The organism is Halolactibacillus sp. JCM 19043, from assembly GCF_001310395.1.
GTDB lineage: Bacteria > Bacillota > Bacilli > Bacillales > Amphibacillaceae > Halolactibacillus > Halolactibacillus miurensis.
Map to the genome: position 1 here is coordinate 1 of NZ_BAXD01000002.1, position 56,714 is coordinate 56,714.

Below are 56,714 nucleotides of genomic sequence, written 5' to 3' on the forward strand. Positions count from 1 at the left end.
GTGGCCTCCTATTTAGCGATGGCTTTTTTCTTAACCGGTACATTGCCATCGATTGCACGTGAGTAAGGACACACTTGATGCGCCTTTTCCATTAACTCTTCAGCTTCTGCTTGGGTAACCCCGGTCATTTCAGCGGTCAGTTTCACGCTTAATCCAAAGCCTTTTAATTTCTTCTCAATACTTACTTCTGCGGTCACTTCTGATGTGATTTGTTTCTTTGCTTGTCCTGCCACGAGCTGCAGTGCACTGTCAAAACAAGCGGCATAACCGAGGGAGAAGAGTTGTTCTGGATTCGTTGTCCCAGCTTCTTCTTTTCCACCTAAGCCTTTAGGTAATGATAACGCGAGTTCCATTTGTCCATCAGATGTTTTAACAACCCCTTTTCTGCCGCCTGAAGCGGTTGATTTTGCGGTATAAAGTGGTAGTCCCATAATGAATAACCTCCTAATTTAATTGTTTACAAATTAATTGTACACAATTAATTTAACGAAAGCAACTTGAACGCTTAAAAAATCCCGATCTCGTTTGAGATCGGGAAAGAGTGTTAAAACTATTTTTAATAAGGCGAGAGCACCTTATATTATTAAACAATCTGTTTAGCTGCTGATTCCGTGCGTTTCATATCGTCAGCAATCGTTTTGTTTTGCTTGTTTAATGTTTCAACTGTTGCGCTCATTTCTTCTAAACTTGCAGACGATTGTTCAATGATAGCAGCGAGTTCACTTGTGCGGTCGCTGACATGATTTGTGTTACCTTCAACTTTTTCTGCGATGACTTGGAAAGCACTAAATTGTTCGCGTAAGTTGGTTAAGTAGCTACCAAGCTTAGTGAAAGCTTGGTCTACATCGGTGGCTTTTTTTAAATTATCTTCACTCATTTGTAAGTTTTGGGTCATTTTTTCGAGAGTGAACTCGTGTGTGTCGTTCACTTCTTTTAAGTTTGCGGTAATATTTTCGGCCGCATGGTTACTGTTTTCAGCAAGCTTTCTAATTTCATCAGCCACAACCGCAAAGCCTTTACCCGCTTCGCCCGCTCGGGCGCCTCAATAGAGGCATTTAAAGCCAAGAGGTTCGTTTGTTCACTAATATCGATAATACTATCTGAAAAACTATTCGTTTCTTTAATTTTTATCGAGAGGAGGTTAAACGCTTCATTCATCTCTTTAAAGTAACCGAGTAATTGTTTCGTATTATTGACCAAGCTATCAAGTAATTGATTGCCTTCATTCGCTGTTTCAGTCGACGACTTCACCAGAGATTCCAACGTATCGGTTTCTGTTAACATCGCTTGTGTTTCACGCATCGTTTCTTTTTGGTAGGCATCAATATCAGAGATTTTCTCGGATTGATCGGCACTACCTTCAGCGAGTTCTTGAATCGCCATCGCCATTTCTCCTTGCGAATCAAGGTTACTATGAATATGTTCGTTCATCGTTGTTAATGCACTCACAATGGTTTCAACGTGGGATTCTAATTGTTGGTGTTGATGAACTTCAGTATTTTTTGCTTCCTCACTCTCAATGAGAATCTGTTCCAATGTTTTTTGTTGCTTATTGTTTAGAACAATAAGTAAAAACGCAACAATTCCCGCTAAAAAGTATGTAGCTATCGTAAATGTTAAGTTATCAGTCAAGATGACTAACGCATCTGGTGCAGCGATTGTATTAATATAAATACCAAGGAGTCCGAGTACACTGCCAATGATAAAAATTACTTTTCGTAAATAAAGCGTCGATAGGAACAGTAAGAAGAAAAAGATTAGCGTAATCGATAAGCTGCTACCGAATAAATAAGCACCTGTCATGGTAAATAGATAACCTGACGTGACGAGAATGTATGGGAATATCATGGGTTTCTTAAATAGGTAACGTAATAAGAAAAAACTTACCCATAAGAGAATAATCTCACTAACATAAAGCAAGCCTTTCATCATCAAACCATCTAAAAGGGCAATGACTCCGCCACTCACGAGTGAAAATGAAAAAGCTAAGATGGCCAGTAAGTTTTTCTGAGTGAGGTCTTTGTATTGTAGATCTTGAATCGTATGCATAAATATGTCCTCCTGTCTATCTACCTATTGTATTAATTAGGTAACTTAATTGTTTAATTGATACCACTAGTAGTATCGGAAAAATACAATCAATGTGAAGCGTGTTTACGTGCTATTAACAAAAAAATATAATAGTTGAAGACTTTCTATTATACAATGAATCCTGAAGTGTGTGATAAACTATTTATTGAAGAGGTGATTGATATGGCTAAAGACCAATTAAAATTAGATAATCAAATATGTTTTCCGCTTTATGCGGCGACACGTGAGATGACGAAGCGTTATCAACCGTTATTAAAAGAACTTGATGTGACATACCCTCAATACTTAGTTCTTCTTGTCTTATGGGAAGAAGGAATGATTACAGTAAAAGCATTAGGCAAACGGTTATACTTAGATTCTGGTACGCTTACACCCATGCTTAAGCGTATGGAAGAGCGCGGTATCTTAACACGTCGACGTTCAACGGAAGATGAACGAGTAGTAGAAGTTGAATTAACCGCCTTAGGAAAAGAAAAAGAACATCTAGCGGAAGAAATCCCGATGAAATTTATAGAAGGAACGAAACTATCAGAAGAAGAGTATCATCAATTGAAGGCCATTCTAGCTAAGTTGATGCAAGAAACGCAATGATCAATTGAGAAACTTATATTATTCACTTTAAAATTAGTAATAAGGATGTATCGTGGTTCTTTCTATTATTTGCTAAGATAGTTTAATGAGTGATATATAGATTAGCAGATTAAAGAGGGGTTTACATGACAGTCATCCAGAAGGTTTATGCAACATTAGTTTTTTATTGTTACTATTAGTGGGGTTAACGTTCTCTTTAATAGTGACCGAAAGTGACACAGACAAACAAGTGAAAGCAACCGAGGAAGTGACACAATCACATTATCCCGGCATCAATATTGGTACAGAAGTAATAGAAGACCCAAACTATCATATGGCGATTCACCGTCCGGTATTTGAAGATGAGCCATTAACTGAACAGATTCTGACGTATGTCAATCAAAAACAAGAGGAATTCTTAGAAGAAGTGAAACAAAACCAGCCTTACTTAGAAGAAAGACAATGGCAAGCAAACTTTTATCTTACATTCGATATATACCAAGTGAATGAAACGTTATATTCGTTTGTATTTAATGCAGAAAGTTATGTTGCTGGGGCAAATGGCCGTCAGTCTTCAAAGGTGTTTATGGTAGATTTACAGAAAAATGCCACGATCTCTGCTCAGACCCTATTTGAAGAGTCGACGGAAATGTATGACGACGTGCATCAACAGCTAAAAAAAGCTTTTGAATCGTCACCAGATTATCAAGATATGTTTTTTGAAGAAGCGTTGCTAGAGTGGAAACAAGAGACGGATTTGTCAAATCTATATGTGACAGAAGATGCGCTTATGTTCACGTTTGATAAGTACGAGGTAACTGCAGGAGCAGCGGGTTCTCCGGAGATAGCTTTACCGCTATCTGACTTTCATACTTTCTTAAAAGAGGACTGGCGCGCGCGATTAAATATTGAAATAGAAAACGACATATCAACTGGTGACACAACATCCGGTGCCCTGATGAGGAACAAACAGACATTGATGATCATGACGATGAAGAAAACTCACAAGAAACAAAAGTAGTAGCCTTGACCTTTGATGATGGGCCACATCCAGAGAATACATTAAAGGCCCTACAACTATTAGAGAAGTATGACATGACAGCCACATTTTTCATGCTAGGCAGTCGCATTGACTTCTATCCAGACCTTGTTCAAGAAGTTTTTAAGCGCGGACATGAAATAGGTAACCATACATGGAATCATAAGCAACTAACTAAGATTAGTGATGCGGCTATTCAAGAAGAAGTCAATCGCGTGGATCAAGCTTTGCTGAACATTAATGGTCAGGCGTCCACCGTCTTTAGACCCCCGTATGGGTCGACAAACACTCGTGTGGAACAATACGTCGATGTGCCAACAGTGTTATGGACGATTGACACATTGGATTGGAAAACGAAAGATCCCGATGCGATTTTGGCAGAAGTGAAAGAAAACTTAAAACCAGGAGCCATTATATTGATGCATGATATTCATGCGACAACGATTGAAGCATTGGAACTTGTGTTACCCTACCTTGAAGAACGAGGTTATACATCTGTTGAAGTCTCTAAAGTCTTAAGGATACATGATAAAAAGTCATAAAAGTATAAGAAAGGGTGAAAGATCATGGATCAACATTCAGTCGTTAGTTTATGGAATCAATTTAAAGTCAAGCACCCAATCGTAAAAGATGATTACCAAGCTTGGGCGTTCGGGTACGGAAAAGAGGTGGCAGATGAATTAAGTGACTTAGTCATAAAAGGAATCAAGACAGCGACTGCCTCAAACTTTGCCCTGTATGAAGTGGAGAATGAGCCATTACCGAAAGTCGGTGACTATAGTGTCATCTTAGATGGTGACGGAAAAGCGGTCGCAATTATTGAAACAACGCGTGTAGAGATTTGTCCATTCGATGAAGTCACTGCCGCCCATGCATTCTTAGAGGGCGAAGGAGATAGGAGTCTAGCATATTGGCGAGATGTTCATGAGACATTCTTTAAACAAGAACTTGAAGAGATCAATCAGACATTTCACGAAAAGATCCCTGTCGTATGTGAACGATTTGTCCGTGTATTCTAGTCACTATAGATGAAAAAACAACCTTTAGTGATGCGTGTATCGCTAAGGGTTGTTTAATTTATATACGTAAACTAAAGCGTGTACGTATTTCTTGATACAAGCGACTCGCCTGTTGTTGGCTAATGGCTCTCAGTTAGTTCAAATTGTTGCTGGCGATAAGACGAAGGCGTCATGCTTGTTTCGCGCTTAAATGCTTGCGTGAAAAAAGACTGCGATGAGAACCCGGTAATATGTGAAATTTCACCCACAGTCATCGTTGTTGTCGCTAATAGATGTTTTGCTTCGTTTATCCGCAAGTTATTAAGGTAAGCAATTGGTGTCATCCCAAGCTCTTCTTTGAACAAATGCACAAGGTAATACTTATTAATATTACTAATACGTGCTAAGATATCGAGCGTAATCGGATCATGAAAGTTTTGTGTCATGTAGTATTTGGCTAAGGCAATTGCATGACTAAGTTGTTTCGCTTCACTTTTTTCAATCGATAGTTTTTTAGATCGGAGTAATTTAACAATGAGAATTTCAATGATGTTTTGGCAGACGTGCTCATAGCGTACGTCTTTTTTTTTCAACTTCATAGAGCAATTTTTTTAGTTGGTACAGAATATCGTCTTGATCATCTTGATACGTAAATAACCCATAGGGGTCATTATCGGTTAAGGTAAAGGCAATGCCCTCAATGCCTAAAGCAATATATTCTAATGAGTCTTTGAAATTAGAACGTTCGGTATGTTCAACGTTAGGGTTAATCACGATCAAATCATTTTTCTGCACCGATATTTCATGTGTCGGTAAGACGAAGGATCCTTTACCGCTGACGATATAAAATAACTCAGTAAAGTGGTGGGTATGGGTTAAACTGTGCCAGTTCTTATCGTATTCTGAGTGGGTAATGTAAAGAAGTTTAAATGATAACGCTTCCTTTTTATTGTTCATTAATTGATAAAAATCATGTGCCATAGTAATCACCTCATGAAAAAATTGGTTATAACAACTATACTTTTCTATGAATACCTTAACGCTTTTTCGTTCTTTTTACAACTAAAATGCAAAAAAGCAATAATCCTAAAAAAACTAACAAGATGTTTATTGTGGAAGCGTTATCAAAAAACGTATCATAAAGATATAACATACCAAGGAGGTAGATGAAATGAAATTGAAACACATTCTTTTAGCGTTGATGTTTATGTTGCTCGTAGGTTTAGTCGCATGCGGTGACAGTAGTGAAGACACTGATACAGGTGGAGATACAACGGGGGATGATAATACAGAAGAACCGAGTGGAGATACGGAAGAACCAGCAGAACCAGAAACACTTCACGTGGCAGCGCTAGAATCTGCTTATGGCGTCGAAGTATGGGAGAATATTATCGCTGCGTATGAAGAAGCGCACGGTAATGTGACCGTTGATTTAACGATTGAACGCAATATCGAAGAAGTTATGCGACCGAATATGCAAGCAGGCGAATATCCAGATGTATTCTTACTTGCGACCGATCGTGAAGAAGGTTTAACCGAAACAATGATTAAAGAAAATGCGTTAGCGTCATTAGATGACATGTTGGCGATGAACGTCTTCGGTGAACAAGTCACAGTAGAAGACAAATTACTTGACGGTTTCACAGATACATTAGCAACGAATCCGTATGCGGATGATGAAACTTATTTAGCGCCAATGTTCTATAGTCCAACCGGTCTTTTCTATAATGCGCAACTTTTAGAAGAGTATGGCTGGGAAGCACCAACAACGTGGATGAGATGTTTGAATTAGGTGAGAAAGCGTTAGAAGAAGATATTTACCTATTCACTTACTCTGTAGCGGGTTACTTTGATACGTTACTTCGATCCATGTTGTATGCTTCAGGTGACGTCGATTTATTTAATGCGGCAATGACGTACGAAGAAGGTATTTGGGAGTCAGAAGAAGCGTCACGTGTATTAGAAACCATCGCAAAACTAGCTGATTATACACATCCTGATACAGTGGCGAATGCGAATCCGAATGATTTCGTACGAAATCAGCAACTGGTACTAGATAATGAAGCGATCTTTATGCCAAACGGTACATGGGTTGTTGGAGAAATGGCAGAAGCACCTCGCGCGGATGGCTTTGAATGGGGCATGATGCCAGTACCTGCCTTTGAAGAAGGAGATACGCGCTACGCGTTCACTTTCTTTGAACAAATTTGGGTGCCATCACAAGCTGAGAACGTCGAAGGCGGTAAAGAATTTATTAGCTTCCTTTATTCAGATCAAGCAGCTGAAATTTTCTTAGCAGCTGGTGCGGCTCAACCAATTGAAGGCATTGTGAATATGATGGATGACGAGCAAGCGTTCTTCTATAGTATCTATTCAAATGATGTACTTCCAGCGATGGGAACCTTCGCCTCAACGGAACCTGTACCGGGTGTCAATATTGGCGATGAGTTATATGTGAAAATTGACAGTGTGATGAGTGGACGTGTCACAGTCGAAGAGTGGATCAATTCACTAGAAAGTGCCAATGATAGCTTACGTCCCGCAATGAATTAACAAATCTAATCAAAAAGACTGGGCGGCCTTGTCCGCCCAATCTTTATGAATGAGGTGAATCCAATGAATAGAAACCGATCAAGAAATATCTTTATTTTTACATGTATTACCCCAGCTTTAGTGCTGTTTTCATTATTTATGGTCGTTCCAACCTTTGAGGTATTTCGGATGTCCTTATATAACTGGGGAGGATTATCCGGTAATAAAACCTTTATAGGTTTTGATAATTTTAAAGTGCTTTGGAATGATATGAATTTCATCCAATCATTTCAAAACTCCGTCTTATTAATTGTTTTAGTGGCGGTTATTACGATTGTGATTGCTGTATTTTTTGCGTCAGTACTAACAAAAGAAAAAATCTTTGCGACGAATTTCTTTAGAATTATTTTTTACATTCCAAATATTCTATCTGTCGTTATTATCGCAGGTATCTTTTCAGCGATTTATAACCCGAGAACAGGTTTACTTAATAGTGTACTTGGTCTATTCAAACTAGATCAGTGGCAACAACAGTGGTTAGGCGATCAAGACATCATCATCTATAGTTTAGTTGGCGCGCTTGTATGGCAAGCGATTGGTTACTATATGGTGATGTATATGTCAGGGATGGCCAGTATACCGGAAAGTTACTATGAAGCAGCTTCGATTGAAGGAGCGGGTAAGTTTAAACAGTTTTCTGCCATTACGCTACCACTTATTTGGAATAACTTAAGAACAACGTTAACGTTCTATATTATTAGTACGATTAACTTAAGCTTTTTACTTGTAACGGCTATGACTGGTGGTGGACCAGACGGTTCAACAGAGGTTTTCTTATCCTACATGTACTCACAAGCTTATAGTAATTCAACCTATGGCTATGGTATGGCGATTGGTGTTGTTGTCTTTACGTTCTCTTTCGTACTTGCAGCTGTCGTTAGTCGCATTACTAAACGAGAAGTACTTGAGTTTTAAGGGAGGGATCACTGATGAAACAGGAAAAACGACTAAATACAGATACGTTATATAAAATTTTTATTTATGTCGCGTTAATCACACTGGCAATCGTTATTATTATCCCGGTTGCGTGGGTGTTTATGGCATCGATAAAAGAAAATCAAGAATTCTATGGCAGTCCGTGGGCCCTACCAAACGGGTTTCATTTTGAAACTTTAGAGAAGCGTTTGTAGAAGCCGGTATGGGCGATTACTTTTTAAATTCCATTGTGGTAACAAGTTTAGCCTTGTGTTTTTACTCGTGCTCTCTTTACCAGCCGCATATGTATTATCACGCTTTAAGTTTGTCGGTAGTAAATTTATTAACGGTTTTGTGAAAGCAGGCTTATTTATTAATGTTAGTTATATCACGGTGCCGATCTTTTTAATGCTACTAGGCTGGGATCAATCACTGCGAACACTATTTGATGAGGGCTTTTTCCTTAACAACCTGGTCGTTTTAGCACTTATTTATGCGGTAACAGCGTTACCTTTTACCATCTTTTTATTATCGAGTTATTTTGAAACGTTACCTTCTGACTTTGAAGAGGCAGCGAATATTGACGGAGCCGGTTATTTTAGAACGATGTTTTCAATTATGTTACCGATGGCTAAGCCAAGTATTATCATTGTGATCCTCTTTAACTTCTTACTATTTTGGAACGAATATATTTTAGCACTTACATTAATTCCGGGAGACAAAAAAACATTACCAGTGGGGCTATTAAACTTACTTGCAGCCGACCGGGCAGCGGTTAATTACGGACCGATGTATGCCGGTATGGTCATTGTTATGTTACCAACCTTGATTTTATATATTATCGTTCAAAAGCGTCTCACGCAAGGTATGACTGTCGGTGGTGTCAAAGGATAATAGTCGCTTAAAGAAGAGGAGTGTATCACATATGGAGGAAAATAAAACAAAAATATTTCTAGCTATAAAAGCGGTTCTCTTTGTCGTTTTTATCGCTATGGTGATTATCGGACAAAGAACAATCGGACACATGTATTTACTGATGCAACTCGTCGGTTTAACAGGTCTCTTAGTTTTATTGTGGAATTACAACCGGAAATATTTATAAAAATATAGGTGGGGGGATGACAGGTGAATTATTCTATTGGTGTTGATATAGGCGGAACGAAAGTCGCTTGCGGTTTAATTAATGAAAATGGCGATGTCATTGATCAGAAAATGGCACCCAGTCAAACAGAAACAAGAGAGACAATGTTTCAATGTGTGATTGATTGTATTGAAGAACTTTTAAGTAGTAGTAGTCTACCGAAAGAACAATTGAAAGGCATTGGTGTCGGTGTTCCAGGTAAAGTCGATCGTGACAATGGCATCGCCGTGTTCCAAAATAATATCCCGTGGAAAAACTTCCCGGTAGTGGACAGGTTAAAGGAAGTCTTAGATATCGATCACATTGTGATTGATAACGATGTCTATATGGCAGCGTATGCTGAATGGAAAGATAATCAATTAATCGATGAATTGATGGTATATGTTACAGTGAGTACCGGTATTTCGAGTGCGATTATCGATGCTGGAAGTTTTATCCGTGGCGCAGGCTTTGCAGGTGAGATTGGCCTCATTCCTATTTGTACCGATCATGGCAGAGCCCCACTAGAAAAAGTCGCAGCTGGTCCTGCTTTAAGTCAAAAAGCAAAGAAAATATGTGTGGATGAATCAGCAGAAGCAAAAACGCTCTTTAAACATTACTATGAAGGACAACCAGAGGCAAAACAACTCGTGAACCAATTTATTGATCATTTGGCGCAAGGGATTTATATGATTAATAGCTACTAGACCCCCATCGCATCGTTTTTGGCGGCAGTGTGGCGATGTATAATCCCGTTATTTTAGATTTGTTAAAACAGCGTCTTCAAATAGATATGTTAGAAGAGCAAAAACATTTGTTGGATCAACTCTACGTCAGTCAACTTGGTTCAAATCAAGGCATTATCGGAGCTGGATTAATGGTATTTGATAATAGTAACGGAATCTAAAGTAGGAGAGGAAGAAGAAACATGACTAAAGGACGTGTGACCTTACCGGCACAAGAAGGTATGGATGAAGAGATTAAAAAAATTGTGAAGCGCTGGGGCGCTGATGCCGTGAGGGATTCAGATGGAACGAAGATTCCTGACGTAATAAAAAAAGAAGCAGATAAGGTTTACTCAAAATATTTCTTTACGCGAGGAGACCAAGATTTTGCGAAAGAAAATCTAGATGAACTTCAGCATATGTTCATAATGTCAGAACCCGTTACCGCAACAGAAGAAGAGATAACGATACCAATATTAGCAGGTTATTTTAAAGATCAATTAAAACCGGATACGGACAATGATCCGAAAAAGTGGTGGCAAGTCATTGATCGGACAACGGGAGAAGTCGTCTCAACCGATCAGTGGGAGTACTTAGAAGAGACAGAAGAAGTAAAAGTCACAGACGCAAAATTATGGCACCGTTATACGGTTAACGTATTGGTCTACCAAATTTGGGATCCCGTTCATATGTACAATCACATTACCAATGACTGGACAACCGAGCATCAAATGCCGTACGACCCTCGTTACCCAAAAACACGACACTATATTTTAGAGAGATTACGGACATGGTTAGATGAGCATCCTGATACAGATGTTGTGAGAATCACCACGTTCTTTTATAACTTTACTCTCGTATTTAACGATGTACGAGAAGAAAAATATGTCGATTGGTTTGGTTACGGAGCAACGGTTAGTCCTAAAGCGCTTGAAGCTTTTGAAAAAGAAAAAGGCTATAAACTAACCGCGGAAGACTTTGTTGACCAAGGTTATTATAACTCACCGTTTCGGATGCCTAAAAAAGCCTTCCTAGATTGGATTGATTTTCAGTCGAAGTTTGTTAGTGAATTAGCCAAAGAGTGTGTGGATATTATTCATAGCTATGGGAAAGAAGCGATGATGTTTTTAGGTGACCACTGGGCTGGTACAGAACCATACGGAAAGTACTTTAAGAACATCGGCTTAGATGCGGTTGTGGGTTCCGTTGGTGACGGGACGACGTTACGGATGATTGCCGATATCCCACATGTTGACTATCATGAAGGACGCTTTTTACCTTACTTCTTCCCAGATACCTTTAACGAACATAACAATCCAGTCATTGAAGCGAATCAGAACTGGCTTCAATCAAGACGTGCGATTTTGAGAAAACCGATTCAACGGATGGGTTATGGTGGTTATTTATCACTTGCTTTAGATTTCCCAGACTTTGTTGATCGCGTGGAAGAAATTACGGATGAATTTAGAGATATGCATGATCATGTGAAAGAGGCCGATCCTTATGTTGCACCGTTTAAAGTAGCGATATTAAACAGTTGGGGTGGTCAACGGAAATGGATGAGTCACCATGTACACCACGCTATTTGGTATAAACAATGTTATTCTTATTACGGCATTTTAGAAGCGCTAAGCGGCCTACCGTTTGAAGTAGAATTTATTAGCTTTGAAGATATTAAAGCAGACGGTATTTCAGATGACATTGGCGTTATCATTAATGCCGGTGAAGCGCGTACGTCTTGGGTTGGTGACGATTACTGGAAAGACCCAGAAGTTGTCGAGAAAATCCGGGCTTTCGTCCAATGTGGCGGTGGTTTTATCGGTGTGGGAGAACCGACGTCATATGAACATCAAGGCGCGTTCTTCCAGTTACCAGATGTGCTCGGTGTTCAAAAAGAAATCGGCTTTAGCTTGAGTAAAGATAAGTATAATGACCAACGAACACCTGATCACTTTATTTTACAAGATCAACACGAGGCGATTAATTACGGTGAAAGTACACGCTACGTGTATCAAACATCAAAATCAGCTACCGTACTAGATATTGAGGCAGATGATATTAAGTTAGCGACCAATACATTTGGTGACGGACGAGCGGTATATTTAGCAGGCTTACCTTATTCACCAGAAAATGCCCGGTTATTAAAACGTGCCTTATACTGGGCGGCTTCTAAAGAAGACGTCTTCCATGAGTGGCATACGACGAATATTTATACGGAATGTGCCGCTTATCCAGAATCGGGTACCTTTGTCGTTATTAATAACGCTTATGAAGAACAAGTGACGCAAGTGACGAAGCCGAATGGTATGGTTATCGATGTTACGCTCGCACCAATGGGCTATCAATGGTTTGAAATATAAGAAATAAAACAGATGCGTGTATGTCTTTTCATACACGCATCATTAGAATTTGAATGAATATAAACGTTTGAATCAAGACAGTGATGAGGAGGGGTAGTGTGAGAATCATTGATTATGTCAATGATCGTGGGAACCGTTGTAAAGAGGACCGGATTGGCTTTGGTGAAAACTATGCCTATGTGATGGACGGAGCAACAGGCCTCACAACGGGACTTATCGATCAGTATTTATCAGACACCGTCTGGTTTGTCGAACATGCCACCAAATACTTAAACGAAACATTAACACATGATGTTGCCATAGAAAGTACGCGCCTGTTTCAGAATCTTTCCAATGATCTACGCTCAAAATTACGTGCGTATATTCATAGTGAAGACTATCGCGAAGAACAATTGCCATCTGCGGCCATCATCTTATTAAGAAAAATAGGCGAGGAATTGGTCATTGAATCATTCGGTGACTGTACCGCGGTTATTGAATATAAGGATGGTCGCTATGAAGTTGTACACGACGGTCGGGCAACAGAATTAGATCGTGGTATTATTCATCAGATGCAAGTACTCGTAAGAGAAGAGGGCATCTCGATGACGGAAGCAAAGAAAGTCATCCATCCATTGTTATTAAATAACCGCCAATTAAAAAATAAACCAAATGGCTATGCAGCATGGATATAACAACAGATTATATCGATAAAGGCTTAAAACGTGTCCTTAACTATCAAGATGTTCAATCGGTCTGGTTATTTAGTGATGGGGTGGATAGCTATTATACAGATGTAAATCTCGCGACGGATGCGGTAGATATGGTTCAACAAATGAAACAAACGAGTGTGCATCAAGTCATTGATCGGTTAAGAATAAGAGAAGAAGCGGACGGAATTTGTGAGACTTATCCGCGAATGAAACCAAAAGATGATGCGTCACTCATATATTTAACGTGTGAATAACGAAAAAGAGTTTACAAATAAACAAGGTCGCGATACAATAGACTCAACTGGTTATAACCACATAATAAATAGAGATGAAAAATGGGCGCAATTTAATTGCGCTCAAAAAATATACTAACTGGTTATGACGACATAACCATAAGGAGGGCTTCCATGTTTAATCTTGCAGAGCAAGACTTAGAAAAGTTAGGAGCTGTTCACACGGCTTCTGAGATTGATCAACAACCACATGTTTGGAGAAAGATGTTAACAACGTTAGCTGAACAAAAAGACACCCACCAAAGGTTTATTCAGCAGTTAAAAGAAAAGCATGCACATGTTAGGGTCATCTTTACTGGTGCCGGAACATCTGCTTTTGCGGGTGATACGTTAACGCCTGAATTGAATCAATCAACAACTGAGAGTACCTTTACGTTTGAATCGATTGCGACAACAGATATTGTGTCAAACCCTTATGCCTATCTAAAAGCACATGTCCCAACGGTGCTCGTATCATTTGCCCGATCGGGTAACAGTCCTGAAAGTGTGGCGGCTGTTAATGTGACAGAAAGTATCATTGATGATTTTTATCAAGTCGTCATCACGTGTAACAGTGAAGGACAACTGGCGGTTAATACGAAGGGTGACGATAAAAGTTTACTCATCCTAACACCCCCCGAGGCTCATGATAAGAGTTTTGCGATGACAAGTAGTTTTACGACGATGATGGTAACGGCCTATTCATTGTTCAGTGAGACCGAGACCGAAGCGGTGATTGAACAAAGTATTAAACAAGCAGAGCAATTACTTGATGTGGTGGGTGACTATGTCGATGTCGTTTTAGAACAATCTTATGAGCGGATGGTCTTTTTAGGGTCAGGCTTATTAGGTCAACTGGCACATGAAGGGGCACTAAAAGTACTTGAACTGACCGCAGGTAAAGTAGCGGCGACGTATGAAACCTCATTAGGGTTTAGACACGGACCTAAATCGATACTAAATGACCAATCTTTAGTCGTTATGTTCATGTCGCAGGATAGTTATACAAGACAATACGATAGGGATTTATTGAATGAACTTGCCAATGACAATTCAGGTATAAAGATTGCCGTTGTTGATTATCAACACGATGACTGGGTAAGTGAGCGAGCGGATTTCGTGATCCATTTAGATGTAGAAAAAGGACCGGAAGTAAATGACTTTAGTCTTGCTTTAGTTTATATTATCTTCCCGCAAGTCTTAGCGATGAAAAATTCGTTGAAATTAAGTATTACGCCAGATAATCCGAGCCTAGTGGCCTTGTCAATCGCGTCGTTCAGGTGTTACCATTTATCCGATTAACTAATTATTAGAAATGGAGTGTGAGAACATGAGTCAAATTGTCAATACAAAACAGATGTTACTAGATGCACAAAAAGGGAAATATGCGGTACCAGCTTTTAATATTCATAACATGGAAACAGTTCAAGCTGTTATTGAAACAGCTGTTGAAATGCGTTCGCCAGTTATTCTTGCAGCAACACCAGGTACAATGGATTATGCGGGACGTGCTTATATTCAAGCGATTGTAGAAGTTGCAGCCAAGGAAAATGATATTCCAATCGCCTTACACTTAGATCATCATGAAACAGTCGATAGTATTCAAACGTCACTTGAACTCGGAACAAAATCAGTCATGATTGATGGCTCGCATCATTCATTTGAAGAAAATATTGCCCTAACAAAACAAGTAGTTGAATTAGCGCAAAAGCACGGAGCGACAGTTGAAGCAGAGCTCGGTAAACTTGTGGGCCAAGAAGATGATTTAGTCGTTACCGAACAAGAAGCGGCTTATACTGACCCAGATACGGTAGAAGAGTTTGTGGAACGTACCGGAGTGGATTCGCTTGCGGTTGCGATTGGTACGGGGCACGGTGTTTATGAAGTGGAACCACAACTTGATTTTGACCGTTTAGAAAAAATCGCCCAATTAGTCGATGTTCCGATTGTGTTACACGGCGCTTCAGGTATCTCTAAAGCAGATGTTCAAAAATGTATTGAACTTGGCTGCTGTAAAGTGAATATCTCAACGGAACTCAAGATTCCATTCTCAACAGCGTTACGTGACTTTTTAGTGGCTCACCCAGAAGCAACCGATCCACGTAAATATATGACACCAGCAAAAGAAGAAATGAAAAAAACAGTGCGTGAGAAGATTAGTATTTGTAAGAGTGATGGGAAAGCTTAAGTTTCTATAACAGCGACATTTCTCACTTAAGTAATGGAGGAGCAGACTATGCAAGCTTTATCGATTTTAATTAAGCCAGTATCCTCTAGCTGTAGCTTAGATTGTGATTATTGTTTTTACAACGATCTAGCTGATCAACGCATGACAAAAAACTACGGAAAAATGAATGAAGCGACGATGACCGTCATAATTAAAAAAGCCATGGCGGCCCATCCTCGTGTGATTTCATTTGCCTTTCAAGGCGGCGAACCAATGCTCATTGGTTTGCCGTTTTACTATACCTTTATGTCCTTGGTTAAAAAATATAATACCAACAACATTCCAGTATTTTTTTCTATTCAAACGAATGGCTATCACATAAACGATGACTGGATTGATTTCTTCAAGACGTATCGTTTCCTTGTGGGCATCTCTGTTGACGGCATAAAAGCGATACATAATCAGTTGCGCCAAACGAAAGCAGGCAAGCCGACGTTTGATGTGATTATGAAAAATATCGAAAAAGTAAAAGATGCTGAGATTCCGTTTAATATTCTTTGCGTCTTAACATCAGTAACCGCCAGATATATTGATGAAGTTGCCCGTTTTTTTGATCAACAAGGCTTTAAACATATTCAGTACATCCCATGTCTTGATCGCTTAAATCGCCCAAGAGAAGAACAAAAATTATTAATGACACAAGAACAGTATAGTAAAGTATTGTCGGTATTATTTAACCGGTACTTAACCAGTTACTTGTCAGGAAGTTACGTCAGTAATCGTTTATTTGATAATTTTGTCGGTATTCTTCTCGGCCAACAACCTGAAGATTGTAGTTTAGCGGGGCAATGCACCACCTATTTTGTGATAGAAGCAAATGGCGATGTCTTTCCGTGTGATTTTTATGTGGATGATTGTTATTTATTAGGCAGTATCTTTGAGGAAAGCTATGCGTCACTGTTTCATTCTGATACAGCAAAAGCATTTAGAAAAGAAACCGTATTAGCGGATGATTGCCTTGATTGCCCGTTTCTCACACTCTGCAAAGGTGGATGTAAGCGCTACAAAGTTGGTGGGAAATATGCCTACTGTGAAGCGTATCAAACCTTTTTTAATAAACATCTACATGCATTAGAAATACTCGCCCAAAGGGTGAAGAGTGGACAAGTAAGTGGATGAAAGGAGAGTACGTATGAAACCTAATATTGTTATGATAATGGTCGACCAAATGCGCTTTGATTGTTTAAGTATTTTAGGTCATCCTGTCATTGATACCCCGTACCTGGATGAATTAGCTAGAAATGGAACGATTTTTAAAAATGCTTATGCGGCAACACCCTCCTGTGTTCCAGCACGAGCCGCTTTATTAACCGGTATGTCACAGAAAAATACGGGACGTGTTGGCTATGAGGACAAACTTCCGTGGGATTATTCACACTTTTTACCGTCAGTCCTGAGTAGTGCGGGTTACTATACACAAGCGATTGGAAAAATGCACGTTTATCCGACGCGCAAACTTTGCGGCTTTCATCATATTGAACTGCATGATGGCTACATGCACTATAACCGGTTTAAACAAGCGACAAAGACAGGCGAATCTTTTAATGAAGTGGATGATTATTTACAGTGGCTAAAAGATAAAGCAGGGCATGATGTCGACTTAACTGATTTAGGCTTAGATTGTAATTCCTCAACGGTCACAAGACCGTGGGCGCTTGACGAATCTTTGCATCCAACGAACTGGGTCGTGACCCGTTCGATTGATTTCTTAAGACGAAGAGATCCAACTTTGCCATTCTTTTTAAAGATGTCATTTGTACGACCACATCCACCTCTTGATCCGCCACCACATTACTATGATATGTATTTAGATGAGGACTTACCCGCACCTCCAGTGGGTGAGTGGGCGGAACAATCAGATGATGAGAAATCAGGCTATAACCCGGTGACCGGTAAAGGTATTGTACCTGAAAAAAGATTTAAAAGAGCTCAAGCTGCTTATTATGGTTTGATTACCCATATCGATCATCAAATCGGACGATTTTTAATGGCGTTAGAAGAATATCAATTAAAACAGAACACGATTATTCTTTTTGTGTCTGATCATGGCGAGTTAATGGGTGACCATCATTTATATCGAAAATCTTTACCTTATGAGGGGTCTGCGAAAGTACCGTTGATTATATCTGATCCAGGAAAGTATTTAAAAGCACCGCTCATGCCTGTGTCGCAAAAGGTGACAGAACTAAGAGATGTAATGCCAACCGTGCTTGATCTATTGGATATCCCAATCCCAGCTCATGTTGATGGAAAAAGTTTATTGCCACTCACCAGGAAAGAAGACGCACCTTGGCGTGATTATCTACATGGTGAGCATGAGTTTGGTGAAAAAAGTTATCATTATATTACAACAGGGAAAGAAAAGTATATATGGTTTTCACAATCAGGCGAAGAACAATACTTTGATTTAGTGAATGATCCAGAAGAGTGTATCAATCATGTCGACACACACGCGTATCAAGACAAAGTCACTAGATTAAGACAGAAACTAATTGAAGAGTTGACACCAAGAGAAGAAGGCTATACGGATGGAGAGAAACTCATAGCTGGAAAACAAGCTACACCGAGCTTACCACATTTAAAAGCAAAAAAATAAATGGAAACACCTTCCTGTTATTAAAGACAGGAAGGTGTTTTTTAACGTTGTTTAAGCTATAACACTTGAGTAATTGTAATCTGACGATAGATGTCATCAAAGTTATCTCGATTAATTGCGCCGGTCTGTTTCTCCATCGCATTTAGTACACCTGTTGTCATCGCTGTTTGAATACAGACAGCAGGTTCTAATTGTTGATTGACACTAAACGCTAGTCCGGCCACCGTCGCATCACCTGAACCGACAGGATTGACAGCTGTCACACTTGGCAGTGTTGCCTCATAAATGGAATCTTTCCATTTCACAAGGGCGCCTTGTTTTCCTTTGGATAAGACAATGACATCAATGCCATTAAAAAGGTTATCATGAAGCGCCTGTATTTGATCATCTGTAGTAGGTAAGGATTGATGTAATAGCGCTTCAAGTTCCTCTAAGTTAGGTTTAATGATCAATGGTTTCGTGTTGCTTTCTAAGACGCGTAATAGCGCTTTATTGGACGTATCTAAGATACATTTGGCACCGCTATCGTTAATATGTCTCACGACATCAACGTAAAAGTCATCGGGTAGTCCTTTCGGTAAACTTCCAGAGACAGTCACGGTTGTGATATCTTTTGACAGTATAGCATCTAGATGAGATAAAAAGGCTTCCCCTTCTGTTTTTGTTAGAGAAGGACCTGGTTCTAGAATCTCTGTTTGATGTCCATCATCATGCATAATGGCAATACAGTTTCTCGTCGGTTTGTCTATTGTGAGAAAGGCTTCCGTGACGTCAAGTTTTTCAAGTTCAGTCTTAATGAACGTACCTAATTCCCCGCCCAAGACGCCGGTTGCAGTGACGGGTGCTTGAAGTGATGTTAATACACGTGTGACGTTTAAACCTTTTCCACCCGCTGTTTTAGACACCTCTAACACACGATTCACTTGATTGATCTGAAGGGTATCAAGTGAATACCCAATATCAACGGAAGGATTCATCGTTATAGTTAATATCATGTCGCGTCCTCTATTCTTTCGTATATTTACATTGTCCGTCAATGTAAGTCGCTTGTAAATGAAGGTTATGATCAAGCACGATAAAGTCAGCAGCAGCCCCAGATTTGATGATTCCTGTGTCGTCTAAGCCTAATGACTTGGCAGGACTCGTGCTCGCCATTTTAATTGCTTCATGAGGCGTTGCCACGCCCCAGTCAACAAGATTTTTAACCGCATCTTTTAACTCTAAAATGCTACCTGCCAAACTTCCGGATGGTATCGTTGCTTTTCCGTCTTTCACAATAACATCAAACTCACCAAGTTTATATTGGCCTTCTGGTTTTCCGCCGGCCATCATGCAGTCTGAAATCAACACGGTTTCATCAATACCCCGCGTTTTGATTAGCGTTTTAATCGCAGCTGGATGGACATGGTGACCATCGCCAATGACTTCAACAAAGGCATGCTCTGAATTAAGCGCCGCACCGACAACGCCAGGCTCCCGGTGTGGAATCCACTCATGCCGTTAAATGTGTGAGTAAAGATAGAGGCGCCTGAGTTAATAGCGTCCATCGCTATGGAATAATCAGCATCGGTATGAGCAAGTGCGACTTTAATATGGTGTTTCTTAGCATATGAAATAAAGGCATGTGATCCAGTTCGTTCAGGTGCAATGGCAATTTTTTTGATCTGATGATGAGATAGTTGTATCCACCGGTCCAAAATATCAGTGGAAGGATCCATAAAGTAATTGGGATTTTGCGCCCCTTTATGTTTTTCGGTAAAGAATGGTCCTTCGATGAAAAATCCTCTTGCTTTTGCTCCTGTTACTTCTTTCATATGTGGCCCAATTGTTTGAATAACGGCATCTAATTGGTCAATCGGTGCTGTTAACGTAGTAGGTAAAAATGACGTAACACCGCACGAAAGAAGGTCTTCAGACATTTTTTTAAACCCAGCTAGATCATTATCCATAACGTCATAACCGTTATAGCCATGAATATGAGTATCAAATAAACCAGGTGCGATAGCGTAATCGCTGTAATCGATGACGTTATAGTGTGCATCTGGTTTGTCTTTAGTAAATGACACGAATTTGCCGTTATCTATTAATAGATACCCGTCGTGAACGATTTGATTATGTAAGTAAACGGTGCCTGCTTTTATTGCGATAGACATAATATTCTCCCCTTATTGTTAATAAAGAAAGGCATATATATGCCCTTTCTGTCTCTTTACATTATACCTAATAAACTACCAGCTAAGCCAACCACGATGGTCATACCAATCAGTGCTAGAGGTGATTTTCCTTTCTTTAATAACCAGTAGCAAAAGACAGTATAAAGAAGTGGTAACAATCCTGGCATGATCGCATCAATGACTTCGCCTTGAATGTCAACCGGGATCTCACCAGCTTGGATGGTCCAATCAAGTCTTAAATTGATGTAAGAAGCAACAAGGGCACCAACAACAGTAAGGCCAACAATTGAAGCCGCACGGGACACTTTCTTTGTCCCTTCTTTTAGCATGGATATAGCCTTTGTTCCCATACCATAACCATAATGCATTAAGAAGAATCTTAAGCCAAAGTGCACAATGTTAAAGGCAATTAAGAATAAAAGTGGTCCAGCCACATTCCCCTCGGAGGAGAGCGAGGCGGCTATACCGCCGGTAATAGGTAGTAAAGTGAGCCAGAATAAGGCGTCACCTATCCCGCCAAGTGGCCCCATAAGAGCTACTTTGATACCGCGAATAGTTTCACGTTTTTCTTTATTTTCCTCCATCGCAAGGATAACCCCTTGAATAAAGGTAATAAGGAAAGGGTGGGTATTAAAGAACTGCATGTGATCTTGAAGGGCGTTAGATAAATCTTTTTTATTCTTATGGATTTTCTTTAACCCAGGAATAATACTGTAAGTCCAACCGCCACCCTGCATCCGCTCATAGTTAAATGAACTTTGGAGTAGAAGGGAGCGCCAAACCATTTTATTCAAGTCTTTCTTATTCAATACTTTGTCATTAGAGGTGTCTTGAATATCGTTATTGATGAGTTCTTCATTTTCTTTATTATATTCCATCGCTATAATCCTCCTCATCATCGATTGATACATTAGAGTGACCAGCAACTTTTAACTTGGTGTTATTCTGGTTAAAGTAGTCATAAGCAGCAATCGCCACACCAACAATCGCAATAGCTAAAATAGGTAAGTTACCATAAGCAACAGCAACAAAACCAATGGCGAAGAATGGGGCATACACCCACTTAAACATAATGTTCAATAACATCGCAAAACCAATAGCTGGCATAATGCCCCCAGCAACAGATAAGCCATTAATTAACCACTCAGGTAACATATTCACAATGTTTGCTGCTTGTTCTGCCCCGAAAAAGATTGGTAAAAAGGCAATAATGAAGAAGAAAGCAAATAGTAAGATAGGTTGAAGATAGTTCAATCGATCAATACCGTCGGTATTGGCTTGTTTTGCGTGTTCATCCATTTTGTGCATTAATGGAGAAAAACCTGTAAAAATTAATGTAATAATTGCTTGTGCTGCTACGGCGAACGGCACGGCTACACCAACGGCAACCGCTGGGTCTTGATTTGTGAGTATCGCAAAGGCAGTACCAATGACCCCACCGATAACAACGTTAGGTGGTTGGGCACCAGCGAGTGGTACCATACCGGCCCATACAAGTTCTAGAGTGGCCCCTGCCATTAAACCAAGTTTTAAATCGCCTAAGATTAGACCAATAATTGCTCCTGTTACGATTGGTCTATGTATGTGGGTGAGACCATTAAACTGATCAATACCGGCTATACCAGCCCATAGACCAATTAACAACGCTTCCATTAACATAATTGTTCATCCTCCTCTACGGTTATAGTTTAGACATGAGATTAAAGCCTTTATCGCTTGGAACGCCTTTAACTTCTAATTCAATTCCTAAACGATCGAGTTCTTTAAACGTTTTAATATCGTCTTCATCGACAGAGACTGTTGATGAAATTTGTTTCTTACCTTCTGAGAAGTGCAAATTACCCACATTGATCTTCTTGATTGGGACACCTCCTTCAACGAGTTTAAGTGCATCTTGAGCTGTTCTTACAACAAGAAGAATTTTTTGTCGTGGAGCAGCTTTGTGGATAATGCGGATGACTTTATCTAAAGTAAAAAATCTACTCTCAGCTGATTCTGGTAAGACCATTTCCATAAGATTTTGTTGAACCTCATCTTCTGACACTTCATCATTAGCAACAATGACTAAGTTTGCTCCTAATGTATTTGTCCAAGTCATACCAACTTGTCCGTGTACTAATCGATTATCGATTCGCATTAATAAAATATTGGGTGTACTCATAATGATTATGCCTCCTTGTTTAGTTGTGTGTAAGTTAAACGTTAGATACCATCATCGCTAGCGGTGACTTTTTGGGTTGATTTCTGTTGATAATACATAACATTATCCTGACCAGTGTTTATAAGCGATGTCAGTAAAACACCAATCGGTTGTTGGTCCATCATGCTCGCTTCGACCAGCATCGGTAGATTTGTACCAGATACTACTTCGATTGTTCGATCTGTTAATGTTGTTTTAATTAAGACGGATTGATTAAATGGGGTACCACCTGGTAAATCTGTGAAAATTAAAACATCATCGTTGGTTTCTTGAATTTTAGCTTGTAGTTCTTGATTTAACGCTTCTGCCCCATGGATTCTAAAAAATCTACCGCAGTAAATTTTTCATCGAGTCCAGTAATTAATTTAACGGAGGATAATAAGCCACTCGAGAAATTCGCGTGTCCTGTCACGATTAATTGAGCCAAAAAAACACTTCCTTTCAACTGGTTATAACAAGTTAATATTAGTGTAAGCGCTTAAAGTGAAAATGTCAACTGGTTATAACAAGTTTATTATTATTTTTTTGGATTATGCCTTTCACTTTACAATTCAAGAAAATATTTTAGGGGAAGGAGGAAAGTGTATTATTAAAGGTCCTTTGACATAAAAATACACTGTCGAACTGATCAATTCAGTTCAACAGTGTATTTAAATTTATTCCCGCTAATAATACTCACAGTATATTCAATCAATGTTGCGTTATCATAGGCCAATCGTTCTAACAACATAGCTGGCGAGCCGATTTCTGCGTGTAAGTTTTCAGCTTCTTCGCTCCTAAGACTTGTAACAGAAAACTGTTCAGTCGCTTGTGATACGCCCATGTTATAGTCATCCATAAAAACTGAATACATCGGTCGTTCTTCTAGTGCTTGTTTAGTTAAGTTCGGAAATAAATGTGTCGGTAGATAGGATGTCTCACAAATAAACGGCACATTATCTGCTAGACGCAAACGTTTCACACGATAGACTTCCTGGTCGACATCAAGATGCATCTTGAGTGACAACCGTTGATCGATAGGAACAATATCAAATGAGAGGACCTTCGTTTGCGGGACTTTACCGAGCTTTTTCATCTCCTCTGTAAAGCTATACACTTTCACTAACTTTTGTTTGTAACTTTTCGGAGCGACAAAGGTACCTTTACCATGAAGCTTATAAATGTATTCTTCTTGTTCTAATTCTTGAAGAGCATTTCGGACAGTGATGCGACTTAGGTTGTAAATATCGCAAAGTTCTCGTTCAGATGGGAGCTTTTCATTTTCACTATAGTCCCCTTGCTCAATTTTTTTAATGATATCTTCCATCAGTTGTAAGTAAAGAGGGAGTTTATTTTTTTTATTCACCATGTTATCACAGCCTTATCTATGTTAGTAAGTACTTAGAGCTAGAATAACATGTTTAAAATTTTAAAGCTATTAGAATGTGGAAAACATCACCTAAACCAGTCGTTTTTATTGAAAATCAATAATAATTTATTGAAAAACAATAAATATTAGATTAAAATAGAAAGGAAATAATGATGAGAAGAGGGATCATATGACATATTCGACACGATTGTTGAAGCTTGCTTTAATCGTAATTGGGTCACCCATCGTTATCTTTGCCGGCTATTTAATTTATAGCCTTATTGCGCAACCATTTAACACAAGTTATGATCAGCTGATGTACCCAATTGTGATAGGGATGCTGTTGACAGCTGTCCCATTTTTCTATGCGCTAAGGAGGGCGTATGACTTGTTGAAATTTATTGACCGCCAACAAGCATTCACACCAGTCGCGGTGACGGCTTTAAAACAAATCAAGCAGGCGGCCATTGCTATTGCGGTGATATATACCATCATTTGGCCCTTTGTTTATGGGATTGCTGAAATAGATGATGCACCAGGACTCGTATTGGTTGGTGGGTTACCTATCTTTTTTTCAATGGTTATAGCCATCTTTGCCGCTTTACTTCAAAAGTTATTAAAACAAGCGATTGAAATCAAGCAAGAGAACGATTTAACGATTTGAGGTGTCGTCATGATAAAAATTCATTTAGATATTTTACTCGCTAAGCGCAAGATGAGTGTGACAGAGTTAGCTGAGCGTGTAGGCATTACGATGGCGAATGTATCGATATTAAAAAATGGTAAAGCAAAAGCGATTCGCTTTTCAACTCTAGAGGCCATTTGTGAAGCTCTTCAGTGCCAACCGGGTGATATTATTGAGTATGTGAGAGATGAACCATTGGATTAACGGATTACAAATGGGGGACGTGTCATGTTACAGACTACGAATATAAAAGCAGTGACGAACGAGAAAAATCACTTACGATATGATCTTGGACGCACGATGTTCATTGGGGCAATCTATGCCTTGTTTGGGTTTTTAATCACGGAATTGATTGTCAATACCTTACGAATCAGTCGCTTAACAGGCATAAACCTTGAAACGGTCAATGCCGTTAGTATCGTGCTGACAATCCTGCTTTTTATCGGTTTGATTGTGTTTGCGCTTACTGTTGCAGTGAAACTAGTATCAGGTCATGTTATCGATTTACTTATCATCGTCTTTGCGGTGGTATTTCTCCTCTTTAGTGTAGGGTTATTTGCATGGCTATTTCCCATGCTCAACCAAGCAGATGACCCAGGACCTGGTGCAGGGATTCTTCTATTGTTCTTTATAATCAGTTATCTGATGATTGTCTTTCTTAGCACCATTAGTGGTTTTGTCTACCATCACAATCGAAAGCGCAAGTAAAGACACACGTTTTACTTGCGAAAGTAACGAAAGCGCTTTAGTATTGACCTTAACTAGAATAGAGGAGTGAGATTAGTATGGATAGACAACGATTGGGTCAGACAAGTTTTCATGTGTCACGTGTAGGATTTGGTGCTTGGCAACTCGGTAACTTAAAAGACTGGGGAGAAATGGATGACAAAACAGCGGTTAAGCTTGTGCATGAAGCGATCGACTTAGGGTGTAATTTTTTTGATACCGCGCTAATTACGGTTTAGGTAAGAGTGAGACGATTTTAGGCGAAGCGTTTAAAGGTAGACGAGAAGAGGTTGTGATTAATAGTAAATGTGGGCACCACATTGATGATGTTCAGAGCTTTGATCGAAAACGTTTAGTTGAATCTGTTGATGGTAGTTTAAAACGACTCCAAACGAACTATTTAGATTCATTATTGCTTCACAACCCACCATTTGACGCACTCTCACAAACAAGTGAAGCATATGGTGTACTAGAAGACTTAAAACGACAAGGAAAGATTAAAGCCTATGGTGCTTCTGTTGATACAGGTAAAGAAGTTGATCAAATTATTACTGAAACTAATAGTGACGTGATTGAGGTTATGTTTAATATCTTCCATCAAGAACCACTTGAAGCAATCAAGCGCGCAAACGATAAAGCGTTGGTGTGATTGCCAAAGTGCCCCTTGATTCCGGATGGTTATCAGGTAAATATGGTGCAAGTAGTACTTTTACTGGTATTCGCAGTCGTTGGAGCGAAGCGGAAATTAGAGAACGCAGTGAATTTGTTCAAGACGTGCGAAAAATCATTGGCGACAATCAATCGATGGCAAGCGTCGCACTTCAATATATTTTATCATTTGACGCATTCTCATCCGTCATTCCAGGTGCCAGAAATAGCGAACAGTTAAGACAAAACATGTCCGCTACTCATAAGCCACTAAACGGAAGAATAAAACAACAATTACATGATTTATACGAGACAAAAGTGAAGCAGCTAAATCTTAACTGGTAAATTAATAAGCCATCTAACCATTCGTTAGGTGGCTTTTAAAAAATAAAAGAAAAAAATATTTACATTCATGTTAGAACGACACGTTCCACAAAATCAATGACGACAATGATTAAAATAACGGTTTTTACTACGTTATGAAGCTGTGTTGTGATGGTTGGATTCACATCAAAGCCAAACCGTCTAAACAAATAGTGAAAGAAATCTTCATTCTTTCGCGCATAGCCATGATTTTGTTGAAGTGTGGTGAGGATGCAACCATTGTGTAATCTTTCATGGGTATAGTGACCGATAATAAGTAGTAGGCCGATATAGTATGGAAAAACAATCGCTACATAGAATGAAAAAACAATAAAAGCAACGTGCACAACTAGAATTGAGAAATCAAAGGACTTCTTTGATGGCTCTGACATGATGTTCACTCCTTTGAAAAAGTATTATAGTCTTTCTTACCCTAAGAAACAAAGCGGTAAACTGTTGCTATAAGAATAGTTGGGATGTAATTAGTTATTATATCGGTCAGTAATAAATAGACAGAATAAATCAATATTAATATTATTTAATAATAGCGCTTTCCTTTTTACACTTATCGTTTTAAAAATCCGATAATAGTTATATATAAAGGAAAAGGGGATGCGCCTATGAACGCAAAAATAAGTATTCAAAAGAAAATTTTAATTTTTGTCCCAATTGTTTTAGTTAGTTTAGCTTTACTTGCTTATCTTAGTTATCAATCAGCCAAACAAGCTATAGAAGAAGAAATCAACGACAAGATGCTTTATTTGTCGAATGATATTGAACACTTTATCGATGGACAGTTGATGAGTCACCAGCGCCTAGGAGAAACAATGGCTCAAACTATAAAGGCATTCGGTTCAGAATTAACACGTGAACAATATCATCAGCTAATGGCTGATTTTATCCAATTGAATGATGATACTTATGGTATGGGCGTCTGGTTTGAACCGAACCAGTATAACGCAGCATTAGAATACTTTGGTCCTTATGCATATAAGATGGTGAGTCTGTTCTCTTTACTGATGAATATGAAACGCGGGATTATCATTATCCAGCCCAAGATTGGTATCAATCAGCAAAAGAAACACAGGCTGTCATATGGTCAGAGTCCTATTATGATCAAGCGCTGGATATGACAATGATTACAACGAGCATTCCGTTTGAGGTGAACAATAGATTTACTGGTGTTGTGACAAGTGATATTGATATATCAAACCTTCAGTCGGTTATTAATAATGTTTCAATCGGAGAGTCAGGTCAGGCTTTTTTATTAAATGATCAAGGGCATTTCATCGCCCACCCAACAGAAGCTCTGGCCGCACATTTTATTGGAGATGATGAGCAGTATAGTGAAGTTGCGGATGTGTTAGGAGAACAATCTGATGTCGGTTTTTCAATCAGTAGCAACGAGCAGCCGAGTAAGGTTTACTTAACCAATGTACCTAGAACGAATTGGACGCTAGGATTTGTGATGCCTGAATCTGAAATGTATCAATCACTAGAAGATTTATTGATACGTGTGATCGCCATTGCTGCAGCAATTACTATTATCTTTATTATTATTGCTTTAGTTCTAGCGCGTACGCTTACGCGCCCAATTAAACAACTATCAACAGAAGTTAAAAAAGTCGCTAGTGGTGATTTTAGAGTTATGTTAGAATCCCGTTCACATGATGAAATTGGCGAATTAACCGAAGATTTTAATACGATGATTCAGTCCGTTAGTCAGTTGATTTTTGGTGTGAAACACTCCGTTAGCCAAGTACATGACGCTTCGACGCAACTGAGCGCAGTAGCAGAAGAGACATCCGCATCAAGTGAAGAAATTAGTCGAGCGATGTCGCAAGTATCGGCTGGCACAACCGAGGCGGCTCATTTTGCGGAGGCAACGAATGAAGAAACACTCCAGTTATCAGAGAAGATTCAAAATCTTTTAACACAAGCAGAAGAGCTTAAGAGCTTTGTTGAATCGGTGGAGTTAATCCAATCTGAAGGTGCTTCCCAGATGAATGAACTGAGTACACAAGCAAAAGCATCACTTCGAGTCGTCAATGGTGTTAGCCATTCTATGACAGAACTTGCAAATAAAATTCAAAAAATCGCTTCTGTGGTCACAGTGATTGATGACATTTCAAATCAAACAAACCTATTGGCACTCAATGCTCGATTGAAGCTGCTCGTGCCGGTGAACACGGAAAAGGCTTTGCGGTTGTCGCAGAAGAAGTCCGTAAGTTAGCAGAAGGAACATCAAAAGCAACAACAGAAATTGCCCAAACGATTGATGAAGTAAGTCAAGGTTCAACGGAAGCTATAAAGGCGATGAGTGAGTCTAAAGACATGACGGAACGTCAAGCGGATGTTATTAATCAGACGACAGCTAGATTTACTTCGCTCGCATTAGAAAACACGAAAGTAATGAAGGCTGTTGAGGCAATCACAACAGACGTCTTAGATATTAACGCATATAAAGATCAAGTCGTTCAGGCTATTTCACAAATTGCGTCGATATTGGAAGAGACAGCAGCCGCAACGGAAGAAGTTGATGCATCAAGTGCTGAACAGTTAGTAGCACTAAAGATGGTGACAGAATCAGCAGAAAGTCTCCAACAAAACGGCGAGGCGCTGAATAGCGAAATAAATAATTTTAAAACAAACTGAAGCCAAAAACCTTGAAGCACCTCCATGCGTCAAGGTTTTTACTGTGGTATACTAGTTGATAACATATCATACATACAAGGAGTGAGAAAATGAAGCTATTTTTCATCCGTCATGCGGAACCAGACTTTTCCATCCACGATGATAGCATGAGACCGTTAACGGAAAAAGGCCAATATGACAGTAAGCTCTTAGTGAAGACTTTTACCGGTGAAACCATTCATGCAATCTATTCTAGTCCATACATACGCGCTATTGATACTGTCCAACCGTTAGCCATATCTTTAGGATTAAAGGTACAGACAGTGGAGGATTTACGCGAACGAAAAATTTCCGACCATTGGATTGATGACTTTGAAACGTATACAAGAAGGCAATGGGAAGACTTTTCTTATCATTTACCAGAAGGTGAAAGTTTAATGATTGTGCAGAAACGTAATGTTGCAGTCATAATGGATTTAATTAAGCATCATTCAAATGAAACGATTGTGATTGGGACTCATGGAACGAGTCTTAGTACAATCATTCAATACTTTGAGGCAGGTTTTGGTTTAGCAAACTTTTTGGCACTGAAGGATAGAATGCCGCTTGTCATTGAAATGACGTTTAAAGATAGCGTCTATCAAGGATTTAAGGAGGTTGATTATGTTTGATTATAGTTTGATTGAATGGGGGATTTTACTGTTAGCCGGGATTGTGATTGGTTTTTCTAAAACCGGAATTCAAGGTTCAACAATTTTTGTTGTGGTATTAATGGCACTCACGTTCGGCGGGATTGTGTCATCAGGGATGATGTTACTCTTACTAATGGTAGGAGATGTCTTTGCGGTAAAACATTACGGGCATGAGATTTCGATAAAAGACATTTTACACCTCTTACCCCCCGCTGTCATTGGTGTATTACTCGGTGTCTGGTACGGTCAATATGTCAATGATCAACAGTTTAAAATGACGATGGGTGTCATCGTCCTCTTGTGTATTGTCTTGTTAGTATATAAAGAAATTAAAAAAGCGCCCATTAAAATCAGCAACCATAAATGGCTCACGACGCTTGTCGGCGTAGTAAGTGGGTTTTCATCGATGGTTGGTAATGCGGCTGGTCCTATCTTTGCGATTTATATTTTAAGTAAACAGATTGGTAAACGTAAGATGATTAGCTCAACAGCGTGGTTTTTTCTTCTACTGAACATGTTTAAGTTACCTTTCCATGTGTTTGTGTGGCAATCAATCGAATGGAAACATCTATTATTAGCCTGATTCTTTTACCGGTTATCTTCGCTGGGACACGTGTTGGCATTTGGCTTGTGTCTATTATTAAAGAAGAAACGTATCGGGTGTTTATTTTTGTGACTACGGTGATTTCGGCGATTTATTTATTTGTTTAAATAGAATGAAGTGATTGGTCGAAAAAAATAGGAAATATCGAGTTTTACGCCCTTTTTATAATGTCGAGAACCATTGCGACTTCAATCAGGAGTTGTTGATAACATGTATAAACGCAGGAAACATGTTACAATAGTCATGCTTTATATATCAAAGGAGATGAGAAAATGGATTGGATGAATCTTTTAGTGGATATTGCTAAACCAATTGTGTTAGCCATCATTACATTAATTGTTGGTTTAGCCATCATTAAGGCTGTTGTTAAAGTCATTGGCAGTCAGATCGAAAAGTCAAAACTCGATGATAGTCTAAAGCCGTTCTTACAGTCAGTAATAAGTGCGGTATTAAAAGTGTTACTCGTAATTTCAGTTGTCGGTATTTTAGGTATTCCGATTGCGTCATTTGTCGCTATTCTAGGTGCGGCAGGTTTAGCGATTGGCTTAGCGTTTCAGGGTTCCCTTGCCAACCTTGCTGGTGGTGTCTTACTCCTAACGATTCGCCCGTTTAAAGTCGGCGATTATATCGAAGGAGCTGGATACAGCGGTACAGTTAAAGCGATTCAAATTCTTTATACAGAACTTGTGACGGCAGATAATAAAATGATTTTCATTCCTAACGGAAATCTGTCTAACGCTGGTATTACTAACTACTCCGTTAATAGTACGCGCCGGGTTGATTTTACGTTTGGTGTTAGCTATGATGCGGATAATCAACATGTACTACAAGTGTTAAGAACGATTATCACTAATCATGAATTAGTTATGCAAGACCCAGAACCATTCGTACGTCTAGCTAATCATGGCGACTCTTCTGTTGATTACGCTGTTAAGGCATGGGTAAAAGCAGAAGATTACTGGACGGTTTATTATGACGTATTAGAAGAAGTCAAAGTTACCTTTGACCGCGAAAACATTGGTATCCCTTATCCTACAATGGATATTAATATGACTAATGAGTAAAATAAAAGATTTGAATGACAAACAGCTTGGGGAATAATCCCCAAGCTGTTTTCTATAGATATCGTTATGAGCTCTAGGTGATGTGCGTTATGCACAGAGATTATTTTTTAATATGGAATGTTGATGAGAAAGCGACGGTATTTTCAATCGTGTCCTCAACCGGGCAATGCGCTTCAAGGAAAGCGACAAAGTCACTAACTTTCTCTTCACCGGCATCCGTTTCAATATGATACGTCGCGCGGATATCATAAAAGCCAGGGCGGACATCCGCTTTATCAAAGAAACCATCCAAATCAATATCGCCTTCTAATTCAACTTTAAACCCTTTTAAATCAATATCAAACTTCTCAGCATACGTTGGAGCGACAATCGATTGGCAAGAACCAAGTGCTGCGAGTAACAATTCCACTGGATTGACTGCTGTATCAATTCCGCCGAGGGACTCAGGTTCATCGACGAAAACAGTATGTTGACGTGCGGTATTCTTGACTAAAAACTTATCCTCTAAAGTTGATGTTGCGGTAAATGTTTGTGTTGCCATAATATTCTCCACCTTTTTTCATCTCCTACAACCCTATGAAAAACACCCTTCTCTAAAAAAGAGAAGGGCGTAAAATCCGTTGATCTGTCTACCTCCTCATCTTTAGCGTTTGCTTCTGAAATTGGCACCTTACTATCACTAGCGGTTGCCGAGAGTTCACAGGGTCAGTCCCTCCCTCTCTCTTGATGGGTTGTAAAAGTATGAATTTTCAGTAAATATACACGATTATGATTACTTTGTCAACGTAGTTATGTAAATGAAAATGAAAGTAGCCCGTTTTTTTCTGATTTAGACCTTCTGTTAAGAATTGCAAAAGTATTTATTTTTTAGGGGAATCGGTCGATATTACTATGGTATGAAAGAAAAACAGACAGGATAGTAAAATAAATAAGAAGAAAGAAGGGGAATTATGTTAGGGATGAAACGAAAACAACGAAAAGATAAAGTAGAACACACAATCACGTCACTAGAACATTATTCGCGTGAATATTTACTACAAATGATTGGTTCAACGGCAGGACTTGGAAAAGTAGAAGTCGAACTCAGTTTTGTGAAAGATGCGATTCATCATGTCAGTGATATATTAAAACGCCAATCAGAAGATAATCTCGCTTTCACTGAAGAGGTCACCGCAACAATGTCTGAGATTGAAACTACTATTGAAGAGAATGTGAGCCGGGCAGAAGATATATTCGAACGAATTGAGGCAGTGACTTTAACGACAGAAGAAAGCTTATCACATATTAAGAGAATGTCAGATATTTGTCTCCAAGTGACTAAGGGGAATGAGACAGTCAATACGCATTTAGATCAGTTACTTGCCAAAGTTGAAAAGATTGGCGAGATTGTCAAGGTCATCGAAGGGATTGCTGATCAGACGAACTTACTTGCACTAAATGCCTCTATTGAAGCGGCACGTGCAGGAGAAGCAGGAAAGGGCTTTGCGGTTGTTTCGGATGAGATTAGGAAGCTCGCTGAGAATACGAAAACATCGCTGACAGAATTTGAGACATTTAAACAAGAAATTGAACATGTATCAAACAATAGTGTCGAGAGTTTAACGATGATTAATCAATCGATGGTGCAGATTCCTAACGCTGTCGAACAAGTGACGGCAGGTCTTTCGGGTAACTATGGAGCGATTGATCACATTAAAATAGATATGGAATCCTTTGTGGCGTCATTTCAACAAGTGAGTAGCTCAGCGACGTCTGTCACCGATGCGGTGAAAGGGAAAGTCGATGAAGAAGAGAAGTTAGCGAAAATGATGGATGGATTAATGGGTCAAATGAGTGAACTGGATTTAGTCCGCCAACAAATGAGAACATTAGATGTTGATATTATTCAGCAAAATCAAGCAGCTTATCAGCAGTTTTTAAGTGAAAATAATCCGATTCAACCAGAAGAACTGATACACATTTTGACTTCAGCACTGAAACAGCACGAACACTGGCTGGATACATTGTCTGATATTGTAGAGTTAAATCAACGGCTACCCATTCAAACGGACAGTCATCACTGTGCTTTTGGTCACTATTATCAAGCGTTAGAAATTATCGATCCGGTTCTTACCCCCATTTGGCAAGCAGTTGAAAAAGAACACGATGCATTACATGAATCAAGTCATGATATTTTAGCAAATGTCGGTAAGGAAGAAGCGAAACAGCAAGTTGCGCTTGAAAAAACAAGGAAAATTTCAAAACAACTATCGGCACATATTAACAAAATGATTAACCATTTACAGTCACAACGACAAACAGTCTAAAGAAAAGAGAAGAGGTTCTTACTAGAACGTCCTCTCTTTTCTTTGTGGATATGAAAATCAGTCCTAGTCGTTGAGTATCTTTTTAACCATCTCCACGTGCGGAATACCGTCTTCCATAAAGACTTCTGAAACCACGTTATATCCAAGGCGTTCATAAAACGGAATGGCGTGTGTTTGGCCATGCAAGAGATACTGTTTAGGTTTCTTTTCATGAGCCATTTTTTCAAGTGCAGCAATCACTTGTTTACCGAGACCATATTTACGGTATGGTTTTAATACGCAAATACGCTCAAGCTTAGCTGACTGACCGATAAACCGTACCCGTCCAGTGGCGGCAGGTACCGTGTCATGGCGGATTAAAACGTGGAGACAATCCGCATCTAACCGGTCATACTGATCAAATTCGATAGCTGCTGGTACCTGTTGTTCTTCAATAAACACGTGTCGTCTAATATTAAAAGCGTGTTGCAGGGCAGATTGTGTTGTAATACGTGTCAATAGCATCCATCCTTTCTGGTGTTCCTATGATTATATCATGATGAGTGATCGATCTGTCTAGTGCTCGTTTCATCATGAACCAACGTGTCAATCAACGTCTCTTAATAGTAAGTAAATAAAATAAGGAGCACCAATAATGGACACAATAATACCAGCAGGAATAATGGTGTTAATCAGACTGCGACCAAGTGTATCAGCTACTAGTAATAACCAACCACCAATCAACATGGTAAGCGGTAAAAATAATTGATGGCGCTGGCCAACTAAACGTTTAGCCATATGCGGAGACATGAGGCCGATAAAGCTAATTCCCCCTGTCACTGCTACACTTGATGCGGCTAAAGTTACCGCACTCAAAAGTAAAAGTAATCGCTCTTTTTTAATTGCGACCCCTAAACCAATCGCTACACCTTCTGAAAGGCTTAAGATATTTAACTTTTGTGCCTTAATAAAAGTTAATGGTACGAAAACGATTAGCCACGGTAACAGGGCATAAACAAACGGCCAATCGGTGCCCCAAATGTTCCCTGCGAGCCATTTGGCGATAAAATCAACTTTTTCTCGCTGGGCACTAGAAATAATCACAACCATTAATCCTGATAAAGCAGTAGAAACACCGACGCCGGTTAAAATTAACCGGAGAGGTTTTAACGGGCGATGACGTTCATAACTGAAGAGGTAGATTAATACAGCTGTCAGCATCCCGCCTAACATCCCCACAAGTGGAACAATGTAAGTAAACAGACCTGGTTCAAGAGGAATAAATAAAAACAATAAACTGATCGAGACACCGGCCCCAGCATTAATGCCAATCAGCCCAGGATCCGCTAAATCATTACGCGTTAAACTTTGGAGAATAGCGCCAGATAAACTCAGTCCCATCCCGGCTAAAACAGTAATAAAAATTCGAGGAAGCCGAAGCTTAAAGATTATAAACTGTTCGTTAAAGCTCCCATTATTTAAAAACGTTTGTATCACTCGGTTGATAGGAATCTTAGCGGTACCGGCATTTATAGCTATCAGCATAGTCGAGACCAAAAGGAGAGCGAATATAACGAGAAATATACGTTGCTTTATTATACGTTGTTTATTCATAGGCCGTGTCCTCCTCGTCGAACAATCATAAGAAAGAAAGGTAAACCAATTAGCGCAATAATTGCCGCAACCGACGTTTCAAAGGGCGCATTTAACGTCCGGCCAAGTGTATCAGCAAGCAACATGAAAATCGCACCGTATAGGCTGAGAACGGCAGGATATAACGGTAATCTCGGCCAATCATTCCACGTACAATGTGTGGCACCATCAATCCGAGGAAAGTCATATTCCCGACTAAAGCAACCGATGCGCCTGATAAAACGATAACAATGATAAACAAGATGATTTTTGTTTGGGTGACGTGTTGACCGAGTCCGATAGCGACATCTTCATTTAAACTTAGTACCGTCAGTTGCTTAGAGAAAAACATCGCAATCACAATCCCGCAAAAGATAAACGGAGCAATCGTCCATAGCTGTGACCACTGGGTTCCAATCAGTCCTCCAGCTGTCCAGGAGGCGATATCTTTTGACCGATTAAAGTAGAGGCCGATCCCATCGCTTATCGCATACAGTAATGTTGAAATACTAGCCCCAGCTAAAACCATTCGGAAAACCGAGGACTGTTTTTTGGTCATTGTTAGTCCAAAGACAAGCAGTGCCCCAAGAGCTGCCCCGACAAAACAAATAATCAAAGTCAACCACATTGAGGCACTTGGTAATAAGACAACCGATAAGCTTAACGTAAGATATGCGCCTGCCGATAATCCAAGCAAGCCAGGATCGGCTAACGGATTTCGGGTCATTCCCTGCATAATGGCACCAGCAACACTCATCGCACTACCGACAAGAACGGCCCCTATTTCACGTGGAATTCTTATGTCACGTAAGACAAGAACGGCATCTGTAGCTTTATTAGTAAATAAGGCAAGAAAGATATCGGAAAGAATCACATCTTTAGCACCAAAACGGAGCGCTATAAAAAACATAGCAATGAATAAGCTAAGACCAAGCAATAGATGACTTTTTTTAGATAATCCTTTGAAGGTATCTAGCATATCGATCAACTCTTTCTGAAAGTTTAACAAGGGAGGCGATAGACGCACTCCCTTGTTAGTGTACCAAATCGTATAAGTAAACCATAGCTGTTTCGATTGAGAAGATGGCTTTGGTTTATTTCGTTAGGAAAGCTTCTTTAAAGAAGGCGAGTTGTTTTTCTAACGTAATCGGGTCAGTAAATGACGCACCTTCTCCTTGCATCTCAATCACGTTGCCGTTTTGTACGGCAGGAATATTTTTAAATGTGTCTGTTTGTTCAAATGCTGTGTCTGCTTCCTGGTATTTACTTAAGACAAGATAATCACCTACATACTCAGGTAAGACTTCTTGTGATAATGTGAAGTAACCAGATTCAAGTGCATCTTCTTTTACTTTTTCAGGCATCTTTAAATCCATTGTTTGATAAAGAATTTCCGTCCCACGTGCCCAGTTGTTACCATAGACGTAAAGATCTTTCCCAAATGCTTCAATGACTGAGACTGTTGTATCTTCACCGATCTCTGCTTTGATCTCTTCACCAATAGCTGTTGCGCGTGATCTAAAGTCTTCGACCCAAGTGGTTGCTTCTTCTTCTTTATTTAATAATTTCCCGATTTCGATATGTTGGTCTAAATAATTAAGCTTTCCCCAAGTATAAGTGACTGTAGGTGCAATATCTGTTAATTGATCTAAATTTTTTACCGTCGAGAGTGCAATAATTAAATCAGGGTTTAATGAAATGACGCTTTCTAAATTGTCTTCTGATACTTCCGCAACATCTTGCAGTTCTTCTTCAAAAGTAGGGTTACTTTTAGACCATGTATCCACTCCGACAACATTGACGCCAAGTTTTAATACATCTCCGGTATAACCTGATAAGACAACTACACGTTCAGGGTTTGTTGGTACTTCTACAGATCCGGTTTCTGATTCATATAAGAATGTCTCGTTTGTCTCTTCGGGCGTACTGGTATCAGTCTGATCGTTTGTATTTGAGTCTTCAGCTTGTTCCTCGTTGGTATTACATCCCGCAAAAAGAATTAAGGCTGTGAATAAAATAAAGATGGATAGTAGTTTTTTCATGTTAGTAGTCTCCTTTAAATAAGTTATAAGTTAAGCACATCGGCTTATTGTTCGTTGGGTCGGTGCCAATCACTGCATCAATCTGGAAGACGGCTTTTAACACATCTTTTGTAAGTATATCTTCTGGTGTACCCGCTTTTATAATCTCACCATCTTTTAAGGCGACAATATAATCAGAAAAACGTGCGGCTTGATTAATATCATGCAATACCATAATAATCGTCCGTCCTTCTGTTTGATTCAATTTTTCAAGTAAAGTTAATACTTCAAGCTGGTGAGCCATATCGAGGTAAGTCGTTGGTTCGTCCAAAAAGATAATGTCTGTTTCTTGAGCTAAGGCCATCGCAATCCATACGCGTTGCCGCTGACCACCCGAAAGTGAATCAATCGGTCGCTGTTTAAATTCGGCAATTTGTGTCACATCAAGTGCCCAGTTAATGACGTCATGATCGTGCGGACTTAAGCGGCCGAGAGCCGATTGATATGGAAAACGACCATAAGAAACGAGTTCATGAACCGTTAAGCCTTCTGATCCTTCTGGTGCTTGAGGTAAAATCGCCATTTTTTGAGCTAATGTTTTTGTTGGTTCTGTTTGGATCGCTTTCCCGTCTAATGATACAATCCCAGATGCGTAAGGAATCAGACGAGTCATCGCTTTAAGTAACGTCGATTTACCAGAACCATTCGCACCGATAATCGTCGTTATTTGTTTATCAGGTATCGTTAGCGTTAAATCTTTTATGATAGGAGAAGCGCCATAACCAACCTTTAGTTGATTTGTGGTGAGGCGAGTCATAGTTATTACCTCCGTAATGAGAGTGATTCTCAATGTCATTTGTGTTTACTACTATAGCGGGAATTTACTAGTGTGTCAATATAGTAGGTGGTTTTTTTCACCTATTGGTGTTTGAAAAGTGTGAAAATAATAAATTTTATAAAAAATATTGAGAATGTCAGCTACTTCCGATATAATTGATAATGATTATCAATTAGAAACGACGCCGTCATGACTGATATCAAACATTAGAAAGAGACGGAACGTCTAATAAATACGAGAGGAAGTAATCTTATGGAACTTTTTGACGTGACAATTATTGGTGGAGGACCGGCTGGTCTTTATTCTACCTTTTATAGTGGCTTGCGCCACATGAAAACAAAGATTATTGATGCGGAAGACAAGTTGGGTGGAAAACTTCATGTCTATCCAGAAAAAATTATTTGGGATGTCGGTGGTCTCGCGCCACTTACTGGACAAGCGCTCATCGAACAGTTAACGACGCAAGCTTTAACATTTAAGCCAACCGTTATATTAAATGAACAGGTTGTGTCGATTGAAAAAACCGAGGATTATTTTGTGCTGACGAATAAAGCCGGTGAAAAGCATTATAGTCAAACAATCATTGTTGCGGTTGGTGGTGGCATTTTAAAACCAAAAACATTAGAGATTGTCGGGGCTGAACGTTTAGATGTTGAAAATATTCATTATACGCTGACCTCACTCAGCTACTTTAAAGGGCGTACAGTGATGATTTCAGGTGGAGGAAATGCGGCGGTTGACTGGGCGAACTTACTTGAACCCATTGCGAAAAAAGTGATGTTGACGTACCGAAAATCGGCGTTAAAAGGTCATGAACAGCCGGTGAAACAATTACTCAACAGTTCTGTTTGCTACTACCCTGAAACCGAAATTACCCGATGTGTTGCTGATGGTAACCGGATTACGGCGGTCGAACTTACGGATTGTCAAACAGAAAAGACCATACTTAAAGAAGTAGATGATGTGGTGATTAATCATGGTTATGAAAAAGATGCGAGTCTCATAGAAGAGACAGATTTATCACTTGAACGAGAGGGTGAATTCTTCTTAAAAGGTAATAGCCTTGGTGAAACATCTGTCCCTGGATTATTTGCTGCAGGTGATATTATTAGCTATGAGGGGAAAGTTAATCTGATTCTCGGTTGTTTTCAAGATGCGGTGAACGCGGTTAACCAAGCAAAGACGTATCTTAATCCTGAAGCAAATGCTCGCGCGATGGTGTCATCACACCATACCGCTTTTTCGGATAAAAATAAAGAAATTAGAAAACAACTCACCGACTGATGGCTCTCCTGGGCCATCTTTTTTTAAGCAACTTGCTTTCTTCGGGTGTTTAAATTTGGTATGATGACCTTTGTGTGTTTATTCAAACAAGGAGCCGTTAATGGCTCACGTGATCGTACAAGTTAAGTTAAGCAGAGGAGAGAGGCAAGTGAAGAAATTATTAATGAAGCCGAGTATTGCCATTTCAGTAGCAATACTCTGTTCAGTATTATGGGGAAGTGCTTTTCCGGTCCTCAAAGTAAGTTATGATGAACTACAGATGTCAGCGGATGACGTAGTTGCCAAAATGGTCTTTGCTGGTTTAAGGTTTTTACTCGCAGGCTGTTAGTCCTTATCTTTTTATTCTTTATGAATCGATCAGCTATAAAGATAACAAAGAAACAATTTGGGATTTTACTCGTCCTTGGTGTCATTCAAACAGCCTTCCAGTACTATTTCTTTTATAATGGATTGGCGCGTGTTACAGGTATGCAGGGGGCGATTTTATCTTCCGGTGGCATTTTCTTCACGATTTTAGCTGCCCATTTTTATTATAAAGATGACCGTTTAAGCAAGCAGAAAGTAATTGGAATTCTTGCTGGTTTTAGTGGAATTATCTTAGCTAACTGGGGACAATCACTGACACTTAGCTTCCAGTGGGACGGGGAAGGATTTATGTTGATGGCTGGAGTGACCAGTGCGATTGCGACGATTATGGCAAAGGAGCTTGCGACCGGGATTCATCCATTTGCGATCACAGGTTGGCAGCTTACTCTCGGTGCGGTGGCGCTTCTTCTCATTGGCTTTCCGCAACTTGAACCAGGTGCAATCCAATTTAATGCACTCGGGTCTGGTTTGTTGTTATACTCTGCCTTTTTATCTGCGATAGCCTTTGCTTTGTGGTATTCTCTGTTGAAATACCATCAAGCCGGACGCATCAGTATGTATAAATTTATTACCCCGGTATCAGGGGTATTGTTATCGGCGATGTTTATTCCGGGTGAATCACTCACATGGATGCTCGTTGTTGCGTTTGTGATGGTGGCGTTTGGTATTATCATCGTGAATCGAAAATAATCATTTAAAGTATAAAAAAGTAAAAGCTTTAACATTAGTCATTCTACTAGTGTTAAAGCTTTTTTTGTGCTGTTTTTTAGTCATAAATACCTACATTTATAGTGGCGTGATCTAAAAATTTAGAAAATGTTCAACCGTTTTTTTTAGACTAGACATAGACTGGAGCATTAGGTAGATCAACAGCTAAATTAAGGGTGTGATTATATCATGGTAATACCTTTAACACTTCGAGCAATGCGTTGAATGTATTCTAAATTATAAATGAGCGAATATGATTTAAAAACGGAGGGTGAAAAATGAAAAAAAGTATTAGTATGGTCTTATTGTTTGTATTACTTATTAACACGTTATCAAGCAGTTTAATGATACCCCAAGTTTTAGCTGAGACAACAAAGGTATCAGCAATTGAGTCAATCGTGTTTGAAACGGAAGAGGAAAAACTCTCATTAGATGAGGCGAGTGGGAAAGGTGCAGTGGTGGTTAACTGGACAACCATGTCGATGGATTCAACTGAGTCAATAACTGAAACAATGAAGATACCTGACCGAATAAGCATCACCAACCAATCAGGTGAATTGATTGATGAACAAACGCAGGCAATTATAGGTGAATATAAAATTGAAGCAAATCAATTATCACTTCTATTTGATGCAGGCATTGTTGATACATATAGAGGGAGTATCTCTATTGAAGCAATCGTTGAAGAAGACACAGTAAGAAATCATGTGTACGGCGATAAAGGAGTAGAATCAACAGAGAATACGCAAGAAAACCAACTAGAAGATAATGAAACAGTTGAAACGGAAGAAACGACAGAGATAGCAGAATCATCGGATATGAAGATAACTAGCTTCACAACTGAAGCAGAGGTTACTGATCATTTCTATATTGAAACAACGGTGAAAAAAGATGGTGAGGTTTTAATAGACGGCACAGAAATTATTGTAGCCCCCCCTTTCAGTCATACAGTTTTAGAATTAACCTATGATTTTGAATTAGAAAATGGACATAGCTATGGAGACGGTTCATTTTACACTATAGAAGTACCTTCTATGTTTACAATTCCACAAGTGCCAGAATCTGATTCATCAGAACTCAAACGCGCAGATGGTACGGTATTTGGAGAGTTCTATACAAATGGTAATGATATTGTCATTGTATTTAATGATACGATTACACAGGAGTCTAATATCCAAGGGAATATTACGTTAGAAGCGGCTTTTGATGGTGCTTACGATGGTCCAGCCGAAGGTGAGCCGATTGTCTTTCCATTTGGTGAGAATGACACAGTAGAGTTTCCTATTTCTTTTAAACCAGATGAAAATGGTTTAGATAAACAAGGGATCGGTAACCGCGGTTACAATACAGAAACAATCACATGGACAGTTGATGTGAATAAAAATCTTCAACAAATGTCGAAATGTCGTCCTAACAGATCAAACGTCTACAGGTGATCATAGTTTTATGGAAGCATCATTTAAAATTTATGAATTAACCATGAATGCGGATGGGTCATTTGAAGAACCACTGACGGATGTAACAGATGCAGTATTAAATAACGACTTTAATCTTACAGTGGATCCATCAGATAAAAGTTATGAATTAAGAATGGGTGATATTAATAAAGGTTATCGGATTGTTTATGATACAACCGTAAACGACCGCGTCGGTACCGAATATAAAAACAATGTAACGCTTACGTCAGATAGTCCGGATGTGTTAACGACAGATGCGACAGTCGCGGTAACGCGAGGGAAACCACTTGAAAAAGAAGCGACGGATTACGATGATGTCGGTCAAATTGTTGACTGGGAAGTAAAGTATAATTATGACGAAAAAGACATCGGTCAAGAGCAAGCGGTCTTGACAGATACTTTTCAGGATAACAACCAACAATTGATTGATGGATCCATGGAAGTGTATAAAGTATCGATTGACCCAGATACTGGAGTAGAAATAGGTAAAGAACGGTATGAGAACTATACACTAACAAGAACTGCTTCAGGATACGAGATTCAATTTAATGAATCCATTCATGAACCATTCAAAATTAAATACCAAACAGAAACAATCGATCGTGTGTCTGAGGACGGCATAGTAACGAACACAATTGAAGATGATTTTGGTAATGAATCAGAAGGTAGCCAAACGATTGGACAAGGTATTCTTATCAAAAATAATACTGGGGCTAACTATAAGGAAAAAACAACGGATTGGTCTATTATCATTAATCGTGATGAAGAAGTTATGACGAATGTGACTGTCACAGACAAGTTACCAGCTGGTTTTACGTTTGACGAAGCATCGTTAAATATTAATGGATATGAGGGTGAAACAACTGTTACCTATAGTGATGCAAATGACGAAATGACAATAAAATTTTTAGATGATGTTACTCAACGCGTTGACATTACTTATACCACTGATATAGATTTTGATGTTGCTGGAAGAGAAGGTAGTTATTCGAACAGCGCTGTTGCCGAATGGATGCCGGAAGGTGAATCAACCATGGTCACAAAAACGGGTTCAGCTACCTTTGTGCCTGACGGTTACACGAAAAATAACGGTTTTAAGTTTGGCCGCTACAATGTAAAGGAAAAAGAAATCACTTGGACCATTGGTGTTAACTATAATAATGAAACACTTGAAGATGTCGTCGTTACTGATCCTATCTTAGGTAATCAGAACTTTGATATAACAAGTGTGAAAATCTATGAGATGATTTTAACCGGTGGCGCAAATGGCTTTGAAAAAGGAACGGAAGTGACAGGTGATTTTACGATCACTGACTTAGCAGATAGTTTAGGAACGGAGGTGGCTTTCTCTGTTCGATTGGGTGATATTCAAACCGGTTATGTCATCGAATTTACGACAGACTTTTCAGATGAAACGGTCGAAGCACTTTATGAAAACACTGCGACAATAGAAAGTGACAATCATGAAGATACAGTCTTAGATGCATCAGTCAGTCCAAGATATGGCGGTGAATTTACAACGAAATCAGGTCAACAAAATAGTGACAATGGTCGTATTGTGAACTGGACCGTGAACGTCAACCGTAGCCAATCTAAGTTAGATAATGTGGTTATAACGGATACGCCAAGTATCAATCAAACGATCATACAAGAAACTTTAACAATCTACGGTACAACTGCAACGGAAACCAATATTGTTAAAGACTCAGAAGCAGTGCTAGAAGAAGGCATAGATTATACGGTTACCTTTAATGAAAATGAGAACGGTCAAGAAAGTTATGAGATTAACTTTTTATCAAGCATTGAAGAAGCTTACGTACTCGAGTATGACACGTATATTTTGTATGAAGGTGATGGGAATATTTCAAATGAGCTATCAATTGTTGGCCAGCAGGTAGCTGAAGGTGAAGGCGATACTAATGTCAATCAAGCAATCGACTTTAGAAGTATTTCAGGCTCCATTAGTGGTGAAGTTGGCTCGTTAACGATTAAAAAAGTGGATGCTGAAAATAACGAAACAGCTTTAGAAGGTGCAGCATTTCATCTCTATGATGAAGCAGGGGACTTTTAATTAAAACAGGTACCACAGATAGTAACGGAGAGTTAAGATTTATTAATCTATTGTTTGGTGAGTATCAACTGAAAGAAGTGACACCACCAGAAGGTTATACGGTTAATCCTGCAGTTGGTGATTCACAAAATGTAACTGTGGGGAGTGGCAGTGTTGATAATAACCGGATTATTGAAGTAGAAAACTACGAGATTAAACCTGATATCAGACTCACAAAAATTGATGGGACAACGAATGAAGCATTAGAAAATGTCGGCTTTACATTATATGATGCAGATAATGATCCAGTAGGTAACGAACATGTTACAGATGCTAGTGGGGTGATTTATCTAGAAGATTTAACACCAGGGGATTATTATTTTAAAGAAACGACCGAAAAAGAACACTATCAAGAAAATAGTACCGAGTATTATTTTACAATTAAAGACAATCACACCGTTCTTGATATTGAACGAGACGCCATTACGGTTGAAAATGAGCTCATTCCAGGTAGTGCTTTTATGGAAAAGGTTGATGCGGATACGGTGAGTAGTAATAATGGCCTTTCTGGGGCAAGATTTAGCATCGTGTCTACAGATGAAGGCATTAACTTTAGTAAAACAGTCATCTCAGATGAAAACGGCTTAATTGAGACAGGTGACTTACGACCGGGTAACTATACGATTGAGGAAATCTCTGCTCCAAATGGCTTTAATTTGAGTGATCGCGAACCTATTCCGTTTAACATCGCTTTAAGTCAAACGGATCCAGTGGAGATTTCAACCGAACCGTTTGGAAATAATGTAAAGACAACGGCCGCTGAAATACTGAAGCGGGATGCTGTAAGCAACCGATCATTAGCTGGTGCTAAGTTTGAGCTTAGTTATCAGTCAGGAGACTACTATGATTCTAATAAATCTTTCACGTCTATTACAGGTGAGACAGATGAGAATGGTATCTTAAGGTTTGATAACTTAAAGCCAGGTATCTATGAGCTTGTAGAAACAGAAGCACCAAGTGGCTATATTTTAGATCAGACACCGATAGAAATAGAAGTAACATTAGATGATGTTGCGCTAGGGCAGGTCGTTAGAACGACAGTAGACAATCATCCTTTTGCGGCAATTCGTCTTAAGAAAGTGGATAATGAAACAGGTGCGTCGCTTTCAGGTGCGAGATTTGAATTAATTGATTCATCAGATCAAGTTGTATCTGGTTATGAAACACTCATGACAGACCATAACGGAATGATCGAGCTGACAGGACTTGTGCTGGTGACTACCGTCTGCGCGAAATAGCTGCACCAGATGGTTACGCGATTCAAACTGGTGGCTATACGTCAGATGTATTTACTGTAAATGATGCTGTGACTGAAACAGAGCTCATTGAGTTAAATGATGTCGGCAATGATATCGTAAAAGGTTCTGTTAAATTAGTTAAAGTAGACGGGGAAACAAACGAGACACTCCCAGGTGTAGAGTTCCAGTTAGAAGCTACCAGTCTCGTGAACAGCGGAACGTATGAAGCGACGACACATACAACAGATGAGAATGGTGAAATTAGCGTTGAAGGTCTTCGCCCTGGTACTTATCGCTTTACCGAAGTCGCTCCACTTGATGGTTATCAACCGCATGTAGGGGAGGTTACTTTTGCGATTAATTTCCCACACGATGAACAGCTCGTTGAGCTCGAGGTCAGTAATTATAAGTTGACGTCTATTCCTGTTCGTAAAGTGTGGAATGATAATAATCAACCAGAAAATAGACCGGATGTTATTACGGTAGAATTACTTCAAAATAATCTGCCAACAGGTGAGACACTTGAATTAACGGCTGAAAAGAATTGGGAAGGCATATTTGAAAATTTAGATGCGATTGATTCAAACAGTGATTTCTATGAATATACAGTAAGAGAAGTTGTCCCTGGAGAGGGGTATTTACTTCAATCAGTGACAGGCAATCAAACAGATGGTTTTGACATCCAAAATGTTGAAACAACAGACATAACGATTGAGAAAACATGGTTAGATGCCTCATCAGATGTGAGGCCAGAAGAAATTACGGTTACGCTCTACCAGGATGATGTGGCATTTGAAACGTTAACGGTTAAAGCCATTGATAATTGGCAAGGTCAATTTGCCGATATTCCTATATATAATTTGGATGGTAGTCCGTTCAATTATCGTGTAGAAGAAAGTGACATACCAAACTATGATCTGTCACAAATTATCGAAACAGAGACAGGATTTGAAATTGAAAACGTCCGTTCAGCATTAACTGATGTGACAGGTGAGAAAGTGTGGTTAGATGATGAAGCTAACGATCGACCAGAAACAATTACCGTTCACTTACTTCAAAACGGAGAAGAACTTACCAGTCAAGAAGTTAGTGATGTAACCGGATGGTCTTATAGCTTTAATGAGCTAGATGCGTTTGATGAGAATGGTGTTGCGCATAACTATACCGTAGAAGAAGCACCTGTTCCTGGTTATGATGTAAGTTATGAAGAAACAGATACAGGGTACGATATCACTAACGTGCGTGTTGGAACGATTGACGTGAGTGGTGAGAAAACGTGGTTAGACGGTGAGTCATCAGACCGTCCTGAATCGATTACCGTGAATCTACTCAGAAACGGTATAGAGATTGATCAACAAGTCGTTAATTCAGCCGATAATTGGCTATACAGCTTCACGGATTTACAGGAGTATGATAATCAAGGTGTTCGCTACACATACACCATCACAGAAGAATCAGTAGAAGGCTACCAATCTGAAGTGGACGGGTTTGATTTGACTAACCTCCGCGTTGGTGAAACATCTATTAGTGGAGAGAAAATATGGTTAGATGATGATAATCCTGAGCGGCCAGAGGACATTACCGTGAACTTACTTCAAAATGGTATCGTCATTGACTCACAACTTGTCAGTGAATCAAGTAACTGGATGTATCATTTTGATCAACTTCATGCCTTTGACGAAGAAGGTGTTCGGTATAACTATACCGTAGAAGAAGCACCTGTTTCTGGTTATGATGTAAGTTATGAAGAAACAGATGAAGGTTTCGACATTACTAACGTACGTGTGGGCAGAACGGAAGTTAGTGGAGAAAAAACGTGGATAGACGGTGAGTCATCAGACAGACCTGAATTGATTACGGTGAATCTGCTCAGAAACGGTATAGAGATTGATCAACAAATGGTCACGTCAGCTGATAACTGGCGATACAGCTTCACGGATTTACAGGAGTATGATAATCAAGGTATTCGCTACACATACACCATCACAGAAGAACCTGTGGAGGGATATGACACAACGATTAACGGTTATGATATTGAAAACCTCCGTGTAGGAACGGTAACGATTAGTGGAGAAAAAACGTGGCAAGATGACGATCCAACGGATCGCCCAGAGTTGATTAAAATCAATCTACTTCAGAATGATGTCGTGATTCAAACACTTGAAGTGACGGCAAAGGATGGTTGGACCTATCAATTTAAAGACATACCAGAATTTAATGAAGTAGGTGAGCGTTACGAATATCGGGTAACAGAAGATGGTGTCCCAGGTTATCACACGGAAATTGATGGCTATAACGTGATTAACACACGAACAGGTGAGACGTCGGTTACTGTTAATAAAACTTGGTTGAATGATTCACTATTGGATCGCCCAGAATTTATCACTGTTCATTTACTCCGTAACGGCGAACGAGTGGATACAATTCAAATAACCAGTGGAATGGATTGGTCCTACACATTCCGAGACCTAGCTGCTTATGATGATTTCGGTAAGGTGTATATCTATACGATTGCAGAAGAATCGATACCAGGTTATGAGACTGTCATCGATGGTATAACATAACCAATGAAAAAATAGTCGTTAGTATACATGAGGAGCCAGAAGATTCTGATGAAGAAACTTTACCAAACACAGCGACAACATTATTTAACTATTTATTAATGGGCGCTGTATTAATGGTAATTGGATGGATAAGTCTAATGACTTCAAAAAAGAGAACAAATAAATAATTTTCCTTAAAAAGATAAAAGCTATCACGACTGTGTGATAGCTTTTACTCTATAGACAAGGTTAAGTATGGTATTGTCTTTGCCACTCTGCAAACCATTTTTTTATCGTTGTATCCATTGACACGTTTAAATCGTGAAGGTGTTTTTTTAAATCTTTGTATTGATGTTCTACCAGCATGCGATAATTTAAATCCGCATAGAGCTTCATTAATTGAAAAGCTACTTGTTCGTCATCTGGACGATGTTTAATTATTGTTGTATACCAACGCGAGGCTTGTTTAATGTCATTTTTTTTAAAATGAAAGTCGGCGAATAACTTGGCGTGATGTAACCAAATTTCATCTATTTCAAACCGTTCAGCTTCAGCCAGATATAATCAAGTTCTGCTAAATAAACACCTTTATACATATCTAAATGACGCTGATACTCAGATTGAGTAGCATCCGTTAGTACGGTTGATTTATTAAAAAAAGCACACCATAAGTGTTTATCAACCTTTGCGTGATTTAATTTAACAGCATAGCCCTGATCGATATTAGCGATTGTAATAAAATGACTGAATGGTTTTAATGATTTTCTGACGTTATAGATATTCACATAGAGATTAGCAAATCCCTTATCAGGGTCAACATCTGGCCATAGCGTTTCAACCATTTTACTTTTTGATAAAACGTCCCCAGCATGGTGAAGTAAAAATAGAAATACTTCTTTTGATTTACTCGTGCGCCACTGAATCGTGGCAGTAATAGAAGCATCATCCATAATAAACTCAAGCGATCCTAGCACTTGAATCAATAACTGTCTATTTTCAGAGAGGATGGTATTGTTAGGCGGTAATTGCTGTTCTATTCGTTTAATGGTCTTTTTTAAACGATTTAATTGAACGGGTTTTAATAAGTAATCGAGTGCACTTAATTCGAAAGCTTCGATTGCATAACTTTTATGTGCCGATACAAAAACAATATGTATATGAGGGTACTGTTCATTCAGTTGTTCAGCAAGAGATAGTCCATCAACCTCGGGCATCTCGATATCTAAAAATACCACATCTATTTGTTTTAATGTGTCAGTGTGGTCATCAAGATATGGTGTTGTGGAAGTGAACAATATATGTATATTAGCTAACTTCTTTAATTGATGTGTAAGAAAATCAATGGCCATGGTCTCATCGTCAAAGATACAAACTTTCATCATCGTGCCTCCTTTGTTGTGACCTATTACCTAAAAACGTTATGAACGTGTTTAGATTTAGTCAAGCTGTCGCTGTTATAATTATTAGACGAGTTATTTGAAATATTATGGTAGAATAGGAGTGACTTAAAATGAATATCAATTATTATCTAATTATTATTATTGTGTTAATTGTCATTATATCACAATTATCCATAAACAGAAATAAATATAAACGCCTAGCACTAACAGATGCGACGACAGGATTACCGAATAAACGTGCCCTTAGTAAACTTATGAATAAAAAAAACGGCGAGCATTATGTCATTTATTATATTGATTTAGATACGTTTAAAAAAATCAATGACAGTTATGGTCATGATTGTGGTGACTATGTATTAAAACAAGTAGCCGATCGCCTGTCGTTGATTGTGAAGCAAGATGAAAACGTCTACCGTGTAGGTGGAGACGAGTTTATTTATCCAGCAAAACGGCACAATGAGAAAATACAAGAGACGCTTTCTTTTGCGATACTAGACAGTATAAAACAATCGATTGACTATCAAGATGTGTCGATCAACGTGACCGCGACAATAGGTATATCTGAAAGTTCGGTGTTAAATAAGTCCGTAATGATTGAAGCTGATCAAGCTTTACTTTTAGCTAAAAGATACCGCAAAGGATCGGCTATGCATTATTAATTAACTAAGAACAGTTAAGAAGGTGATTAAATGTTTAAACAAGAACAGTTAATGCAAAAGCGGTATATATTTTTATTGGCGTTAGTATTTATACTGATGCTGATGAGTTTTCGTTTTATTTGGATTCATGCCCATCAAACCGTTGAGTACCCATTAATCGATAACGGTGAACTAGATTTATCTCATTGGACATTTACTGATGAAACTTTATCTCTTAACGGGGAATGGACTTTTTATCCACAAGCTTTCATTGAGACAGAGGGAACAAAGATAGGACAAAAACAAACAACAATTGATGTGCCAAGCGATTGGACATACGTGCTAGACGGTGTTTATCCAGAGTCAGAGGCTTATGGGTATGGGAGTTACAAAGCAACGATTCAATTACCCTCTGATCGTCCGTCTATCTTTGGTGTCAGAATAAAAAGCTTACATACAAGTTCAAGAGTTATCGCAAATGGCGAAGTAGTAAAGACAGTGAACACACCAGCTACATCATTTGAGTCGATACCAACTTTTCGCGGACCTTTTTACGCCTTATTTCCACTCGCTCCTGATACAGATACCCTTCATTTAGTGATTGAGTTGTCAAACTATGATACACCTTATATGGGTGGTATTAATAAGTCAATTACCTTTGGGTCGGACGAAGCCATTGCAAAAGAAGTGAATATGCAAGAAACCCTACAGATGACAGTAATTATCATCTTATTACTACATGCTATCTATGCTTTTTTGCTTTCTATTATTGGTAAACGATTCAAACAAAAAGAACTCGTTTTATTTGGTTTAATGCTTGTCTTTATGGCTCTTGGTAGTGCACTAGATGACGAGACGTTTATTCAGCTACCTATTCAGAATGAGTACAGCTTTAGAATTATGACGTTTTTTTACGTGTGTTTACTCATATTGATGGTGCAGTTTATTCACCGATTATTCCCGATTCATCATCGCTTTGTGAAAGTTGTCACTGTCATTAATGGTGTGATGGGGGGGTTAACTCTAGGGATTGTTCCGTTTGAGTATCTATCTATTCTTCTTGGCTTATACTATGTGTTTTATTTTGTGACCATCAGCTATATGATGTATTCAACGATCCAATATATTAGAAAAGGAGAAACGGACGGGTATTTCATTTTGTTTTTCATCATCAGCTACACGTCTAATATCATTTGGGGTTTTTTAATGCTGAGTGACATCGTTGACTTTCCGTTTTATCCGTTTGATTTTATTTTTGCGATTCTATCAATTGCCTTATTGTTATTTAGCCGTCATCACCACTTACTAATTGTGTCGGAAAATCAGCGCGCAAAGTTAATCGAAGAGGATCAAAAGAAAGATCAATTTTTAGCAAATACATCACATGAGATTAGAAATCCTCTACATGCGATGATTAATATCGCCCAAACTTTATTGAATGAACATGAGGCACTTGATTCGGAGACAAAGTATCACTTATCATTGATGATTAGAATTGGTCATCAGTTGACCTTTACCTTAAACGATATATTGGATATCACAAAACTAAAAGAGCGAGATATTACTTTAGAAAAAGCGATCGTCGATATAAAAACATTGACGGATGAAGTCATTGATATTGTGACATTTATGACGAATAAAACGGAGGTAAGCATTGAAAATCATCTTAATCCAACCGTATTCGTTTACGCTGACCGCCATCGCTTGCTACGGATACTGTTTAATTTACTGCATAACGCAGTGAAATTCACAGATAGAGGGATCATTGTTGTCGAAGCAAAAAAACAACAAACGATGCTTAAAGTGTCTATCATAGACCCAGGAATCGGTATGACCGAAAAAGAAATGGAGCGTATCTTTCAGCCTTATGAAAAGCTCTCGACGTATGAACGAGATGCAGGTGGTATTGGTCTTGGACTGAGTATTTCTAGACAACTTATTGAACAGCACGGCGGTATGCTTCAAGTATCATCAGAAAAAGGTGTTGGATCAGAATTTCATCTGACGTTACCGCTGGCTACTGATAAGCAAGTGAGTGACTCAGAACTCATGAAGCAACCATCATCTATCGTACTGCCCGAAATGAAAGAAGATGCCTCACCCACAAGGCATCGATCTAATAAAGCGTTACCGAAAGTACTTGTTATTGATGATGATAGTGTGAATTTAAAAGTACTTAAAAGTATGCTTGAGCCAGTTTATGATGTTGTTGCGACAACGAGTCCAGAGGCTGCTCTTCAACTTATTGATGAACAACTTTATGACTTAGTTATCTCTGACGTGATGATGCCTAAACTATCTGGTTATCAGTTAACAGAAGAAATCAGAAAACGCTACACACTCTCAGAGCTGCCTATTTTACTTCTTACGGCTAGAAGTCAACCAGAGGATGTGTATACGGGCTTTTTATCAGGTGCGAATGATTATATTGTAAAACCTGTCGATTCGTTGGAATTGCAAGCACGTGTGAGAGCATTGACGGAGTTAAAACAATCGATTCATAGACAACTTCAATTAGAAGCGGCTTGGTTACATGCACAGATTAAACCGCATTTCATTTTCAATACATTGAATGCCATTGCCTCGCTGAGTACGACAGATATTGATCAAATGGTTGATTTAATCCACGCTTTTGGTCAGTATTTAACGAATAGTTTTAGTCTGAATAACACAAAGCAACTTATTCCGCTGTCCGAAGAGTTAGAGTTGGTGGAAGCCTATCTTTATATTAATCAGTTGCGTTTTAAAGAAAGAGTGGCTTATGAGGTGGATGTAAATAAAGTAGAAGGTGTTTATCTACCACCGCTTGTGCTCCAAACTTTAGTGGAAAATGCATTGAAACACGGGATTTTAAAACAGGGCAATGGTGGAATGATTACGATTTCTGGAAAACGGTATGCTTCTCATTATCGACTGGAAGTAATAGATAATGGTGTTGGCATTTCTAGTGATAAGTTAAAAGAAATCTTACGCAATGAGATTGATGAGAAACATATTGGATTAGCTAATACGAATATGCGACTGAAGAAACTGTGCCAGCAACAATTAAATATTCAATCGATAGAAGGTAAAGGAACAACAATTACGATTGATTTACCAATTAATAAATAAAAAGCAGGACCCAATCACGTTAAATGTGACTGGGTCCTGCTATTTTTTGTAACTGTCTACTAAGATAGTGATAAAACCATTAACTTATAGGTAAGTGTTCTTTCACTTGATCTATCGCATCATCCAGTGAAGATGCTTCAATTTCCGTTATTAATTCGTCAGGATAAACCGTTGAATGGTTATAACGTGGATCATAATAATAGTCGAGTAAGTCCCGGACGACAGAACGATAGTCGTGTAACTGAAGAGCTTCTTCAATTCGGTGAGCGACAGGTGTATGTATCCTACGTTTGATAATCGAGAACGCCTCAACGAACTGATGGTGATACGGTTCTGGATGATAGTCTGATAGAATCAAATCAATCCGCTTCTCAATAGGTAAAGAAATAAACAATTGTTGACTCTGTTCTTTATGTTGGAAGAAGCGGTCTGGAATTTTTATTTTGCCAATTCGAGCACTTTCACCTTCAATCACGATATAAGACGCCTCTTGATAATGCATGAGGCTTCACCTAAGTAAAAATCAAACATGCGTTGGTTCGTTGATGGTAAGCCAATCTGACCGAAGATACTCCCGCGATGACTCGCCATCTGTTCTAAGTTAATGACAGGATACCCTTGTTTTTTTAAGGTGTGTAATATTTTCGTCTTCCCATTCCCTGTATGACCATTTAAGACAAAGAGTTCGGGAATGTGAATGGTTTTAAGCTGCTCTTTCATCCAAAGTCGATAAGCTTTAATGCCACCACTTAGTCGGTTCACATTGATATTCATTAAATCCAACACGGTTGCGGCTGTTTTACTGCGCATCCCACCTCGCCAACAAAAAACAGTGATAGGCTCAGGTAGTTGTTTAAAGGCGTGAATAAAGGCCGGTAACTTCTTAGCGTAAATCTCTAAACCACGGTCTTTGGCGGCCTCTTGTCCTTGTTGTTTATAAATGGTACCAACTTCTGCGCGTTCATCATCGGTAAACAGCGGGATGTTGATCGCACCAGGTATGGTGGCATCGTTGAATTCTTTCGGTGACCTGACATCCACAATGGTTTTTCCAGCTGTTTTTAAATCAAACACATCTTGCGGGTTAATATCTTTAAACATCGTTGTCATCCTTGTACATAAATGTGTCCTGGTGTCCCGTCTGTCACGTCACCAATGATACGTGCATCCATCCCTTTAAGTTTGAGGGATTCTAAAATTGACAGCGCATCACGTTCATGCACACTCATCAATAAGCCACCAGAAGTGACCGCGTCCGCTAAGATTAATTGGTCAATCTCATCAAAGCGCGCGTCAAAGTGAACGGAACTTTTGACATGCTTTAAGTTATTTTTGGACCCACCAGGGATATTGCCATTTTCCGCCAACTCTCTTACACGTGGTAAGACGGGTACATCGGCTTGTTTAACTGTAATCGCTTGATGACTCTCAGTTGCCATTTCAGTTAAGTGACCAAGGAGACCAAAGCCGGTGACATCGGTACACGCATGGACGTTATAGTTGTTCATCACTTCGGCGGCTTCTTTATTTAAGGTTGCCATCACTTCAGTGACGCGTGTTATTTCTGGTTCTGTGAGCTGGTTATTCTTCAGCGATGTCGTTGAAATGCCTACACCAATCGGTTTTGTGAGAATCAATTTGTCTCCGTGTTTAGCGCCAGCATTTGTTTTGACGCGTGCAGGATGAATGGTCCCTGTCACAGCTAGTCCAAATTTTGGCTCTTGGTCATCGATGGAATGACCACCGACAAGATGACAGCCTGCTTCTTTTAACTTATCACTCGCCCCGCGTAAAATCTCTGTCAAAATCGCTTTATCTAAGGAGAAAATAGGAAAGGCGACAATGTTTAAGGCGGTGATTGGTTCACCACCCATGGCATACACATCACTCATCGCATTCGCTGCTGCAATCCGTCCAAAATCATAGGGATCATCAACAATAGGTGTAAAGAAATCAACAGTTTGAACAATTGCTAAGTCATCAGTCAGCTGATACACACCCGCGTCGTCACCGGTATCAAGACCGACAAGTAAGTTTGGGTCGTGAGTCTGTTTAGGCAGTTGATGCAAGACTTCGCGTAAATCACTCGGACCAATCTTACAGCCACAACCACCTTTTGTTGTTAATGTTGTTAATTTTACTTTTTCCATATAGGCGCCTTCTTTCGTTTAGTTCATTATGTAGATACATTTAGTTTAACACGTTGTGTGAATATTTGTCATAAACAAAGGATGGGTCGTTCTTATTCAATCATGATTTAATCTTTATGTTTAAGTGCGGTCGCTGGTGCAGGGTATTTTTTCGCATTCTTTTTCATCTTCGACTGGATAATGCCTGAGACATCTAATTCAAGTGTTGAGCTAAGTGTGAAGGCATAAATGAACACATCAGCGAGTTCATCCTTTATCTCATCTAAGTGATTGTTTACAGCTGCGTCACTCGTTTGCCACTGAAAGCATTCCAGTAATTCAGCAGCTTCAAGTGAGAGAGATAGTGCTAAATCTTTAGCGTTATGATGTTCACGCCACTGACGAGCGTCGCGAAAAGCATCGATTTGTGTGATGAGGTTGTTAAGATCAGTCATTGTTATCTTCCTTTCATGATTAGTTTAAGTTAATTATACACGAAAAAAGCTAGAGCGAGGAGCTCTAGCTTATTAGTGGAATTGTTAAGTGATTATTCGCTTGGTACAAGGTCACTAATGGAGTCAATCTCAACATAGGTTGGAACCGCTAGACCGGTTTTCGCTTTTTCATAAGCGGTACCGAGCTTAACAAATTCCCCTTCGTAACGTTCCACAAACGCCCCGTGAGTGAGTGGTAACCAAGCAGCTGTCGTAATATCAGCAGAACCTGAAGCGATTGATTCAAACATAATTGCTGGGTCGACCGTCGTAACATTAACAGTAAAGCCATGGCTTTCGAGCGCATGTTTTAATACGTAGGCTGGGAATAATTCTGAATCCCACGATGTTACAACAAACTCAATGGTTCCGCCGTTTCCTTCTGCGACACCTTCAGTAAAGGCCTTAACGGTCTCTTCGTTTTCTACTACCCACGTTTCCACAACTTCTGGTACAGAAATTTCTTGTTTTTGTGATTGTAATAGACCTTGTTCAATCGCATCAAGTTCTAAATAAAAGTTTTTGACGATGTCAGCGGCGATTGGAAAATCTTCTTCAAAGCCTAAACGGGTTAATTTATACACGTCTTCTTCGCCACCGAATAATTCATCGGGATCATCTAAATACTTAATGTCATACTTTGCGAACATATAGTGTGGTGACCAAGCTGAGACGATAATCGGTTCTTCGTTTTGAATCGCTTGATCGAGCTCAGTCAGCATCGCTCCTGTTGAAGATGTTTGGTGTGTCCACCCCTGTAGGTTAGCTTCATTGGCGATTATATCATCAATAACACCGGACATACCCGCCCCTGGTTCAATACCTGTGATGGTGTAATCAATGTCTTCGCTGATGGCTGCGCCTGCATCTTGTTCTTGGTCATCCTCATGAGAGTCAGCATTGTCAGAGTCATCACCACATGCGGCAAGGATAAGGACAAGCATTAGGCTTAAACTAAGTAAAATCTTTTTCATATGTTTCATTAAAATCTCTCCCTTAAAATGTATGTGTATGCATAAATGTTGATGTAAAAAATCATTCCTACGTCTTATAGATCGCCAGTTTAAAAACAGAAAAACAATCGATCATTATTTTAACCTCACATTTATCATAAATTAGCTTTTA

62 protein-coding genes, 6 pseudogenes and 1 riboswitch are annotated in these 56,714 nt (G+C 39.2%); of the genes and pseudogenes, 39 read left to right on the forward strand and 29 right to left on the reverse strand.

Annotation, left to right across the window (positions count from 1 at the left end):
• Positions 1 to 8: 8 nt before the first annotated feature.
• The 3 genes from JCM19043_RS01685 to JCM19043_RS01695 all read right to left on the reverse strand — a co-directional run bounded on the left by JCM19043_RS01685 (position 9) and on the right by JCM19043_RS01695 (position 2,049).
• Entirely contained in the window at positions 9 to 431 is a 423-nt protein-coding gene (locus JCM19043_RS01685; protein ID WP_062319441.1) for an organic hydroperoxide resistance protein, read from the reverse strand.
• Between the two features lie 152 nt (positions 432 to 583).
• On the reverse strand, positions 584 to 1,003 hold the full coding sequence (locus tag JCM19043_RS01690) for a methyl-accepting chemotaxis protein (RefSeq protein WP_082394369.1): 420 nt from the start codon (positions 1,001 to 1,003) through the stop codon (positions 584 to 586).
• Positions 934 to 2,049: a hypothetical protein gene (locus JCM19043_RS01695; RefSeq protein WP_062319445.1), complete on the reverse strand. Its 1,116-nt coding sequence runs from the start codon at positions 2,047 to 2,049 to the stop codon at positions 934 to 936. The genes JCM19043_RS01690 and JCM19043_RS01695 overlap by 70 nt, the downstream gene beginning before the upstream one ends.
• A 204-nt stretch (positions 2,050 to 2,253) precedes the next feature.
• On the opposite strand from JCM19043_RS01695, the gene JCM19043_RS01700 reads away from it, so the two are divergent.
• The 4 genes from JCM19043_RS01700 to JCM19043_RS01715 all read left to right on the forward strand — a co-directional run bounded on the left by JCM19043_RS01700 (position 2,254) and on the right by JCM19043_RS01715 (position 4,719).
• Positions 2,254 to 2,682, forward strand: a complete 429-nt coding sequence (locus JCM19043_RS01700; RefSeq protein WP_062319783.1) for a MarR family winged helix-turn-helix transcriptional regulator — start codon at positions 2,254 to 2,256, stop codon at positions 2,680 to 2,682.
• A 202-nt stretch (positions 2,683 to 2,884) separates the two neighbouring features.
• Positions 2,885 to 3,682 (forward strand): RsiV family protein, encoded by a 798-nt coding sequence (locus JCM19043_RS01705; protein ID WP_156321308.1) that lies wholly within the window; start codon positions 2,885 to 2,887, stop codon positions 3,680 to 3,682.
• 5 nt (positions 3,683 to 3,687) lie between these two features.
• Positions 3,688 to 4,242 (forward strand): polysaccharide deacetylase family protein, encoded by a 555-nt coding sequence (locus JCM19043_RS01710; protein WP_062319449.1) that lies wholly within the window; start codon positions 3,688 to 3,690, stop codon positions 4,240 to 4,242.
• A 24-nt stretch (positions 4,243 to 4,266) separates the two neighbouring features.
• Positions 4,267 to 4,719 carry an ASCH domain-containing protein gene (locus JCM19043_RS01715; protein WP_062319451.1) on the forward strand — a complete coding sequence of 151 codons (453 nt, stop codon included), beginning with the start codon at positions 4,267 to 4,269 and terminating at the stop codon, positions 4,717 to 4,719.
• A 119-nt stretch (positions 4,720 to 4,838) separates the two neighbouring features.
• Here the strand turns inward: JCM19043_RS01715 and JCM19043_RS01720 are convergent, their stop codons facing one another.
• A complete protein-coding gene (locus JCM19043_RS01720) occupies positions 4,839 to 5,297 on the reverse strand; it encodes a helix-turn-helix transcriptional regulator (RefSeq protein ID WP_062319453.1) in 459 nt (152 codons plus the stop codon).
• Positions 5,266 to 5,679 carry a cupin domain-containing protein gene (locus JCM19043_RS01725; RefSeq protein WP_062319455.1) on the reverse strand — a complete coding sequence of 138 codons (414 nt, stop codon included), beginning with the start codon at positions 5,677 to 5,679 and terminating at the stop codon, positions 5,266 to 5,268. The genes JCM19043_RS01720 and JCM19043_RS01725 overlap by 32 nt, the downstream gene beginning before the upstream one ends.
• Before the next feature lie 451 nt (positions 5,680 to 6,130).
• On the opposite strand from JCM19043_RS01725, the pseudogene JCM19043_RS01730 reads away from it, so the two are divergent.
• The 13 genes and pseudogenes from JCM19043_RS01730 to JCM19043_RS01780 form a co-directional block, all read left to right on the forward strand.
• A pseudogene (locus JCM19043_RS01730) lies at positions 6,131 to 7,248 on the forward strand (extracellular solute-binding protein); the annotation flags it as partial.
• A 66-nt stretch (positions 7,249 to 7,314) separates the two neighbouring features.
• Positions 7,315 to 8,205: a carbohydrate ABC transporter permease gene (locus tag JCM19043_RS01735; RefSeq protein WP_062319456.1), complete on the forward strand. Its 891-nt coding sequence runs from the start codon at positions 7,315 to 7,317 to the stop codon at positions 8,203 to 8,205.
• 14 nt (positions 8,206 to 8,219) lie between these two features.
• A pseudogene (locus tag JCM19043_RS18480) lies at positions 8,220 to 9,099 on the forward strand (carbohydrate ABC transporter permease).
• Between the two features lie 31 nt (positions 9,100 to 9,130).
• Positions 9,131 to 9,307 (forward strand): hypothetical protein, encoded by a 177-nt coding sequence (locus tag JCM19043_RS16695; RefSeq protein WP_177220591.1) that lies wholly within the window; start codon positions 9,131 to 9,133, stop codon positions 9,305 to 9,307.
• Positions 9,308 to 9,330: 23 nt separating this feature from the next.
• Entirely contained in the window at positions 9,331 to 10,032 is a 702-nt protein-coding gene (locus tag JCM19043_RS01745) for an ROK family protein (protein WP_231631349.1), read from the forward strand.
• A gap of 29 nt (positions 10,033 to 10,061) precedes the next feature.
• Positions 10,062 to 10,232: a hypothetical protein gene (locus JCM19043_RS17135; protein ID WP_231631350.1), complete on the forward strand. Its 171-nt coding sequence runs from the start codon at positions 10,062 to 10,064 to the stop codon at positions 10,230 to 10,232.
• Positions 10,233 to 10,253: 21 nt separating this feature from the next.
• Positions 10,254 to 12,410 carry a 1,3-beta-galactosyl-N-acetylhexosamine phosphorylase gene (gene gnpA, locus JCM19043_RS01750; protein WP_062319459.1) on the forward strand — a complete coding sequence of 719 codons (2,157 nt, stop codon included), beginning with the start codon at positions 10,254 to 10,256 and terminating at the stop codon, positions 12,408 to 12,410.
• 98 nt (positions 12,411 to 12,508) lie between these two features.
• Positions 12,509 to 13,084, forward strand: a complete 576-nt coding sequence (locus tag JCM19043_RS01755) for a hypothetical protein (protein ID WP_062319461.1) — start codon at positions 12,509 to 12,511, stop codon at positions 13,082 to 13,084.
• Positions 13,075 to 13,356 (forward strand): hypothetical protein, encoded by a 282-nt coding sequence (locus JCM19043_RS01760; RefSeq protein WP_062319463.1) that lies wholly within the window; start codon positions 13,075 to 13,077, stop codon positions 13,354 to 13,356. Before JCM19043_RS01755 ends, JCM19043_RS01760 begins: the two co-directional genes overlap by 10 nt.
• A gap of 153 nt (positions 13,357 to 13,509) precedes the next feature.
• The gene (locus tag JCM19043_RS01765; RefSeq protein WP_231631351.1) at positions 13,510 to 14,676 is read left to right on the forward strand and encodes an SIS domain-containing protein; all 1,167 of its coding nucleotides are present in this window, start codon (positions 13,510 to 13,512) and stop codon (positions 14,674 to 14,676) included.
• Between the two features lie 28 nt (positions 14,677 to 14,704).
• The gene (gene fba / locus JCM19043_RS01770; protein ID WP_062319465.1) at positions 14,705 to 15,562 is read left to right on the forward strand and encodes a class II fructose-1,6-bisphosphate aldolase; all 858 of its coding nucleotides are present in this window, start codon (positions 14,705 to 14,707) and stop codon (positions 15,560 to 15,562) included.
• A gap of 48 nt (positions 15,563 to 15,610) precedes the next feature.
• Positions 15,611 to 16,720, forward strand: coding sequence for a radical SAM protein (locus JCM19043_RS01775; protein WP_062319467.1), 1,110 nt, complete (start codon positions 15,611 to 15,613; stop codon positions 16,718 to 16,720).
• Between the two features lie 13 nt (positions 16,721 to 16,733).
• Entirely contained in the window at positions 16,734 to 18,197 is a 1,464-nt protein-coding gene (locus tag JCM19043_RS01780) for an arylsulfatase (protein ID WP_062319468.1), read from the forward strand.
• 56 nt (positions 18,198 to 18,253) lie between these two features.
• Here the strand turns inward: JCM19043_RS01780 and JCM19043_RS01785 are convergent, their stop codons facing one another.
• The 10 genes and pseudogenes from JCM19043_RS01785 to JCM19043_RS01810 form a co-directional block, all read right to left on the reverse strand.
• Positions 18,254 to 19,192, reverse strand: a complete 939-nt coding sequence (locus tag JCM19043_RS01785) for a hexose kinase (protein WP_062319470.1) — start codon at positions 19,190 to 19,192, stop codon at positions 18,254 to 18,256.
• A 10-nt stretch (positions 19,193 to 19,202) separates the two neighbouring features.
• A complete protein-coding gene (locus tag JCM19043_RS17970; protein WP_369813725.1) occupies positions 19,203 to 19,685 on the reverse strand; it encodes an amidohydrolase family protein in 483 nt (160 codons plus the stop codon).
• Positions 19,574 to 20,350, reverse strand: coding sequence for an N-acetylglucosamine-6-phosphate deacetylase (locus JCM19043_RS17975; RefSeq protein ID WP_255349916.1), 777 nt, complete (start codon positions 20,348 to 20,350; stop codon positions 19,574 to 19,576). Before JCM19043_RS17975 ends, JCM19043_RS17970 begins: the two co-directional genes overlap by 112 nt.
• A 56-nt stretch (positions 20,351 to 20,406) precedes the next feature.
• On the reverse strand, positions 20,407 to 21,249 hold the full coding sequence (locus JCM19043_RS01795; RefSeq protein WP_062319473.1) for a PTS system mannose/fructose/sorbose family transporter subunit IID: 843 nt from the start codon (positions 21,247 to 21,249) through the stop codon (positions 20,407 to 20,409).
• Complete coding sequence (agaW, locus tag JCM19043_RS01800) at positions 21,239 to 22,030, reverse strand: PTS N-acetylgalactosamine transporter subunit IIC (protein ID WP_062319475.1); 792 nt, start codon at positions 22,028 to 22,030, stop codon at positions 21,239 to 21,241. The genes JCM19043_RS01795 and agaW overlap by 11 nt, the downstream gene beginning before the upstream one ends.
• Positions 22,031 to 22,052: 22 nt before the next feature.
• Positions 22,053 to 22,532 carry a PTS N-acetylgalactosamine transporter subunit IIB gene (gene agaV, locus JCM19043_RS01805; RefSeq protein WP_062319477.1) on the reverse strand — a complete coding sequence of 160 codons (480 nt, stop codon included), beginning with the start codon at positions 22,530 to 22,532 and terminating at the stop codon, positions 22,053 to 22,055.
• A 41-nt stretch (positions 22,533 to 22,573) separates the two neighbouring features.
• The gene (locus JCM19043_RS17140) at positions 22,574 to 22,714 is read right to left on the reverse strand and encodes a hypothetical protein (protein WP_231631352.1); all 141 of its coding nucleotides are present in this window, start codon (positions 22,712 to 22,714) and stop codon (positions 22,574 to 22,576) included.
• A 27-nt stretch (positions 22,715 to 22,741) separates the two neighbouring features.
• Positions 22,742 to 22,912: pseudogene (locus JCM19043_RS18485) on the reverse strand (hypothetical protein); the annotation flags it as partial.
• Complete coding sequence (locus JCM19043_RS17980; protein WP_255349917.1) at positions 22,867 to 22,998, reverse strand: hypothetical protein; 132 nt, start codon at positions 22,996 to 22,998, stop codon at positions 22,867 to 22,869. The pseudogene JCM19043_RS18485 and the gene JCM19043_RS17980, both read right to left, overlap by 46 nt.
• Before the next feature lie 201 nt (positions 22,999 to 23,199).
• Positions 23,200 to 23,919, reverse strand: a complete 720-nt coding sequence (locus JCM19043_RS01810) for a GntR family transcriptional regulator (RefSeq protein ID WP_062319479.1) — start codon at positions 23,917 to 23,919, stop codon at positions 23,200 to 23,202.
• A 190-nt stretch (positions 23,920 to 24,109) separates the two neighbouring features.
• Between JCM19043_RS01810 and JCM19043_RS01815 the strand changes: the two genes are divergently transcribed.
• From JCM19043_RS01815 to JCM19043_RS17990, 5 genes and pseudogenes are all read left to right on the forward strand, one after another.
• Entirely contained in the window at positions 24,110 to 24,583 is a 474-nt protein-coding gene (locus JCM19043_RS01815; RefSeq protein WP_062319481.1) for a DUF2975 domain-containing protein, read from the forward strand.
• A gap of 9 nt (positions 24,584 to 24,592) precedes the next feature.
• Positions 24,593 to 24,808 carry a helix-turn-helix transcriptional regulator gene (locus JCM19043_RS01820; protein WP_062319484.1) on the forward strand — a complete coding sequence of 72 codons (216 nt, stop codon included), beginning with the start codon at positions 24,593 to 24,595 and terminating at the stop codon, positions 24,806 to 24,808.
• A 24-nt stretch (positions 24,809 to 24,832) separates the two neighbouring features.
• Positions 24,833 to 25,312: a hypothetical protein gene (locus tag JCM19043_RS01825; RefSeq protein WP_062319486.1), complete on the forward strand. Its 480-nt coding sequence runs from the start codon at positions 24,833 to 24,835 to the stop codon at positions 25,310 to 25,312.
• Between the two features lie 170 nt (positions 25,313 to 25,482).
• Positions 25,483 to 25,979, forward strand: a pseudogene (locus tag JCM19043_RS17985) (aldo/keto reductase).
• Positions 25,976 to 26,323 carry an aldo/keto reductase gene (locus JCM19043_RS17990; RefSeq protein ID WP_255349918.1) on the forward strand — a complete coding sequence of 116 codons (348 nt, stop codon included), beginning with the start codon at positions 25,976 to 25,978 and terminating at the stop codon, positions 26,321 to 26,323. Before JCM19043_RS17985 ends, JCM19043_RS17990 begins: the two are co-directional and overlap by 4 nt.
• A 65-nt stretch (positions 26,324 to 26,388) precedes the next feature.
• Here JCM19043_RS17990 and JCM19043_RS01835 read toward each other — a convergent pair whose 3' ends face one another.
• Positions 26,389 to 26,733, reverse strand: a complete 345-nt coding sequence (locus JCM19043_RS01835; RefSeq protein WP_062319488.1) for a hypothetical protein — start codon at positions 26,731 to 26,733, stop codon at positions 26,389 to 26,391.
• 228 nt (positions 26,734 to 26,961) lie between these two features.
• On the opposite strand from JCM19043_RS01835, the gene JCM19043_RS01840 reads away from it, so the two are divergent.
• From JCM19043_RS01840 to JCM19043_RS01865, 6 genes and pseudogenes are all read left to right on the forward strand, one after another.
• Positions 26,962 to 27,474: a hypothetical protein gene (locus JCM19043_RS01840; RefSeq protein WP_062319490.1), complete on the forward strand. Its 513-nt coding sequence runs from the start codon at positions 26,962 to 26,964 to the stop codon at positions 27,472 to 27,474.
• Positions 27,435 to 28,996 (forward strand): annotated as a pseudogene (locus JCM19043_RS17145) (methyl-accepting chemotaxis protein). The gene JCM19043_RS01840 and the pseudogene JCM19043_RS17145 overlap by 40 nt, the downstream one beginning before the upstream one ends.
• Positions 28,997 to 29,085: 89 nt before the next feature.
• Entirely contained in the window at positions 29,086 to 29,646 is a 561-nt protein-coding gene (locus JCM19043_RS01855; protein WP_062319496.1) for a histidine phosphatase family protein, read from the forward strand.
• Positions 29,639 to 30,250 (forward strand): sulfite exporter TauE/SafE family protein, encoded by a 612-nt coding sequence (locus tag JCM19043_RS01860; protein WP_062319497.1) that lies wholly within the window; start codon positions 29,639 to 29,641, stop codon positions 30,248 to 30,250. Before JCM19043_RS01855 ends, JCM19043_RS01860 begins: the two co-directional genes overlap by 8 nt.
• A complete protein-coding gene (locus JCM19043_RS16220; protein ID WP_156321309.1) occupies positions 30,226 to 30,378 on the forward strand; it encodes a hypothetical protein in 153 nt (50 codons plus the stop codon). The genes JCM19043_RS01860 and JCM19043_RS16220 overlap by 25 nt, the downstream gene beginning before the upstream one ends.
• Positions 30,379 to 30,543: 165 nt before the next feature.
• A complete protein-coding gene (locus JCM19043_RS01865) occupies positions 30,544 to 31,335 on the forward strand; it encodes a mechanosensitive ion channel family protein (protein WP_062319499.1) in 792 nt (263 codons plus the stop codon).
• 100 nt (positions 31,336 to 31,435) lie between these two features.
• On the opposite strand, the gene JCM19043_RS01870 is transcribed toward JCM19043_RS01865, so the two are convergent.
• Positions 31,436 to 31,876, reverse strand: coding sequence for an OsmC family protein (locus JCM19043_RS01870; protein WP_062319501.1), 441 nt, complete (start codon positions 31,874 to 31,876; stop codon positions 31,436 to 31,438).
• A gap of 93 nt (positions 31,877 to 31,969) precedes the next feature.
• A riboswitch (SAM riboswitch) is annotated at positions 31,970 to 32,068 on the reverse strand.
• Between the two features lie 226 nt (positions 32,069 to 32,294).
• On the opposite strand from JCM19043_RS01870, the gene JCM19043_RS01875 reads away from it, so the two are divergent.
• The gene (locus JCM19043_RS01875; RefSeq protein WP_197274722.1) at positions 32,295 to 33,641 is read left to right on the forward strand and encodes a methyl-accepting chemotaxis protein; all 1,347 of its coding nucleotides are present in this window, start codon (positions 32,295 to 32,297) and stop codon (positions 33,639 to 33,641) included.
• A 63-nt stretch (positions 33,642 to 33,704) separates the two neighbouring features.
• On the opposite strand, the gene JCM19043_RS01880 is transcribed toward JCM19043_RS01875, so the two are convergent.
• The 5 genes and pseudogenes from JCM19043_RS01880 to JCM19043_RS01900 all read right to left on the reverse strand — a co-directional run bounded on the left by JCM19043_RS01880 (position 33,705) and on the right by JCM19043_RS01900 (position 38,090).
• Complete coding sequence (locus tag JCM19043_RS01880; protein ID WP_062319506.1) at positions 33,705 to 34,145, reverse strand: GNAT family N-acetyltransferase; 441 nt, start codon at positions 34,143 to 34,145, stop codon at positions 33,705 to 33,707.
• 81 nt (positions 34,146 to 34,226) lie between these two features.
• On the reverse strand, positions 34,227 to 35,234 hold the full coding sequence (locus JCM19043_RS01885) for an iron ABC transporter permease (protein WP_062319508.1): 1,008 nt from the start codon (positions 35,232 to 35,234) through the stop codon (positions 34,227 to 34,229).
• A pseudogene (locus tag JCM19043_RS01890) lies at positions 35,231 to 36,231 on the reverse strand (FecCD family ABC transporter permease). The gene JCM19043_RS01885 and the pseudogene JCM19043_RS01890 overlap by 4 nt, the downstream one beginning before the upstream one ends.
• A gap of 115 nt (positions 36,232 to 36,346) precedes the next feature.
• Entirely contained in the window at positions 36,347 to 37,294 is a 948-nt protein-coding gene (locus tag JCM19043_RS01895) for an iron-hydroxamate ABC transporter substrate-binding protein (protein ID WP_062319510.1), read from the reverse strand.
• Between the two features lies 1 nt (position 37,295).
• Positions 37,296 to 38,090, reverse strand: a complete 795-nt coding sequence (locus tag JCM19043_RS01900) for an ABC transporter ATP-binding protein (protein WP_062319513.1) — start codon at positions 38,088 to 38,090, stop codon at positions 37,296 to 37,298.
• Between the two features lie 273 nt (positions 38,091 to 38,363).
• On the opposite strand from JCM19043_RS01900, the gene JCM19043_RS01905 reads away from it, so the two are divergent.
• The 8 genes from JCM19043_RS01905 to JCM19043_RS18490 all read left to right on the forward strand — a co-directional run bounded on the left by JCM19043_RS01905 (position 38,364) and on the right by JCM19043_RS18490 (position 48,005).
• Complete coding sequence (locus JCM19043_RS01905; protein ID WP_062319515.1) at positions 38,364 to 39,395, forward strand: NAD(P)/FAD-dependent oxidoreductase; 1,032 nt, start codon at positions 38,364 to 38,366, stop codon at positions 39,393 to 39,395.
• Positions 39,396 to 39,495: 100 nt separating this feature from the next.
• Complete coding sequence (locus JCM19043_RS17150; protein ID WP_231631353.1) at positions 39,496 to 39,723, forward strand: hypothetical protein; 228 nt, start codon at positions 39,496 to 39,498, stop codon at positions 39,721 to 39,723.
• 20 nt (positions 39,724 to 39,743) lie between these two features.
• Positions 39,744 to 40,451, forward strand: a complete 708-nt coding sequence (locus JCM19043_RS01910) for a DMT family transporter (RefSeq protein WP_231631354.1) — start codon at positions 39,744 to 39,746, stop codon at positions 40,449 to 40,451.
• A gap of 296 nt (positions 40,452 to 40,747) precedes the next feature.
• Positions 40,748 to 41,905, forward strand: a complete 1,158-nt coding sequence (locus tag JCM19043_RS01915; RefSeq protein WP_062319517.1) for an Ig-like domain-containing protein — start codon at positions 40,748 to 40,750, stop codon at positions 41,903 to 41,905.
• A gap of 10 nt (positions 41,906 to 41,915) precedes the next feature.
• Complete coding sequence (locus tag JCM19043_RS01920) at positions 41,916 to 43,997, forward strand: collagen binding domain-containing protein (protein ID WP_062319519.1); 2,082 nt, start codon at positions 41,916 to 41,918, stop codon at positions 43,995 to 43,997.
• Positions 43,997 to 45,274, forward strand: a complete 1,278-nt coding sequence (locus JCM19043_RS01925) for a collagen binding domain-containing protein (protein WP_255349927.1) — start codon at positions 43,997 to 43,999, stop codon at positions 45,272 to 45,274. The genes JCM19043_RS01920 and JCM19043_RS01925 overlap by 1 nt, the downstream gene beginning before the upstream one ends.
• 68 nt (positions 45,275 to 45,342) lie before the next feature.
• On the forward strand, positions 45,343 to 47,838 hold the full coding sequence (locus tag JCM19043_RS01930) for a Cna B-type domain-containing protein (RefSeq protein WP_062319522.1): 2,496 nt from the start codon (positions 45,343 to 45,345) through the stop codon (positions 47,836 to 47,838).
• A gap of 23 nt (positions 47,839 to 47,861) precedes the next feature.
• Positions 47,862 to 48,005: an LPXTG cell wall anchor domain-containing protein gene (locus tag JCM19043_RS18490; protein WP_369813726.1), complete on the forward strand. Its 144-nt coding sequence runs from the start codon at positions 47,862 to 47,864 to the stop codon at positions 48,003 to 48,005.
• 61 nt (positions 48,006 to 48,066) lie between these two features.
• Here JCM19043_RS18490 and JCM19043_RS18495 read toward each other — a convergent pair whose 3' ends face one another.
• Positions 48,067 to 48,213 carry a hypothetical protein gene (locus JCM19043_RS18495; RefSeq protein WP_369813717.1) on the reverse strand — a complete coding sequence of 49 codons (147 nt, stop codon included), beginning with the start codon at positions 48,211 to 48,213 and terminating at the stop codon, positions 48,067 to 48,069.
• A gap of 134 nt (positions 48,214 to 48,347) precedes the next feature.
• The gene (locus JCM19043_RS01935; protein ID WP_062319524.1) at positions 48,348 to 49,196 is read right to left on the reverse strand and encodes a response regulator; all 849 of its coding nucleotides are present in this window, start codon (positions 49,194 to 49,196) and stop codon (positions 48,348 to 48,350) included.
• A 131-nt stretch (positions 49,197 to 49,327) separates the two neighbouring features.
• On the opposite strand from JCM19043_RS01935, the gene JCM19043_RS01940 reads away from it, so the two are divergent.
• The gene (locus JCM19043_RS01940) at positions 49,328 to 49,876 is read left to right on the forward strand and encodes a GGDEF domain-containing protein (protein ID WP_062319526.1); all 549 of its coding nucleotides are present in this window, start codon (positions 49,328 to 49,330) and stop codon (positions 49,874 to 49,876) included.
• Between the two features lie 30 nt (positions 49,877 to 49,906).
• Positions 49,907 to 52,966 carry an ATP-binding protein gene (locus JCM19043_RS01945; RefSeq protein ID WP_062319529.1) on the forward strand — a complete coding sequence of 1,020 codons (3,060 nt, stop codon included), beginning with the start codon at positions 49,907 to 49,909 and terminating at the stop codon, positions 52,964 to 52,966.
• Between the two features lie 79 nt (positions 52,967 to 53,045).
• Here the strand turns inward: JCM19043_RS01945 and JCM19043_RS18500 are convergent, their stop codons facing one another.
• The 5 genes from JCM19043_RS18500 to JCM19043_RS01965 all read right to left on the reverse strand — a co-directional run bounded on the left by JCM19043_RS18500 (position 53,046) and on the right by JCM19043_RS01965 (position 56,572).
• The gene (locus JCM19043_RS18500; protein WP_369813718.1) at positions 53,046 to 53,468 is read right to left on the reverse strand and encodes a hypothetical protein; all 423 of its coding nucleotides are present in this window, start codon (positions 53,466 to 53,468) and stop codon (positions 53,046 to 53,048) included.
• Positions 53,438 to 54,067 (reverse strand): rhodanese-like domain-containing protein, encoded by a 630-nt coding sequence (locus tag JCM19043_RS18505; RefSeq protein WP_369813719.1) that lies wholly within the window; start codon positions 54,065 to 54,067, stop codon positions 53,438 to 53,440. Before JCM19043_RS18505 ends, JCM19043_RS18500 begins: the two co-directional genes overlap by 31 nt.
• 5 nt (positions 54,068 to 54,072) lie before the next feature.
• Entirely contained in the window at positions 54,073 to 55,116 is a 1,044-nt protein-coding gene (gene selD, locus JCM19043_RS01955; protein ID WP_062319531.1) for a selenide, water dikinase SelD, read from the reverse strand.
• A gap of 107 nt (positions 55,117 to 55,223) precedes the next feature.
• On the reverse strand, positions 55,224 to 55,550 hold the full coding sequence (locus JCM19043_RS01960; RefSeq protein ID WP_062319533.1) for a nucleotide pyrophosphohydrolase: 327 nt from the start codon (positions 55,548 to 55,550) through the stop codon (positions 55,224 to 55,226).
• Positions 55,551 to 55,642: 92 nt separating this feature from the next.
• A complete protein-coding gene (locus tag JCM19043_RS01965) occupies positions 55,643 to 56,572 on the reverse strand; it encodes a glycine betaine ABC transporter substrate-binding protein (RefSeq protein ID WP_062319535.1) in 930 nt (309 codons plus the stop codon).
• Positions 56,573 to 56,714: the final 142 nt, after the last annotated feature.

Excerpts from the sequence above, each read along its gene's own strand:
- JCM19043_RS01685 (WP_062319441.1), bottom strand. The coding sequence starts at position 431 with ATGGGACTACCACTTTATACCGCAAAATCAACCGCTTCAGGCGGCAGA.
- JCM19043_RS01695 (WP_062319445.1), bottom strand. The coding sequence starts at position 2,049 with ATGCATACGATTCAAGATCTACAATACAAAGACCTCACTCAGAAAAAC.
- JCM19043_RS01700 (WP_062319783.1), top strand. The coding sequence starts at position 2,254 with ATGGCTAAAGACCAATTAAAATTAGATAATCAAATATGTTTTCCGCTT.
- JCM19043_RS01715 (WP_062319451.1), top strand. The coding sequence starts at position 4,267 with ATGGATCAACATTCAGTCGTTAGTTTATGGAATCAATTTAAAGTCAAG.
- JCM19043_RS01720 (WP_062319453.1), bottom strand. The coding sequence starts at position 5,297 with ATGAAGTTGAAAAAAAAAGACGTACGCTATGAGCACGTCTGCCAAAAC.
- JCM19043_RS01725 (WP_062319455.1), bottom strand. The coding sequence starts at position 5,679 with ATGGCACATGATTTTTATCAATTAATGAACAATAAAAAGGAAGCGTTA.
- JCM19043_RS01735 (WP_062319456.1), top strand. The coding sequence starts at position 7,315 with ATGAATAGAAACCGATCAAGAAATATCTTTATTTTTACATGTATTACC.
- JCM19043_RS16695 (WP_177220591.1), top strand. The coding sequence starts at position 9,131 with ATGGAGGAAAATAAAACAAAAATATTTCTAGCTATAAAAGCGGTTCTC.
- gnpA (WP_062319459.1), top strand. The coding sequence starts at position 10,254 with ATGACTAAAGGACGTGTGACCTTACCGGCACAAGAAGGTATGGATGAA.
- JCM19043_RS01760 (WP_062319463.1), top strand. The coding sequence starts at position 13,075 with ATGGATATAACAACAGATTATATCGATAAAGGCTTAAAACGTGTCCTT.
- JCM19043_RS01765 (WP_231631351.1), top strand. The coding sequence starts at position 13,510 with ATGTTTAATCTTGCAGAGCAAGACTTAGAAAAGTTAGGAGCTGTTCAC.
- fba (WP_062319465.1), top strand. The coding sequence starts at position 14,705 with ATGAGTCAAATTGTCAATACAAAACAGATGTTACTAGATGCACAAAAA.
- JCM19043_RS01775 (WP_062319467.1), top strand. The coding sequence starts at position 15,611 with ATGCAAGCTTTATCGATTTTAATTAAGCCAGTATCCTCTAGCTGTAGC.
- JCM19043_RS01780 (WP_062319468.1), top strand. The coding sequence starts at position 16,734 with ATGAAACCTAATATTGTTATGATAATGGTCGACCAAATGCGCTTTGAT.
- JCM19043_RS01785 (WP_062319470.1), bottom strand. The coding sequence starts at position 19,192 with ATGATATTAACTATAACGATGAATCCTTCCGTTGATATTGGGTATTCA.
- JCM19043_RS17975 (WP_255349916.1), bottom strand. The coding sequence starts at position 20,350 with ATGTCTATCGCAATAAAAGCAGGCACCGTTTACTTACATAATCAAATC.
- JCM19043_RS01795 (WP_062319473.1), bottom strand. The coding sequence starts at position 21,249 with ATGGAATATAATAAAGAAAATGAAGAACTCATCAATAACGATATTCAA.
- agaW (WP_062319475.1), bottom strand. The coding sequence starts at position 22,030 with ATGTTAATGGAAGCGTTGTTAATTGGTCTATGGGCTGGTATAGCCGGT.
- agaV (WP_062319477.1), bottom strand. The coding sequence starts at position 22,532 with ATGAGTACACCCAATATTTTATTAATGCGAATCGATAATCGATTAGTA.
- JCM19043_RS17140 (WP_231631352.1), bottom strand. The coding sequence starts at position 22,714 with ATGCTGGTCGAAGCGAGCATGATGGACCAACAACCGATTGGTGTTTTA.
- JCM19043_RS01810 (WP_062319479.1), bottom strand. The coding sequence starts at position 23,919 with ATGGTGAATAAAAAAAATAAACTCCCTCTTTACTTACAACTGATGGAA.
- JCM19043_RS01815 (WP_062319481.1), top strand. The coding sequence starts at position 24,110 with ATGACATATTCGACACGATTGTTGAAGCTTGCTTTAATCGTAATTGGG.
- JCM19043_RS01820 (WP_062319484.1), top strand. The coding sequence starts at position 24,593 with ATGATAAAAATTCATTTAGATATTTTACTCGCTAAGCGCAAGATGAGT.
- JCM19043_RS01825 (WP_062319486.1), top strand. The coding sequence starts at position 24,833 with ATGTTACAGACTACGAATATAAAAGCAGTGACGAACGAGAAAAATCAC.
- JCM19043_RS01835 (WP_062319488.1), bottom strand. The coding sequence starts at position 26,733 with ATGTCAGAGCCATCAAAGAAGTCCTTTGATTTCTCAATTCTAGTTGTG.
- JCM19043_RS01840 (WP_062319490.1), top strand. The coding sequence starts at position 26,962 with ATGAACGCAAAAATAAGTATTCAAAAGAAAATTTTAATTTTTGTCCCA.
- JCM19043_RS01855 (WP_062319496.1), top strand. The coding sequence starts at position 29,086 with ATGAAGCTATTTTTCATCCGTCATGCGGAACCAGACTTTTCCATCCAC.
- JCM19043_RS01860 (WP_062319497.1), top strand. The coding sequence starts at position 29,639 with ATGTTTGATTATAGTTTGATTGAATGGGGGATTTTACTGTTAGCCGGG.
- JCM19043_RS16220 (WP_156321309.1), top strand. The coding sequence starts at position 30,226 with ATGGAAACATCTATTATTAGCCTGATTCTTTTACCGGTTATCTTCGCT.
- JCM19043_RS01865 (WP_062319499.1), top strand. The coding sequence starts at position 30,544 with ATGGATTGGATGAATCTTTTAGTGGATATTGCTAAACCAATTGTGTTA.
- JCM19043_RS01870 (WP_062319501.1), bottom strand. The coding sequence starts at position 31,876 with ATGGCAACACAAACATTTACCGCAACATCAACTTTAGAGGATAAGTTT.
- JCM19043_RS01875 (WP_197274722.1), top strand. The coding sequence starts at position 32,295 with ATGAAACGAAAACAACGAAAAGATAAAGTAGAACACACAATCACGTCA.
- JCM19043_RS01880 (WP_062319506.1), bottom strand. The coding sequence starts at position 34,145 with ATGCTATTGACACGTATTACAACACAATCTGCCCTGCAACACGCTTTT.
- JCM19043_RS01885 (WP_062319508.1), bottom strand. The coding sequence starts at position 35,234 with ATGAATAAACAACGTATAATAAAGCAACGTATATTTCTCGTTATATTC.
- JCM19043_RS01895 (WP_062319510.1), bottom strand. The coding sequence starts at position 37,294 with ATGAAAAAACTACTATCCATCTTTATTTTATTCACAGCCTTAATTCTT.
- JCM19043_RS01900 (WP_062319513.1), bottom strand. The coding sequence starts at position 38,090 with ATGACTCGCCTCACCACAAATCAACTAAAGGTTGGTTATGGCGCTTCT.
- JCM19043_RS01905 (WP_062319515.1), top strand. The coding sequence starts at position 38,364 with ATGGAACTTTTTGACGTGACAATTATTGGTGGAGGACCGGCTGGTCTT.
- JCM19043_RS17150 (WP_231631353.1), top strand. The coding sequence starts at position 39,496 with ATGGCTCACGTGATCGTACAAGTTAAGTTAAGCAGAGGAGAGAGGCAA.
- JCM19043_RS01910 (WP_231631354.1), top strand. The coding sequence starts at position 39,744 with ATGAATCGATCAGCTATAAAGATAACAAAGAAACAATTTGGGATTTTA.
- JCM19043_RS01915 (WP_062319517.1), top strand. The coding sequence starts at position 40,748 with ATGAAAAAAAGTATTAGTATGGTCTTATTGTTTGTATTACTTATTAAC.
- JCM19043_RS01920 (WP_062319519.1), top strand. The coding sequence starts at position 41,916 with ATGGAAGCATCATTTAAAATTTATGAATTAACCATGAATGCGGATGGG.
- JCM19043_RS18495 (WP_369813717.1), bottom strand. The coding sequence starts at position 48,213 with ATGAAGCTCTATGCGGATTTAAATTATCGCATGCTGGTAGAACATCAA.
- JCM19043_RS01935 (WP_062319524.1), bottom strand. The coding sequence starts at position 49,196 with ATGAAAGTTTGTATCTTTGACGATGAGACCATGGCCATTGATTTTCTT.
- JCM19043_RS01940 (WP_062319526.1), top strand. The coding sequence starts at position 49,328 with ATGAATATCAATTATTATCTAATTATTATTATTGTGTTAATTGTCATT.
- JCM19043_RS01945 (WP_062319529.1), top strand. The coding sequence starts at position 49,907 with ATGTTTAAACAAGAACAGTTAATGCAAAAGCGGTATATATTTTTATTG.
- JCM19043_RS18500 (WP_369813718.1), bottom strand. The coding sequence starts at position 53,468 with ATGCATTATCAAGAGGCGTCTTATATCGTGATTGAAGGTGAAAGTGCT.
- JCM19043_RS18505 (WP_369813719.1), bottom strand. The coding sequence starts at position 54,067 with ATGTTTAAAGATATTAACCCGCAAGATGTGTTTGATTTAAAAACAGCT.
- selD (WP_062319531.1), bottom strand. The coding sequence starts at position 55,116 with ATGGAAAAAGTAAAATTAACAACATTAACAACAAAAGGTGGTTGTGGC.
- JCM19043_RS01960 (WP_062319533.1), bottom strand. The coding sequence starts at position 55,550 with ATGACTGATCTTAACAACCTCATCACACAAATCGATGCTTTTCGCGAC.
- JCM19043_RS01965 (WP_062319535.1), bottom strand. The coding sequence starts at position 56,572 with ATGAAACATATGAAAAAGATTTTACTTAGTTTAAGCCTAATGCTTGTC.